This is a genomic window from Kitasatospora sp. NPDC002543, from assembly GCF_053594915.1.
Genome location: NZ_JBSFWR010000002.1, coordinates 112,813 through 170,364 on the forward strand (window position 1 = coordinate 112,813; position 57,552 = coordinate 170,364).

At 74.3% G+C, this 57,552-nt stretch carries 46 protein-coding genes and 1 tRNA gene (2 of these 47 cut by a window edge); 33 read left to right on the forward strand and 14 right to left on the reverse strand.

Going from position 1 to position 57,552, the window contains the following annotated elements:
• From ACWD4P_RS01610 to moeZ, 3 genes are all read left to right on the forward strand, one after another.
• A protein-coding gene (locus ACWD4P_RS01610) for a hypothetical protein (RefSeq protein WP_449778202.1) crosses the window boundary here: on the forward strand, positions 1–203 show its 3' end. It extends 868 nt beyond the left edge of the window; 203 of the gene's 1,071 nt are visible here — the last part of the coding sequence; its start codon lies off the left edge, out of view; its stop codon occupies positions 201–203.
• Between the two features lie 150 nt (positions 204–353).
• Positions 354–1,343, forward strand: coding sequence for an NAD-dependent epimerase/dehydratase family protein (locus ACWD4P_RS01615; protein ID WP_359825255.1), 990 nt, complete (start codon positions 354–356; stop codon positions 1,341–1,343).
• A 228-nt stretch (positions 1,344–1,571) separates the two neighbouring features.
• Positions 1,572–2,750: an adenylyltransferase/sulfurtransferase MoeZ gene (gene moeZ / locus ACWD4P_RS01620; protein ID WP_359825253.1), complete on the forward strand. Its 1,179-nt coding sequence runs from the start codon at positions 1,572–1,574 to the stop codon at positions 2,748–2,750.
• An 83-nt stretch (positions 2,751–2,833) separates the two neighbouring features.
• Here the strand turns inward: moeZ and ACWD4P_RS01625 are convergent, their stop codons facing one another.
• Positions 2,834–5,626, reverse strand: coding sequence for a flippase-like domain-containing protein (locus ACWD4P_RS01625; RefSeq protein WP_449778203.1), 2,793 nt, complete (start codon positions 5,624–5,626; stop codon positions 2,834–2,836).
• Positions 5,627–5,761: 135 nt separating this feature from the next.
• Between ACWD4P_RS01625 and ACWD4P_RS01630 the strand changes: the two genes are divergently transcribed.
• The 4 genes from ACWD4P_RS01630 to ACWD4P_RS01645 all read left to right on the forward strand — a co-directional run bounded on the left by ACWD4P_RS01630 (position 5,762) and on the right by ACWD4P_RS01645 (position 14,252).
• Positions 5,762–6,115 (forward strand): MGMT family protein, encoded by a 354-nt coding sequence (locus ACWD4P_RS01630; RefSeq protein WP_359825247.1) that lies wholly within the window; start codon positions 5,762–5,764, stop codon positions 6,113–6,115.
• 44 nt (positions 6,116–6,159) lie between these two features.
• Positions 6,160–9,555, forward strand: coding sequence for an ATP-dependent helicase (locus ACWD4P_RS01635; RefSeq protein ID WP_449778204.1), 3,396 nt, complete (start codon positions 6,160–6,162; stop codon positions 9,553–9,555).
• A gap of 54 nt (positions 9,556–9,609) precedes the next feature.
• Positions 9,610–12,849: a UvrD-helicase domain-containing protein gene (locus tag ACWD4P_RS01640; RefSeq protein WP_449778205.1), complete on the forward strand. Its 3,240-nt coding sequence runs from the start codon at positions 9,610–9,612 to the stop codon at positions 12,847–12,849.
• A 191-nt stretch (positions 12,850–13,040) separates the two neighbouring features.
• Positions 13,041–14,252, forward strand: coding sequence for a PP2C family protein-serine/threonine phosphatase (locus ACWD4P_RS01645; RefSeq protein ID WP_359825240.1), 1,212 nt, complete (start codon positions 13,041–13,043; stop codon positions 14,250–14,252).
• Positions 14,253–14,281: 29 nt separating this feature from the next.
• On the opposite strand, the gene ACWD4P_RS01650 is transcribed toward ACWD4P_RS01645, so the two are convergent.
• Complete coding sequence (locus ACWD4P_RS01650) at positions 14,282–15,253, reverse strand: endonuclease/exonuclease/phosphatase family protein (protein ID WP_359825239.1); 972 nt, start codon at positions 15,251–15,253, stop codon at positions 14,282–14,284.
• 79 nt (positions 15,254–15,332) lie between these two features.
• Here ACWD4P_RS01650 and ACWD4P_RS01655 point away from each other — a divergent pair, with 79 nt between their 5' ends.
• The 6 genes from ACWD4P_RS01655 (at position 15,333) to ACWD4P_RS01680 (ending at position 23,485) form a co-directional block, all read left to right on the forward strand.
• The gene (locus tag ACWD4P_RS01655; protein WP_449778206.1) at positions 15,333–15,959 is read left to right on the forward strand and encodes a PadR family transcriptional regulator; all 627 of its coding nucleotides are present in this window, start codon (positions 15,333–15,335) and stop codon (positions 15,957–15,959) included.
• 71 nt (positions 15,960–16,030) lie between these two features.
• Positions 16,031–16,795 carry an ABC transporter ATP-binding protein gene (locus ACWD4P_RS01660; RefSeq protein WP_359825235.1) on the forward strand — a complete coding sequence of 255 codons (765 nt, stop codon included), beginning with the start codon at positions 16,031–16,033 and terminating at the stop codon, positions 16,793–16,795.
• A complete protein-coding gene (locus ACWD4P_RS01665; RefSeq protein ID WP_449778207.1) occupies positions 16,792–19,635 on the forward strand; it encodes an FtsX-like permease family protein in 2,844 nt (947 codons plus the stop codon). The genes ACWD4P_RS01660 and ACWD4P_RS01665 overlap by 4 nt, the downstream gene beginning before the upstream one ends.
• Before the next feature lie 219 nt (positions 19,636–19,854).
• Positions 19,855–21,258: a dipeptidase gene (locus ACWD4P_RS01670; protein ID WP_449778208.1), complete on the forward strand. Its 1,404-nt coding sequence runs from the start codon at positions 19,855–19,857 to the stop codon at positions 21,256–21,258.
• 106 nt (positions 21,259–21,364) lie between these two features.
• Positions 21,365–22,306: an NAD(+) diphosphatase gene (gene nudC, locus ACWD4P_RS01675; RefSeq protein ID WP_359825229.1), complete on the forward strand. Its 942-nt coding sequence runs from the start codon at positions 21,365–21,367 to the stop codon at positions 22,304–22,306.
• 339 nt (positions 22,307–22,645) lie between these two features.
• The gene (locus ACWD4P_RS01680; protein WP_449778209.1) at positions 22,646–23,485 is read left to right on the forward strand and encodes a GntR family transcriptional regulator; all 840 of its coding nucleotides are present in this window, start codon (positions 22,646–22,648) and stop codon (positions 23,483–23,485) included.
• Positions 23,486–23,582: 97 nt separating this feature from the next.
• On the opposite strand, the gene ACWD4P_RS01685 is transcribed toward ACWD4P_RS01680, so the two are convergent.
• Entirely contained in the window at positions 23,583–23,840 is a 258-nt protein-coding gene (locus ACWD4P_RS01685) for a mycoredoxin (RefSeq protein WP_359829863.1), read from the reverse strand.
• Between the two features lie 164 nt (positions 23,841–24,004).
• Here ACWD4P_RS01685 and ACWD4P_RS01690 point away from each other — a divergent pair, with 164 nt between their 5' ends.
• From ACWD4P_RS01690 to ACWD4P_RS01705, 4 genes are all read left to right on the forward strand, one after another.
• Complete coding sequence (locus ACWD4P_RS01690) at positions 24,005–26,272, forward strand: ATP-dependent DNA helicase UvrD2 (RefSeq protein WP_449778210.1); 2,268 nt, start codon at positions 24,005–24,007, stop codon at positions 26,270–26,272.
• Positions 26,273–26,544: 272 nt separating this feature from the next.
• On the forward strand, positions 26,545–26,991 hold the full coding sequence (locus tag ACWD4P_RS01695; RefSeq protein ID WP_359829865.1) for a hypothetical protein: 447 nt from the start codon (positions 26,545–26,547) through the stop codon (positions 26,989–26,991).
• Between the two features lie 168 nt (positions 26,992–27,159).
• Positions 27,160–27,528, forward strand: coding sequence for a WhiB family transcriptional regulator (locus ACWD4P_RS01700; protein ID WP_369808359.1), 369 nt, complete (start codon positions 27,160–27,162; stop codon positions 27,526–27,528).
• Complete coding sequence (locus tag ACWD4P_RS01705) at positions 27,525–27,923, forward strand: hypothetical protein (protein ID WP_359829867.1); 399 nt, start codon at positions 27,525–27,527, stop codon at positions 27,921–27,923. Before ACWD4P_RS01700 ends, ACWD4P_RS01705 begins: the two co-directional genes overlap by 4 nt.
• Positions 27,924–28,114: 191 nt before the next feature.
• Here the strand turns inward: ACWD4P_RS01705 and ACWD4P_RS01710 are convergent, their stop codons facing one another.
• Together ACWD4P_RS01710 and ACWD4P_RS01715 are read right to left on the reverse strand one after the other, a co-directional pair.
• Positions 28,115–29,515 carry an ABC1 kinase family protein gene (locus ACWD4P_RS01710; RefSeq protein ID WP_449778211.1) on the reverse strand — a complete coding sequence of 467 codons (1,401 nt, stop codon included), beginning with the start codon at positions 29,513–29,515 and terminating at the stop codon, positions 28,115–28,117.
• A 173-nt stretch (positions 29,516–29,688) separates the two neighbouring features.
• Entirely contained in the window at positions 29,689–30,777 is a 1,089-nt protein-coding gene (locus ACWD4P_RS01715) for a ThiF family adenylyltransferase (protein ID WP_449778212.1), read from the reverse strand.
• Positions 30,778–31,182: 405 nt separating this feature from the next.
• Between ACWD4P_RS01715 and ACWD4P_RS01720 the strand changes: the two genes are divergently transcribed.
• A complete protein-coding gene (locus ACWD4P_RS01720) occupies positions 31,183–31,767 on the forward strand; it encodes a M48 metallopeptidase family protein (RefSeq protein ID WP_449778213.1) in 585 nt (194 codons plus the stop codon).
• Between the two features lie 126 nt (positions 31,768–31,893).
• Here the strand turns inward: ACWD4P_RS01720 and ACWD4P_RS01725 are convergent, their stop codons facing one another.
• Together ACWD4P_RS01725 and ACWD4P_RS01730 are read right to left on the reverse strand one after the other, a co-directional pair.
• A complete protein-coding gene (locus ACWD4P_RS01725) occupies positions 31,894–32,493 on the reverse strand; it encodes an NUDIX hydrolase (RefSeq protein ID WP_359825146.1) in 600 nt (199 codons plus the stop codon).
• Entirely contained in the window at positions 32,490–34,013 is a 1,524-nt protein-coding gene (locus ACWD4P_RS01730) for a zinc-dependent metalloprotease (RefSeq protein ID WP_449778214.1), read from the reverse strand. The genes ACWD4P_RS01725 and ACWD4P_RS01730 overlap by 4 nt, the downstream gene beginning before the upstream one ends.
• Before the next feature lie 199 nt (positions 34,014–34,212).
• Here ACWD4P_RS01730 and ACWD4P_RS01735 point away from each other — a divergent pair, with 199 nt between their 5' ends.
• From ACWD4P_RS01735 to ACWD4P_RS01750, 4 genes are all read left to right on the forward strand, one after another.
• The gene (locus tag ACWD4P_RS01735) at positions 34,213–35,361 is read left to right on the forward strand and encodes an NAD-dependent epimerase/dehydratase family protein (RefSeq protein ID WP_359825151.1); all 1,149 of its coding nucleotides are present in this window, start codon (positions 34,213–34,215) and stop codon (positions 35,359–35,361) included.
• 134 nt (positions 35,362–35,495) lie between these two features.
• The gene (locus ACWD4P_RS01740; protein WP_359825152.1) at positions 35,496–35,936 is read left to right on the forward strand and encodes a molybdenum cofactor biosynthesis protein MoaE; all 441 of its coding nucleotides are present in this window, start codon (positions 35,496–35,498) and stop codon (positions 35,934–35,936) included.
• 233 nt (positions 35,937–36,169) lie between these two features.
• Positions 36,170–36,343 carry a hypothetical protein gene (locus ACWD4P_RS01745; protein WP_359825155.1) on the forward strand — a complete coding sequence of 58 codons (174 nt, stop codon included), beginning with the start codon at positions 36,170–36,172 and terminating at the stop codon, positions 36,341–36,343.
• Positions 36,344–36,385: 42 nt separating this feature from the next.
• A complete protein-coding gene (locus ACWD4P_RS01750) occupies positions 36,386–37,495 on the forward strand; it encodes a YlbL family protein (protein ID WP_359825157.1) in 1,110 nt (369 codons plus the stop codon).
• Between the two features lie 117 nt (positions 37,496–37,612).
• Here ACWD4P_RS01750 and ACWD4P_RS01755 read toward each other — a convergent pair whose 3' ends face one another.
• Positions 37,613–38,185 carry a PPA1309 family protein gene (locus ACWD4P_RS01755; RefSeq protein ID WP_359825160.1) on the reverse strand — a complete coding sequence of 191 codons (573 nt, stop codon included), beginning with the start codon at positions 38,183–38,185 and terminating at the stop codon, positions 37,613–37,615.
• Positions 38,186–38,410: 225 nt separating this feature from the next.
• Here ACWD4P_RS01755 and ACWD4P_RS01760 point away from each other — a divergent pair, with 225 nt between their 5' ends.
• The 3 genes from ACWD4P_RS01760 to ACWD4P_RS01770 all read left to right on the forward strand — a co-directional run bounded on the left by ACWD4P_RS01760 (position 38,411) and on the right by ACWD4P_RS01770 (position 43,866).
• Complete coding sequence (locus ACWD4P_RS01760; protein WP_359825184.1) at positions 38,411–41,368, forward strand: UPF0182 family membrane protein; 2,958 nt, start codon at positions 38,411–38,413, stop codon at positions 41,366–41,368.
• Between the two features lie 76 nt (positions 41,369–41,444).
• Positions 41,445–41,518, forward strand: a tRNA-Met gene (locus tag ACWD4P_RS01765).
• Between the two features lie 380 nt (positions 41,519–41,898).
• Positions 41,899–43,866, forward strand: a complete 1,968-nt coding sequence (locus ACWD4P_RS01770; protein ID WP_359825162.1) for a tetratricopeptide repeat protein — start codon at positions 41,899–41,901, stop codon at positions 43,864–43,866.
• A gap of 51 nt (positions 43,867–43,917) precedes the next feature.
• Here ACWD4P_RS01770 and ACWD4P_RS01775 read toward each other — a convergent pair whose 3' ends face one another.
• Complete coding sequence (locus tag ACWD4P_RS01775; RefSeq protein ID WP_449778215.1) at positions 43,918–44,331, reverse strand: Fur family transcriptional regulator; 414 nt, start codon at positions 44,329–44,331, stop codon at positions 43,918–43,920.
• Positions 44,332–44,435: 104 nt separating this feature from the next.
• On the opposite strand from ACWD4P_RS01775, the gene ACWD4P_RS01780 reads away from it, so the two are divergent.
• Positions 44,436–45,911, forward strand: coding sequence for a catalase (locus ACWD4P_RS01780; RefSeq protein ID WP_359825165.1), 1,476 nt, complete (start codon positions 44,436–44,438; stop codon positions 45,909–45,911).
• Between the two features lie 137 nt (positions 45,912–46,048).
• Here ACWD4P_RS01780 and hisN read toward each other — a convergent pair whose 3' ends face one another.
• The 5 genes from hisN to ACWD4P_RS01805 all read right to left on the reverse strand — a co-directional run bounded on the left by hisN (position 46,049) and on the right by ACWD4P_RS01805 (position 50,606).
• Positions 46,049–46,846 (reverse strand): histidinol-phosphatase, encoded by a 798-nt coding sequence (hisN, locus tag ACWD4P_RS01785; RefSeq protein ID WP_359825166.1) that lies wholly within the window; start codon positions 46,844–46,846, stop codon positions 46,049–46,051.
• A gap of 100 nt (positions 46,847–46,946) precedes the next feature.
• The gene (locus ACWD4P_RS01790) at positions 46,947–47,270 is read right to left on the reverse strand and encodes a DMT family transporter (RefSeq protein ID WP_359825168.1); all 324 of its coding nucleotides are present in this window, start codon (positions 47,268–47,270) and stop codon (positions 46,947–46,949) included.
• Between the two features lie 128 nt (positions 47,271–47,398).
• Positions 47,399–48,451: a ribosome small subunit-dependent GTPase A gene (rsgA, locus tag ACWD4P_RS01795; RefSeq protein ID WP_359825170.1), complete on the reverse strand. Its 1,053-nt coding sequence runs from the start codon at positions 48,449–48,451 to the stop codon at positions 47,399–47,401.
• A 15-nt stretch (positions 48,452–48,466) separates the two neighbouring features.
• Positions 48,467–49,798, reverse strand: a complete 1,332-nt coding sequence (gene aroA, locus ACWD4P_RS01800; protein WP_359825172.1) for a 3-phosphoshikimate 1-carboxyvinyltransferase — start codon at positions 49,796–49,798, stop codon at positions 48,467–48,469.
• 82 nt (positions 49,799–49,880) lie between these two features.
• Positions 49,881–50,606, reverse strand: coding sequence for a M50 family metallopeptidase (locus ACWD4P_RS01805; protein ID WP_359825174.1), 726 nt, complete (start codon positions 50,604–50,606; stop codon positions 49,881–49,883).
• Between the two features lie 150 nt (positions 50,607–50,756).
• Here ACWD4P_RS01805 and ACWD4P_RS01810 point away from each other — a divergent pair, with 150 nt between their 5' ends.
• The 7 genes from ACWD4P_RS01810 to ACWD4P_RS01840 form a co-directional block, all read left to right on the forward strand.
• Positions 50,757–51,506 (forward strand): SOS response-associated peptidase, encoded by a 750-nt coding sequence (locus ACWD4P_RS01810; RefSeq protein WP_359825176.1) that lies wholly within the window; start codon positions 50,757–50,759, stop codon positions 51,504–51,506.
• Between the two features lie 110 nt (positions 51,507–51,616).
• The gene (locus ACWD4P_RS01815) at positions 51,617–52,255 is read left to right on the forward strand and encodes an alpha/beta hydrolase family protein (protein ID WP_359825178.1); all 639 of its coding nucleotides are present in this window, start codon (positions 51,617–51,619) and stop codon (positions 52,253–52,255) included.
• Between the two features lie 289 nt (positions 52,256–52,544).
• Entirely contained in the window at positions 52,545–53,288 is a 744-nt protein-coding gene (locus ACWD4P_RS01820; RefSeq protein WP_449778251.1) for a sigma-70 family RNA polymerase sigma factor, read from the forward strand.
• Positions 53,285–53,695 (forward strand): mycothiol system anti-sigma-R factor, encoded by a 411-nt coding sequence (gene rsrA, locus ACWD4P_RS01825; protein WP_359825180.1) that lies wholly within the window; start codon positions 53,285–53,287, stop codon positions 53,693–53,695. Before ACWD4P_RS01820 ends, rsrA begins: the two co-directional genes overlap by 4 nt.
• A gap of 387 nt (positions 53,696–54,082) precedes the next feature.
• On the forward strand, positions 54,083–55,516 hold the full coding sequence (locus tag ACWD4P_RS01830; RefSeq protein WP_359825182.1) for an HD-GYP domain-containing protein: 1,434 nt from the start codon (positions 54,083–54,085) through the stop codon (positions 55,514–55,516).
• A 206-nt stretch (positions 55,517–55,722) separates the two neighbouring features.
• Positions 55,723–57,039, forward strand: a complete 1,317-nt coding sequence (locus tag ACWD4P_RS01835; protein WP_449778216.1) for an HD-GYP domain-containing protein — start codon at positions 55,723–55,725, stop codon at positions 57,037–57,039.
• 330 nt (positions 57,040–57,369) lie between these two features.
• A protein-coding gene (locus tag ACWD4P_RS01840) for a tetratricopeptide repeat protein (protein ID WP_449778217.1) crosses the window boundary here: on the forward strand, positions 57,370–57,552 show its 5' portion. 810 nt of this gene lie beyond the right edge of the window; 183 of the gene's 993 nt are visible here — the first part of the coding sequence; the start codon lies at positions 57,370–57,372; the stop codon falls past the right edge of the window.

Sequence of the window (57,552 nt, forward strand, 5' to 3'; positions counted from 1 at the left end):
TGGTGCTGCCGGTGCTGCTGGCGCGGTGCGGCCGGACGGCGGCCGCCGCGGCGGGGGCGTCGGCGGGGGCCGTGGCGGTGCTCGGGCCGCTCGCCCTGGGGCGCTCCGCCCCGGAGGCGTGGCTGCTCGGCGGCGGCACCGTCGCGGTGGCGCTGCTGGCGTACGCCGGGGCGGCGCTCGGCCGGGCCGGCACGCACCGCTGAGCACCGTCCGCCGACCGCCGCCGCCGGCGGTTCCCGTTCGACTGCTGTTGGGGCCCGGTTCACGGTCCCCGCTCTCGTCCCGTTCGTTGAACTTCGTTGAATTCGGTCCGCCAGGTCGTCCCGAGCTGGCTTCGTGGAAGGACGCCCCCGATGAGGGTGCTGCTGCTGGGCGCCGACGGCTTCATCGGCCGCCGGGTCACCGATCGTCTGCTGATGGACCAGGAGTTGCAGGTGACGGTGCTCGGCCGGCGCGACTCGGCCGACATCCGCTTCGACCTGACCACCGGGAGCCCGGGCGCGCTGGCCCGGTTCCTGGACGCGGTCGCGCCGCAGGTGGTGATCAACTGCGCGGGCGCCACCTACGGCAGCTCGCGCACCCTGATCCGGTCGAACACGCTGGCCGTCGCGACGGTCTGCGAGGCCATCAGGCGCAGCCGGGAACCGGCCCGGCTGGTGCACGTCGGCTCGGCCGCCGAGTACGGGCCGGTGCCCGGCGGGGTGCCGGTGTCCGAGCAGGCCGAGCCGCGGCCGGTCGGCCCGTACGGGGTGTCCAAGCTGGCCGGGACGGAGCTGGTGCTGGCCTCCGGGCTGGACGCCGCGGTGCTGAGGGTGTTCGACGTGGTGGGCCCGGGGGCGCCGACCGCCTCGCTGTTCGGGCGGCTGGCCGAGGGCCTGCGGCGGGCGCTGGAGCGGGACGAGCACCAGGTGCGGATGCCGGACCTGTCCGGATACCGGGATTTCGTGGACGTGCGGGACGTCGCCCGGGCCATCCAGGCGGCCGCGGTGTCGGCCGCCACCGGGGTGGTCAACATCGGCAGCGGGCACGCCGTCCGGGCCCGGGACGCGGCCCAGCTGCTGGTGCGGGCCTCGGGCTTCGAGGGGCAGATCGTCGAGGAGAACCGGCCGGTCCTGCTGCCCGCGCAGGCGGCCGGGGCGGGCGGCGAGCACCCGCACGGCCACCACCTGCCCGGGCACCGCCCGGAGGGGCACCGGCCGGAGGGCCGGCCGGCGCCGGGCGAGCCGGTGCCGTGGCGGCAGGCGGACGTGCGCACCGCCAGGGACCGTCTCGGATGGCGGACGCAGGTGCCGCTGGAGGAGTCGCTGGGCGACGTCTGGCTGGAGACGGCCTGCCGGGTGTGAGCGTGCCGCCGTACGCCCCGGGCCCGTCATCCACGGGCCCGGGGCGGCATTCCGGGCCCCGCCGCGGGTTCCACGATCCGACGCCGCCCGTCTCGCCCATCGGACGGGCTGTCTCGGAATACCGAGGGGGCGTGACACTGTTGGCCTAGAGAGCCACCCCAGTGGCGGAGCAACAACCCCGCACCGAGGCTGGCCCTGGCCACCCGAACAAGACCCATCGGAGTCCCCGTGTCGTTGCCACCCCTGGTCGAGCCGGCCGACGAGCTCACCGTTGACGAGGTCCGCCGGTACTCCCGCCACCTGATCATCCCGGACGTGGGCATGGCGGGGCAGAAGCGGCTGAAGAACGCCAAGGTGCTGTGCGTCGGCGCCGGTGGCCTCGGCTCGCCGGCCCTGCTCTACCTGGCCGCCGCCGGTGTCGGCACGCTGGGCATCGTCGAGTTCGACGTGGTCGACGAGTCCAACCTGCAGCGCCAGGTGATCCACGGTCAGTCGGACATCGGCCGCTCCAAGGCGGAGTCGGCCCGCGACTCCGTCAAGGAGATCAACCCGTACGTCGACGTGGTGCTGCACCAGGAGCGCCTCGACAACTCCAACGTCATGGAGATCTTCTCCGGCTACGACCTGATCGTGGACGGCACCGACAACTTCGCCACCCGCTACCTGGTGAACGACGCCGCGGTGCTGCTCGGCAAGCCGTACGTGTGGGGCTCGATCTACCGCTTCGACGGCCAGGCCAGCGTGTTCTGGGCCGAGCACGGCCCCTGCTACCGCTGCCTCTACCCGGAGGCCCCGCCGCCGGGCATGGTCCCCTCCTGCGCCGAGGGCGGCGTGCTGGGCGTGCTGTGCGCGTCCATCGGCTCGATCCAGGTCAACGAGGCGATCAAGCTGCTGGCCGGCATCGGTGACCCGCTGGTCGGCCGGCTGATGATCTACGACGCCCTGGAGATGAACTACCGCCAGGTGAAGGTCCGCAAGGACCCGAACTGCGCCGTCTGCGGCGAGAACCCGACGGTCACCGAGCTGATCGACTACGAGGCCTTCTGCGGCGTCGTGTCGGAGGAGGCGCAGGCCGCCGCCGCCGGTTCGACCATCACCTCGCAGCAGCTGAAGCAGTGGCAGGACGACAAGGAGGACATCTACCTCATCGACGTCCGCGAGCCCGGCGAGTACGAGATCGTCAACATCCCCGGCGCGGTGCTGATCCCGAAGAACGAGTTCCTGATGGGCGACGCGCTGGAGAAGCTGCCGCAGGACAGGAAGATCGTGCTGCACTGCAAGTCGGGCGTGCGCTCGGCCGAGGTGCTGGCCGTGGTGAAGGCCGCCGGCTTCGGCAACGCCGTGCACCTGGGCGGCGGCGTGCTCGGCTGGGTGAACCAGATCGAGCCGCACAAGCCGGTCTACTAGAGCACCGGCACGTAGAGCACCGACGCAGGAGGGCCCGCCGCAACCGGCGGGCCCTCCTCGCGTTCTCCGGGTGCCCGGGCGGCTCAGAGCGCGTTCTTGCGCTGGAGCACGTTGTAGGCGATCCAGCCGGGGATCACCGGCAGCCAGAAGGTGAGCGCCCGGTAGAGGAAGACGGCCGGGGTGGCGACCGCGGGGGAGACGTCCGCGACGGTCAGGGCGCCGATCAGGGCGACCTCGACCGGGCCGATGCCGCCCGGCGTGGGGATCGCCGACCCGGCCGCGTTGGCGGTCAGGAAGACCACCGCGACGGCCGAGAAGCTGACGTCGCCGCCGAAGGCCTGCACCGAGAAGTCCAGGCAGGCGGTGAACGAGAGGGTCAGCAGCAGGATGCCGCCGAAGCCGGTGACCAGCTTGCTGGGCGTCTGCATCAGGTCGAGCATCCGCGGCACCACGCCGAAGAACAGCGAGCGCAGCCGCCCCAGCACGAACCGGCGCAGCGGTGCCACGGCGGCCACCACCAGGGCCAGCACGGCGGCGGTCAGCACGCCGATGATCACCGCGCGGGAGGCGGAGAGGTCCCCGTTGGTCTGGCTGCCGGTGATCAGGCCGAAGCTGAACAGCAGCAGCAGGTGCCCGGCCAGGCCGGCCAGCTGGGAGGCGCCGACCGAGGCCACCGCCTGCCCCGAGCGGATGCCGGCCTTCTGCAGGTAGCGGGTGTTGAGCGCGATGCCGCCGATCGCGGCGGGGGCGACCAGCTTGACGAAGGAACCGGCCAGCTGGGCGGCGACGGTGCGCCGGAACGGCAGCCGCTCGGGGACGAAGCCGGTCAGGCTCATCGAGGCGGCCACGTAGCTGAAGGCGGCGGCGAGCAGCGCGGCCGCGGCCCAGGCCCAGTTCATCTGGGAGAGCTTCAGCTGGGCCGGCTTGATGGTGGTCAGGGCCAGGTAGGCGGCGAAGGTGAGCGCGATCACCATGATCAGCGTCTTCGGCTTCAGCCGTTCCAGCTTGGCCGGGGCCATCGGGGCCTCGGGGGCGATCTGCAGGATCTGGCCGCGGATGCGGCTCAGCAGGTCCTCCCCGGCCGCCGCGATGTCCTCCTCGGCCTGCTGCTGGGTGCGCTCGCCGGCCGCGACCTGCTCCAGCGCCCTGGCCCGGGCGGCGGCCTTGCGCTCCTTGGTGAGCTTGGCGAGGTCGACCCGGGTCGAGCGGCTCATCCCGACCGGCTGGAGCAGCGGCAGCGCCTGGGCCACCCGCTCGGCGCCGAGCACCGCGTTGGCGGTGGCGACGGCGCGTTCCGGGCCGATCCGCAGCGCGAAGGTGGTGAGCAGCTGGGCGACGTCGATCCGCAGGGTCAGGTCGGTGGCGGCGATGTCGCCGCCGGAGAGGTTGACCAGGCAGCCGCTGCGCCCGTCCACCACCAGCAGCGACTCGCCGGTGAGCCGGCGGTGGGCGATCCGGCGCTCGTGCAGGGCGGCCACCGACTGCCAGATCGAGGCCATCACCGGATCGGTGACCTCCTCGTCGGCCAGTTCGTCCAGGGTGCGGCCCTCGACGTTCTCGTACACCAGGATCGCGGCGTCCGGACCGAGCTCGGAGGTGGCGACCAGCTGCGGCGCGCGGGCGCCCGAGGCGGCCGCCGCGTACGCGATCAGGGCCTCCTGCTCCAGCGCCTGGCGCAGCGACTGGGGGCTGCGGCGCACCGCGACCGAGCGCAGCCGCAGCCGCCGCCAGGCCCGGTAGAAGAAGCCGGAGGCCTGCTGCTCGCGGTCGATGATGTGCACGTCCAGCGGGGGGCCGCCCTGCTGGGTGACGTGGTAGCGGCGGGTGCCGCCGGGGGCGTCGGGGGCGCGCACGGCGCCGGCCGGGGTGAAGCCGACCTTGCGCAGGCCGATCATCAGGTGCTGGCCGGTGGGCCGGATGTTGGGGGAGCCGATCGCGTACAGCGTGCCGTAGGCGACGGACCAGCCGATCAGCACGGTGAGCAGCAGCGACAGCGGGGTGGTGTAGCCGCCGAGCAGCTCGGTGACCCCGCTGAAGACCACCACCACCCACAGGGCGACCCGCCAGCGCGGTCTGCTCGACATGCCGACGGCGGTCATGTAGGCGATCACCGGGGCGAGGTAGCCGTGCACCGGGTCGGTGAGGGTGCCGTTGCTGTCCAGCGGCAGCCTGGTCAGGGCGTCCCGGGTGTGCTCGGAGGCGCCCTCGGCCACCCACCAGTCGATGCCGAGCGAGACGCCGTACGCCAGCACCGAGGCGAGCACGCCGTCGGCGACCCGCAGGCCGTCGCGTTTGATCAGCCGTTCGACCGCGAAGGCCAGCGGCACGGCGAGCACCGCGACGCTGGAGAGCAGGCCGGTGATGGTGGAGAACACCGCGGAGAAGTGCGGCGCGTTGGAGGCGATGTCCTGCTCGATGCCGGTGGTGGTCCCGGTGGCGATGCCGGCCAGGACGAAGACCGCGACCAGCCCGAGGACGCCGGCCAGGAAGCGGATCAGGTCGGACGGGCGGTGCGCGCGGGCGGCGAGCAGCGGCTCGTCGACGTCCAGGTGCGCGGCCTCGTCCAGCGGGTCGGGGTCCCCGGGCGGGGCCGTGGGGCCCGCCGGGGCCGGCGGGCCGGGGTCGGCCGGTTCCGGGGCGGCGGTCTCCGGGGCCGCGGGTTCCGGGGCCGCGGCGTTGTCGGCCGGGGGCGGGCCGGGCTGTCCGGGGGGCTTCGCGGGTACGGGGGTCTTGATCGTCCGGTCCTTGATCAGGGAGACTTCCGGCGTCGGCCCCGGTTCGGGCCGGCCTTCGCTCCCGCTCCCGGGCGGCGACGGCACGGCGGCAGCGGACTCGTCGGAGTCCTTGTCCACGCCCACGTCAGCCGTCCCGGTCATCTGGTCTTGTCCTCGTATCACCACTCACCGCCCCGGAAGATGGTGGCATGCCCCGGCCTCCCGTGCGGGACAGGGGGCGGATCGGGCGCGGCGGATCGTTCGCACGGCGCCGCGAGCGCGCCCCTGTAGGGAAGGATGCCGCAGGTGACGGACGCAACACACGACAGCCCTCCGGACGCCCTGCCGCCGTTCGCCGAACTGGTGCTCGACCTGACCGAGCGGATTCCACCCGGCCGGGTGATGACCTACGGCGACGTCGCCGAGTACCTCGGCCAGGGCGGCCCCCGACAGGTCGGCCGGGTGATGGCCCTGTACGGCGGCTCGGTGCCCTGGTGGCGGGTGATCCGCGCCGACGGCCGGCTGCTGCCCGGGCACGAGCAGCGCGCCCTCGCCCACTACGGCGACGAGGGCACCCCGCTGCGCGAACTCGCCGACCCGCCCCGGGTCGACCTCCGGCGGGCCCGCTGGGACGGGGACGAAAGTCCCTGAAACCCGCACCCGGACGGGAATGACGGGGCAGGATCGTAGGCTCGATGCGGGCGGACCCTCCGCGGGCCCGCCCCCGCCGTGCCCCGCCCGCCCCACCGTTCGACCCCAGGACCGAGTTCGTGACCTCCCCCTACCGGCTCGTGCGCAGCCCGCTCGTCCAGCCGGAACCCCCCGTGCTGGACGACTACCAGCGCGCCGTGGTCGAGCACGCCGGCGGCCCGCTGCTGGTGCTGGCCGGGCCCGGCACCGGCAAGACCACCACCCTGGTCGAGGCCGTCGCCCGGCGGATCGAGGACGGCACCGACCCCGAGCGGATCCTCGTCCTCACCTTCAGCCGCAAGGCCGCGACGGAACTGCGCGACCGGATGTCCGGCCGGCTCGGCAGCTCCGCCGCCGCCCCGCAGGCCACCACCTTCCACTCGTTCTGCTACGCCCTGCTGCGCGCCCACCAGGACCCGCAGGACTACGCCGAACCGCTGCGGCTGCTCTCCGGCCCCGAGCAGGACGTCATGGTCCGCGAGCTGCTGGCCGGCGGCGCCGAGGACGCCAAGCACGGCAGGTCCCGCATCGAATGGCCACTGGACCTGAGGGCCTGCCTGACCACCCGCGGCTTCGCCGACGAGGTCCGCGCCGTCCTCGCCCGCAGCCGCGAACTCGGCCTCGGAGAGGCCGAACTGGAGCGCTTCGCCCAGGGCGTCCAGCGCCCCGACTGGGCCGCCGCCGCCCACTTCCTGGCCGACTACCTCGACGTGCTCGACCTGCGCGGCGTCCTCGACTACGCCGAACTCGTCCACCGCGCCGTCCTGCTCGCCGAACGCCCCGAGGTCGGCGAACAGCTGCGCCGGCGCTACGAGGTCGTCTTCGTCGACGAGTACCAGGACACCGACCCCTCCCAGGTCCGGCTGCTGCGCCAGCTGGCCGGCGGCGGGCGCGACCTGGTCGCCGTCGGCGACCCGGACCAGTCGATCTACGCCTTCCGCGGCGCCGACATCAACGGCATCCTCGACTTCCCGCAGACCTTCCGGCAGACCGACGGCAGCCCCGCCGAGGTCAAGGTGCTGCGGGTCTCCCGCCGCTCCGGCGCCGTCCTGCTCGCCGCCTCCCGGGAACTCGCCCGCCGGATGCCGATGGGCCGGCTGCCCGCCGACAAGCTCGCCCAGCACCGCGCCCTGCTGCCCTCCCGCGAGGGCGGCACCGTCGAGGTCTACACCTACCCGACCCCCGGCGCCGAACTGGACTCGATCGCCGACCTGCTGCGCCGCGCCCACCTGGAGGACGGCGTGCCCTGGGGCGAGATGGCCGTGCTCGTACGGGCCGGCGCCCGCTCCATCCCCGGCGTGCGGCGGGCGCTCGGCGCCGCCGGCGTCCCCCTGGAGATCGACGGCGACGACCTGCCGCTGCGCGAGGAGCCCGCCGTCGCCCAGCTGCTGCTCGCCCTGCGGGTCTGCGCCGACCAGGCCGCCCGGGACAAGCAGGGCGACCCGGACACCCCGGACCCGCTCACCACCGAACTGGCGCACGCCCTGCTCACCGGGCCGCTCGGCGGCCTCGACGGCTCCGACCTGCGCCGCCTCGGCCGCGCCCTGCGCGAGGAGGAACGCGCCGCCCTGCGCGCCGACGGACACCCCGCCGCCGCCCCGCGCCCGGCCGGCGAACTGATCCGCGAGGCCCTCGCCGAACCCGAGCGGCTCGTCGCCCTCGACCCCGCGCACGCCCGCCGTGCCCGTGACCTCGGCACCCTGCTGCGCAAGGTCCGCGAGCTGCTGGCCGGGGGCTGCACCGCCGAGGAGGCGCTCTGGGAGCTGTGGGACGGCAGCCGCCGCTGGCGCGAGCGCCTGGAACGGGCCGCCCTGCGCGGCGGAGCGGCCGGCCGCAACGCAGACCGCGACCTGGACGCCCTGTGCGCCCTGTTCGAGACCGCCGCCCGCGCCGAGGAACAGGTCACCGGCCACCGCAGCGCCCTGGACCTGCTCGCCGAACTCGAAGCCCAGGACATCGCCGCCGACACCCTCACCGTCCGGGCCGTGCGCCCCGAGGCCGTCCGGCTGATGACCGCCCACCGCTCCAAGGGCCTGGAGTGGCGCCTGGTCGTGGTGGCCGGCGTCCAGGACGGCCTCTGGCCCGACCTGCGCCGCCGCGGCTCCCTCCTGGAGGCCGACCGGATCGGCCGCGACGGCCTCGCCGAACCGCTCTCCCCGGGCGCCCTGCTCGGTGAGGAGCGCCGGCTCTTCTACGTGGCCGCGACCCGGGCCAGGGAGCGGCTGATCGTCACCGCGGTCAAGGCCCCCGCCGACGACGGCGACGAGCCCTCCCGCTTCCTGCGCGAGCTCTACCGCGAGGACGTCGACCCCAGGACCGGGCGGACCGTCCGCCGCACCCCGCCGGTCACCGTCGAGGACGTCACCCACCGCCCGCGCCGCCCGCTGTCCGTCGCCGCCCTCGTCGCCGAACTGCGCGCCGTCACCGTCGACCCCGCCCGCTCGCCCGAACTGCGCCGCGCCGCCGCCGAACGGCTCGCCACCCTCGCCGCCGCCACCGACGAGGACGGACTGCCGCTGGTGCCCGCCGCCCGGCCCGAACGCTGGTGGGGCCTGGACGACCCGACCAGCGCCCCCGAACCGCTGCGCAGCGCCGACGCGCCGGTCCGGCTGTCCGGCAGCGGGCTGGAACAGCTGGAGAGCTGCTCCCTGCAGTGGTTCCTGGACAAGGAGGTCAAGGCGCGCGGCGCGGGCTCGGCTGCCCAGGGCTTCGGCAACGTGGTGCACGCCCTCGCCGACGAGGTCGGCTCCGGCCGCACCCCCGCCGACCTGGCCGTGCTCATGGAGCGGCTGGACACCGTCTGGGACGCGCTGGCCTTCGACGCGCCCTGGAAGTCCCAGCAGGAGAAGACCGAGGCCCGCTCCGCCCTGGAGCGCTTCCTCAACTGGCACGTCCTGGAGCGCGGCCGGGACCTCGTCGCCACCGAGCACGGCTTCGACGTCACCCTCGACGTCGGCGGCGTCTCGGTGCGCATCCGCGGCTCGATGGACCGGGTGGAGAAGGACGCGGCCGGGCGCGCCTACGTGGTCGACTTCAAGACCGGCAAGCAGATACCCACCGACAAGTCGCTGCCCGAGCACAAGCAGCTCGCCGTCTACCAGCTCGCCGTCCGGGCCGGCGCCCTGAACGAGCTGCCCGGCTTCACCGGTCACCCGCCGGACACCGGCGGCGCCGAACTCGTCCACCTGCGCGAGCCCGCCGCCAAGGCCGCCCAGGACGCGCCCAAGGTGCAGCGCCAGGAGCCGCCGGAGGGCGAGCCCTGGATCGAGAACCTGCTCGCCGAGGCGGCCGGGAAGGTGCTCGCCGAGCGCTTCGTCCCGCAGACCGGCGGCGGCTGCGACCGCTGCGCCTTCCGCCGCAGCTGCTCCGCCCAGCGCGACGGGGCGCAGCTGGTCGAGTAGCGGCCGGGCGGCGGCGGGGCGGAGCTTGTCCGTCGCTCCGGTTACCGTTGCGTGGTGACCGCCGTGCTCAGCCATCCCGACCAGCTCAAGGAGCTGCTGGGGATCCCGTTCAACCGGGAGCAGATGGCGGCCATCGGCGCCCCCCTGGAACCGGCCGTGATCGTGGCCGGCGCCGGCTCCGGCAAGACCACCGTGATGGCCGCCCGGGTGGTCTGGCTGGTCGGCTCCGGAGCCGTACGGCCCGAGGAGGTGCTCGGCCTCACCTTCACCAACAAGGCCGCCGGCGAGCTCTCCGAACGGGTGCGCCACTCCCTCCTGAGGGCCGGGGCGATCGACCGGGACGCCGCCGAGCCGCTCGGCGACCCGGAGATCTCCACCTACCACGCCTTCGCCGGCCGCCTGCTCAAGGAGCACGGCCTGCGGATCGGCATCGAGCCGGACGTGCGGCTGCTCGCCGACGCCACCCGCTTCCAGCTCGCCGCCAAGGTCCTGCGCACCGCCCGCGGCCCCTTCCCCGCCCTCACCGGCACCTTCGCCAACCTCGTCGCCGACCTCACCGCGCTGGACGGCGAGCTCGCCGAGCACCTGGTCGAACCGCAGACCCTGCGCGCGTTCGACGAGGAGCTGCTGGACACCCTCGCCACCGCCAAGCTGACCAACGACGACCTGCGGGCCGTCCCGGCCACCGCCCGGGCCCGGCTGGAGCTGCTGCGCCTGGTCGAGGACTACCGGCGCCGCAAGCGCTCCGCCGGGCTGATGGACTTCGGCGACCAGATCGCCGCCGCCGCCCGCCTCGCCCAGCAGCGCCCGGAGGTCGGCGAGCTGCTGCGCGGCCAGTTCAGGGTGGTGCTGCTGGACGAGTACCAGGACACCTCGGTCGCCCAGCGGCTGATGCTCGCCGGGCTCTTCGGCGCCCCCTCCGACGGCGCCCGCCCGGGCACCGGCAGCGGCCACCCGGTGACCGCCGTCGGCGACCCCTGCCAGGCGATCTACGGCTGGCGCGGCGCCTCGGTGGCCAACCTCGACGAGTTCCCCCGGCACTTCCCGAAGGCCGACGGCCGCCCCGCCGAGCGCTACGCGCTCAGCGAGAACCGCCGCAGCGGCGGCCGGCTGCTCGCCTTCGCCAACGAACTCGCCGCCCCGCTGCGGGAGATGCACGAGGGCGTGGAGGCGCTGCGCCCGGCCCCCGGCGCCGAGCGGGACGGCTACGTGCGCGCGGCGCTGCTGCCCACCCACGCCGAGGAGATCGACTGGCTGGCCGACTCGATCGCCCACCTGGTGCGCACCGGCACCGCGCCCGGCCGGATCGCCGTGCTGTGCCGCGGCGGGGCGGCCTTCCCGGACGTCCACGCCGCGCTGGTCGCCCGGGAGGTGCCGGTCGAGGTGGTGGGCCTCGGCGGGCTGCTGCAGCTGCCCGAGGTGGCCGACCTGGTGGCGGTCTGCGAGGTGCTGCAGGATCCGACGGCCAACGCCGCGCTGGTGCGCCTGCTGATCGGCCCGCGCTGGCGGATCGGCCCGCGCGACCTCGCGCTGCTCGGCCGCCGGGCCGCCGACCTGGTGCGCACCGACCGGCCCGAGGGCGTCGAGGCGCTGGCCGCGGCGGTCGCCGAGGCCGACCCGACCGAGGTGGTGTCGCTGGCCGACGCGGTGGAGACCTTCCTGGACTCCCCGTCCGGCGAGCAGGGGAAGCCGGACGAGCTGCCGTTCTCCGCCGAGGCGCGGGTGCGCTTCGCCCGGCTCGCCGCCGAGCTGCGCGAGCTGCGCCGCTCGCTGGCCGACCCGCTGATGGACGTGCTGCACCGGGTGCTGGCCGTCACCGGCCTGGAGGTCGAACTCGCCGCCTCCCCGCAGGCGCTGGCCGCCCGGCGGCGGGAGACCCTGCACGCCTTCCTGGACGTCGCCGCCTCCTTCGCCGACCTCGACGGCGATCCGGGCCTCGCCGCGTTCCTCGGCTTCCTGCGCGCCGCCCAGGAGTACGAGCGCGGCCTGGACAGCAGTCTGCCCGGCGGCGAGGACACCGTGAAGGTGCTCACCGCGCACAAGTCCAAGGGCCTGGAGTGGGACGTGGTGGCCGTCCCCGGCCTGGTGCGGGGCGCGTTCCCCTCGTCGAGCCCGCGCGAACGCTGGACGAGCACCAAGCGCGTGCTTCCGCACGCCCTGCGCGGCGACGCCGAAACTCTGCCCGACGTCCGCGGCGGGTGGAACGGGAAGTCGATGACGGCGTTCAAGAAGGAGCTCGCCGAGCACTCCGCCGTCGAGGAACTGCGCCTGGGCTACGTGGCGTTCACCCGCCCCCGGTCGCTGCTGCTGGCCTCCGGGCACTGGTGGGGGCCGAGCCAGAAGACCGTCCGCGGCCCGTCCGCCTTCCTGGAGCGGCTGCGCGAGCACTGCGAGCGGCCCGGCGCCGGCGAGGTCGAGCACTGGGCCGAGCAGCCGGAGAAGGGCGCCGAGAACCCGGCGCTGGCCGCCCCCGTCGAACGTCCCTGGCCGCTGCCGCTGGACCCGGCCGCCCAGCACGCCCGCCGCCGGGTCGCCGGGGTGGTGCGCTCGCGGGTGGCCGGGGCGCCCGCGCCCGATGCCGAGGAGATGGCCCCCGAGGACCAGCGTCAGGTCGCCTCCTGGGACCGCGACCTGACCGCGCTGCTGGGCGAGTTGGAGCGTTCCCGGCGCACCGCGCGGGACGTGCCGCTGCCCGCCGCGCTGTCCGCCACCCAGCTGCTGCGGCTGGCCGCCGACCCGGACGGCTTCGCGCACGAGCTGGCCCGTCCGATGCCGCGGCCCCCGCAGCCGGCGGCCCGGCGCGGCACCCGCTTCCACGCCTGGGTGCAGTCCCGGATCGAGCCGCTGCTACTGGTCGAGCCCGGTGCGCTGCCTGGGGCCGACGACGACGGCATCGAGGACGAGCAGGACCTGGAGCGGCTGAAGGAGGCGTTCCTGCGTACCCCGTACGCGCAGCGCAAGCCGTACCGGGTGGAGGCGCCGTTCCAGCTGGTGCTGGCGGGCCGGGTGGTGCGGGGCCGGATCGACGCCGTCTACCGGGAAGATGACACGTTGTCGGAATCCGGTGGTGCGTCACGCTACGAAGTGGTGGACTGGAAGACCCACCGGGAGGAGACCGCCGACCCGTTGCAGCTCGCGGTCTACCGGCTGGCCTGGGCCGAGCACGCGGGCGTCGATCCCGAGCAGGTCACGGCTTCGTTCCTGTACGTCCGCAGTGGCCGGATCGTCCGTCCGGTAGGACTTCCTGACCGAAAAGAGTTGGAACGGCTCCTGATCGGGAACAGTGACTATTGAGTCACACAGAGCATCCAAGTCATCACACCAGCGCCCGAAACCTGTGCGTCGTGCACGTTTCGCGCCTATTGTGGGGTCGGTAACCGGTCAACCCCCGTGCTCCGGCCGCCAGCGAGGCCCGTGTTCCCTAACCCTCAGTCATCGCCGCAGGTGCTCTCGGGCATCGGCGTCTTCTGCTGGAGAGACCGAAGTTGAGCGCGACCGGATGGATCAGAGAGCGGTTCGCCGGGCCGACCCAGGGGCCCGCCCCGCGCGCGACCGGCACCTGGCCGAGGACGGCACTGTCGCTGCCGTTCATCGGCATGGTGCTGATCGTCGCCCTCGACTACCTCAGTGGCACCGAGGTGACGGTCGAACCGGCCCTCACCGCCGTGCCCGCGCTGGCCGCCGTGGTCAGCCGCCGAACCTGGTACCCGCTCGCCATCGGTCTGGGCACCGAGGCGGCGGCCTTCCTGATGGCCATCCGCAGTGACACGATCGGCGAGTCCGTGCACGCCGCCAGTGTCTTCGCGATCCTGCTCGTGGCCGCGATCGGATGGGTCAGCGCCACCCTGAGGCTGCGCCAGGAGCAGGCGCTGGCCGACGCCCAGCTCGTCGCCTCGATCGCCCGCCGGGTGCTGCTGCGGCCCGTTCCCGAGCGGGTCGGCACCGTACGGGCGGCCGTCCACTACGAGGCCGCCGCCGCGCACGCCCGGATCGGGGGCGACCTCTACGAGGTGGTCAACACCCGGCACGGGGTGCGGGCCGTGGTCGGGGACGTGCGCGGCAAGGGCCTCGGCGCGGTGGAGACGGCCGCCGCCGTGCTCGGGGCCTTCCGCGAGGCCGCCCACCAGGAGGCCGCCCTGGACCGGGTGGCCGGCTGGCTGGCCGTCAGCCTCGACCGCGCCCTGCACGAGAACGACCACCCGGGCGTGGAGGAGGAGTTCGTCACCCTGGTGCTGATCGGGGTCGGCCCCGGCGGCGCCGCGGAGATCGTCAACTGCGGCCACCCGGCCCCGCTGCTCCTGCGCGGCGGCGAGGTCCGACAGCTCGAACTCGCCGAGACCGTGCCGCCGTTGGGTGTCCTCGACCCGGCCGACGTCAACCCGCCGGTGCACCGGCTGCTGCTCCAGGGCGACGACCGGGTGCTGCTGTTCACCGACGGGGTGATCGAGGCCCGCGACCGCGCCGGCGTCTTCTACCCGCTCGCCGAACGCTTCCCGCGCTGCGCCGGCGGCCGCCCGGCCGACGTCCTGCAGCGGCTGCACGAGGACGTGGTGCGCCACGTCGGGCGCCAGCTCGGCGACGACGCCGCCATGCTGCTGCTCCAGTTCGACCCCCCGCCCGCCCTCGGGTCCGGCCCCCACCGGGACGGGAACACCGTCCACCTGCCGCAGCAGGCCGGAGTCCTGACGCGCCAGTAGGTGCGCCGGACGTACCGCCGGGGGTGCCGTCAGAGGCGCACCTCGACCAGCAGCGGGCGGTGGTCCGACACCGCCGCGCGCGGCGCCGCCGCCGGGCCGACCGCCGTGCGCGGCACGCCGATCGCCAGCACGTGGTCGAACTGCACCGCGGGCCGGTGCGAGGGGTAGGTCGGCGTGCGCGCCAGGTCGTACCAGCCCTGCAGCCGGGGGCGCGGCTCGCGCACCCGGCGCCGGCGCGGCTCGGCCAGCGCGGGCCGGGCCCGCCGGGCCGCCCGCAGCTCGCGCACCCGCGCCCTCGGCGCGGTGCGCTCCAGGGCCGTCGCCCCGCCGAGCACCGTGCGCGGCACGGCGCCGACCAGGTTGAAGTCCCCCAGCACCAGGTACGGCTGGGGCAGGTCGGCGATCCAGCGCCGGATGCCGGCCAGCTGCGCCATGTTCCAGCCGGGGACGAAGGACAGGTGCGCCGCCACCACGGTGAACGGCCCGCGGTCGCCCTCCAGGACGGCCGCCAGGGCCGCCCGCGGTTCGTCCGGCACCGGGGTCAGCCCGCGCCGGCCGGCCACCCGCAGCGGCAGCCCGAACGGCGCCGGGGCGAACCGCCGGGCCCGCCAGTGCCGCACCGGAAGCCTCGTCAGCAGCGCCGTCCCGTAGGAGGGCGGGGCGTCGTCGCCGACCTCGCCCGGCCCGTACACCCGCAGGCCGCCCGGAGCGGACGGCTCCGGCACCCAGCCCGCCACCGGCGCCGGGCGGCCGTGCAGGGCGGCGGCGAAGCGCCAGTCCTTGGCGCCCATCGCCGCGGCCGCCACCGCCGCCTGGTCGGTGCCGCCGGAGCGCGCCTGGTAGCGGTCCACCTCCTGGAGCGCCAGCACGTCGGCGTCCAGCGCGGCCACCGCCTCGGCCAGCGGCCCGCCCGCGTCGGGCGGGTAGGGCCGTGGTCCGCCGTCCGGGGCGAGCGGCTGGCCGTGCAACAGGTTGAAGGTGGCGATGCGCAACTGGCTCACACCGCACGACGGTACCCGCTCCCCGGGCCGGGCGGCCCCGGCTTGAGGCGGTACGGCATACCGGGTATACATACTCGGTATGTCCATCCGTCACGGTCTGCTCGCCCTGCTCGACCAGGGCCCGCGCTACGGCTACCAGCTGCGCACCGAGTTCGAGGCGCGCACCGGCGCCACCTGGCCGCTCAACGTCGGACAGGTCTACACCACGCTGTCGCGCCTGGAGCGCGACGGACTGGTGGAGCCCGCGGGGGAGGACGACGAGGGCCACCAGTTCTACGCCGCCACCGACGCCGGCCGCGAGGAACTGCGGAGCTGGTTCGACACCCCGGTGCCCCGGACCAGCCCCCCGCGCGACGAACTGGCGATCAAGCTCGCCATGGCGGTGACCGTCCCCGGAGTGGACGTCTCCGCCGTCGTCCAGGGCCAGCGCCGGCACAGCATCAAGGCGCTCCAGGACTACACCCGGCTCAAGGGCCGCGCCCTCGCGGGGGAGAAGCGCCCCGGCGCGACGCCCTCCGCCGGCAACGACCTGGCCTGGCTGCTCGTCCTCGACCAGCTCATCTTCCAGACCGAAGCGGAGATCCGCTGGCTCGACCACTGCGAGACCCGGCTCGCCCAGCAGGCCGAACTCCTGCAGGCCCGCACCGCCGAGGCCGCCGGCGACGCGGCCGCGCCCGCCAAACGCGGCCGCCGCCTGCGCACCTGAGCCCCCGCGGAACCCGAACCACCAGGCTCGGCCCCGACGCCGAGCGCACACCCAGCACAAGGGGGGAATTCGTGTCCCACACCGATGAGGCCCGGCAGACGCCGGTGCTCCACCTGGAGAACGTCACCCGCGTCCACGGCCAAGGCGCCGCCGAGGTCCAGGCCCTGCGCGGCGTCGACCTCAAGGTCCACCCCGGCGAGTTCGTCGCCGTCATGGGCCCCTCCGGCTCCGGCAAGTCGACCCTGCTCACCCTGGCCGGCGGCCTGGACACCCCGAGCGGCGGCCGCGTCCTGGTCGAGGGCTGCGACCTCGGCGGGCTCAACCGCAAGAAGCTCGCCCAGGTCCGCCGCCGATCCGTCGGCTACGTCTTCCAGGACTACAACCTGATCCCGGCGCTCACCGCCGCCGAGAACATCTCGCTGCCGCGCGAACTCGACGGGCTGTCCACCCGCGCCGCCCGCCGCGAGGCCCTCACCGCGCTCGAGGAACTCGGCATCCCCGAGCTCGCCGACCGCTTCCCCGACGACATGTCCGGCGGCCAGCAGCAGCGCGTCGCCATCGCCCGCGCCCTGATCGGCGACCGCCGCCTGGTCCTCGCCGACGAACCCACCGGCGCCCTCGACTCCACCACCGGCGAGGCCGTCCTCGCCGTCCTGCGCGCCCGCTGCGACGCCGGCGCCGCCGCCATGATGGTCACCCACGAAGCCCGGCACGCCGCCTGGGCCGACCGGGTCGTCTTCCTGCGCGACGGCCGCATGGTCGACGAGTCCGTCAGCCAGGACGCCGCCAGCCTGCTCGTCACCGCCGCCGGCAACAGCCTGAAGGTGGACGAGTGAAGCTCAGCGCCTGGCGGGTCGCCCTGCGCATAGCCCGCCGCGACGCCCTGCGTGCCAAGGGCCGCAGCGCCCTCGTCATCGCCATGGTCGCCCTGCCCGTCCTCGGCGTCACCGGCGCCGACGTGTTCTTCCGCAGCGCCGAACCGACGCCCTCCGAGCGCGCGGTGCGGATCATGGGCCAGGCCGCCGGCGAACTGCACATGATCGACCGCGGCTCCTCCGTCAAGCAGGCGCCCGACCCCGAGCAGGGGTACACCCTGCAGCGCCCCAAGGACGACCTCAAGCCCGGCGAGACCCCCACGTACACCCCCGCGCAACAGCGCGCCCTCGACACCGCCCCCGCCGAGCTGGCCCGCCAACTGCTCCCGGCCGGCACCGTCCTGGTGCCCGAGCTCCAGGGCCCGTACACCGCCGCGACCAGTACCGAGGGCCTGCTCAGCACCCGGGTCGCCGAGGCCGACCTGAGCGACCCGGTCTGGCAGGGCCGGATCGTCCTGCTCAAGGGCCGGGCCCCCGCCGCCGACAACGAGGCCGCCGTCACCCAGGACTTCCTCAAGCGATCCGGGCTCAGGATCGGGGACAAGACCGCCGTCCGCGGCCTGGAATCCAGCCCCTTCACCATCACCGGCGCCTACGAGTACCCCGGCGAACTGCGGGCCACCGAGCTCACCGCCCGCCCCGGCACCCTGATCAACCGGCTCCCCCCGGACCCCGACGACCCCAACGGCGGAGACCCCACCCGCTGGCTCGTCAAGCTCCCGGCCGGCACCGCCGGACTCGACTGGCCCAAGGCCCGCGAACTCAACGAGTACGGCTTCACGCTGACCTCGCGCGCCGTCCTCGCCGACCCGCCGCCCCGCTCCGAGGTCCCGTACTTCACCGAGGCCGGGCAGTTCGACTCCGGTCCCAGCTTCTTCAACCGGACCGACATCGTCATCCTCGCCACCGTCGTCGGCATGGCCCTGCTGGAGATCGTCCTCCTCGCGGGCCCCGCCTTCGCCGTCGGCGCACGGCGCTCCCGGCGGCAGCTCGGGCTGCTCGCCGCCGCCGGCGGTGAGCGGGCCAACGTCCGCGCGGTCGTGCTCGGCGGCGGCATCGTCCTCGGCCTCACCGGCGCCGTGGTCGGCCTCGGCCTGGGCGTCGGCCTGGTCGCCCTGCTGCGCACCACCGCCGAGGAGAACGCCGGACGCCGCTTCGGCCACTTCGCCGTGCAGCCGCTCGACCTGCTCGGCATCCTCCTGGTCGGGCTCGTCACCGGCCTGCTGGCCGCTGTCGTGCCCGCCGTCCAGGCCTCCCGCCAGGACGTCGTCGCCGCGCTCACCGGCCGCGACACCCTCAAGCCGCCGAGCCGCAGGCTCGCCCTCGTGGGCCTGCTGATGATCGGCGGCGGCGCTGCCCTCGCCCTGTTCGGCGCCACCGGCGGCTTCGGCAACCGCAGCTTCGCCGTCCTCGGAGGCTCGGCCGTCGCGGAACTCGGCATGGTCGCCCTCGTGCCCTACCTGGTCGGCCTGTTCGGCCGGCTCGGCCGCTGGCTCTCGCTCGGCCCCCGGCTCGCCCTGCGCGACTCGGTGCGCCACCGCGGCCGCACCGCTCCCGCCGTCGCCGCCGTGATGGCCGCCGTCGCCGGCTCCGTGGCCGTCAGCGTCTACATGGCCAGCTTCGAGGAGCAGTACCGGCGCGAGTACGTCGCCTCCGGCCCGTCCGGTGCCGTCATCCTCGGCAGCGGCTGGCAGAACGACGAGAAGATGCTGCCGCAGATGCGCGAGGCCGTCGAGAAGAGCATCCCCGACCTCGGCCCGCGCGCCGACGTCCAGCGCGTCCAGCCGAAGGGCGACTGCGGCCCCGGCGTCTACTGCGGCTACGTCAGCGTCGAACTGCCCAAGGAGGACCGCTGCCCCCTGATGGACTCGAAGGAGACCCTCACCGACGCCGAGCGCGAGCGGATCCTGAGCGGCGACAAGCGCTGCCAGACGAACCACCGCCGCGGCAACGCGTTCAACCCGGTGACGGCCGGGGGCACCGTCCTGCTGCGCAACCTCTTCGGCGTCACCGACAAGGCCGCCGGCTCGGCCCTTGCGGCCGGCAAGGCGGTGGTCTTCGACGAGCGCTACATCAAGGACGGAAAGACGATCATCCGGTTCAGCGCCCCGGGCACCGTTGACGGGAGCGGCTCGGCCAGGCCCGCCGACATCGAGCTCGTCGTGGACGCCTTCCTCGCCTCACCCGCGCTGCCCTCCCCCGCCCAGGCCGTGCTCAGCCCGGAGACCGCCGACCGGCTGGGCTTCACCACCGCCCCGGCCGGCGCGGTCTGGCTGCCCGAGGGCATGCCCTCGGACGGCGCCCAGCAGAAGGCCGACGGCGCGCTGTCCAAGCTCAGCGACCACGACGTGCTCAAGATCGAACGCGGCTACCAGTCCCCGGCCGGACTGATCCAGCTCGGCCTGAACGTCTTCGCGGGCATCGTCGCCCTCGGCGCGGCCGGCATCGCCACCGGACTGGCCGCCGCCGACTCCCAGCGCGACCTGACCACCCTCGCGGCGGTCGGCGCCGAGCCCCGCATCCGGCGCTCGCTGTCCGGCTTCCAGTGCGGGGTGATCGCCGCCATGGGCACCCTGCTCGGCGTGGTCTGCGGCGTGGTGCCGGGCGTGGCGCTGCGCAAGGTCGAGGCCGCGGCGAGCAGCTACCCGGGAATGAGCGCCGAGGAGCTCGCCGACAAGGCGTCCCTGGTCTTCCCGTGGCCCACCATCGCCGTCACCGTGCTGCTGCTGCCCGTGCTCGCGGCCGCCCTCGCGGCGCTGATGACCCGCTCGCGGATCACCCTGCTGCGCCGCTCGGGCTGAGGCCCAGGCCCCGCGCCCGTTCCGCCACCCCCGTCCGCACCGGCACCGCGGCGGGGGTGGCGGCCGTCGTGGCGGGTCGCGACGGCCGCCCCGACGGGGCCGGGGCGGGGGCAGCGACGGGATGCGGAGGCCGGGGGTGACGGAGGTTACAGCCCCGACGGCGCCCGGCAGCCGGACGGCCGGGGCGGGCACCCGTACGGGCGAACTACAGTCGTCGGTATGACGAGAACCCCGGACAGCGTCGTCCGCTCCTACATCGACCAGCACCAGGCCGCCTTCCTCGCGGACCTCTCCGAGTGGCTGGCCATCCCCTCGGTCTCCGCGGACCCGGACCGGGCCGGTGACGTGCGCCGCTCGGCCGAGTGGCTGGCCGCCAAGCTGGGCGCGACCGGCTTCCCCGTGGCCGAGGTGTGGGAGACCGACGGACTGCCGGCGGTGTTCGCCGAGTGGCCCTCCGGGGACCCGTCCGCGCCGACCGTCCTGGTCTACGGGCACCACGACGTGCAGCCCGCGGCCAAGGAGGACGGCTGGGAGACCGAGCCGTTCACCCCGACCGTGGTCGACGGCCGGCTGTACGCGCGCGGCGCCGCCGACGACAAGGGCCAGGTGTTCTTCCACACCCTCGGCGTGCGCGCCCACCTGGCCGCCACCGGCCGCACCGCGCCGGCCGTCAACCTCAAGCTGCTGATCGAGGGCGAGGAGGAGTCCGGCTCGCCGAACTTCGCCGAGCTGGTCCGGCGCGAGGCCGGGCGGCTGGCCGCCGACGTGGTCGTCATCTCCGACACCGGCATGTGGTCGGCGACCACGCCGACCGTCTGCACCGGCATGCGCGGCCTGGCCGACGCCCAGATCGACCTGTTCGGGCCGGACACCGACATCCACTCCGGATCCTTCGGCGGCGCCGTCCCCAACCCGGCGCAGGTCGCGGCGGAGCTGGCCGCCGCCCTGCACGACACCGACCGCAAGGTCGCGGTCCCGGGCTTCTACGACGGCGTCGTCGAGCTGACCGAGACCGAGCGCGAGCTGTTCGCCGAGCTGCCCTTCGACGAGGAGCAGTGGCTGCGGGTCGCCAAGTCGTACGGCACCCGCGGCGAGGCCGGCTACTCCACCCTGGAGCGGATCTGGGCCCGCCCGACCGCCGAGGTCAACGGCATCTGGGGCGGTTACACCGGCCCCGGCGGCAAGACCATCGTCCCGACCTCGGCGCACCTCAAGCTGTCCTTCCGGCTGGTCGCCGGGCAGGAGGTGGAGAAGGTCCGGGACGCGGTGCGGGCCTGGGTGGCCGAGCAGGTGCCCGCGGGCATCCGGTACGAGCTGGTCTTCCCCGGCGCGACCCGGCCCTGCCTGACCCCGCTGGACCACCCGGCGCTGCAGTCGACCGTGCGCGCGATGGGACGGGCCTTCGAGCAGAAGATCCTCTTCACCCGCGAGGGCGGTTCCGGCCCCGCCGCCGACCTCCAGGACGTGCTGGGCGCGCCGGTGCTGTTCCTCGGCATCTCGGTGCCCTCGGACGGCTGGCACTCGGTCAACGAGAAGGTCGAGCTGGACCTGCTGGCCAAGGGCGTGGAGACCGCCGCGTACCTCTGGGGCGACCTGGCCGAGAACTTCCGGCCGGAGGCATGAGCACCGCCGCGCGCACCGGGGCCACCCGCGCCGGTGGCCCCGGTGCGCGCACCATGGCAGCCAGATCACTCATCCGGATGATTCACCACGTGGGGATGGAACAGACGTGAGCACCGTGCCTGAGACCGAGCGCCCGCTGCCCCTGGCACTGGCCCGGTCCGGGGTGGACCGCGCGGCCGAGCACCGTTTCGACGAGCCCTGGCTGGCGGCCGCCTGGAGCCACCCGAACACCCGGGTCCTGCCGATCGCCGGCGGCGAGGCGTTCGTGGTCGACACCGCGCAGGGCACCGAACTCGTGCTGCTGCCCTCCTTCGAGGCGCCGCAGACCGGCGACCGGTACTTCCTCGGCACCGACGAGGACGGCGTCTCGTACTTCGCGCTGGCCGGCGAGAGCCTGCCCGGACGCCTGGACGGCGACGCCCGCCCGGCCGGGCTGCGCGAGGTCGGCGGGCTGCTGTCCGACCGGGACGCCGGGCTGCTGGTGCACGCCGTGGCCCTGGAGCACTGGCACCGGCTGCACAGCTTCTGCTCGCGCTGCGGCCATCCGACCGAGAAGGCCGGCGCCGGGCACGTGCGGCGCTGCACCTCCTGCGCCGCCGAGCACTACCCGCGCACCGACCCGGCGGTGATCATGGTGATCACCGACGAGCAGGACCGCTGCCTGCTCGGCCGCCAGGCGCTGTGGCCGGAGGGCCGCTGGTCGACGCTGGCCGGGTTCGTCGAGCCGGGGGAGTCGATCGAGCAGGCCGTGGCCCGTGAGGTGCACGAGGAGGCGGGCGTGCGGGTCGGCGAGGTGCGCTACGTCGCCAGCCAGCCCTGGCCGTTCCCGTCCAGCCTGATGCTCGGCTTCCTGGGCCGGGCGCTGCCCGGCGGCACCGAGATCACCGTGGACGGGGAGGAGCTGGCCGAGGCGCGCTGGTTCTCCCGGGAGGAGCTGCGGGCGGGGATGGAGGCGGGCGAGATCCTGCCGCCGTCCGGCATCTCGATCGCCCGGCACCTGGTCGAGCTCTGGTACGGGGAGCCCCTGCCCCCGGCGGCGCGCTGGTAGTGCCGCGGCGCGGCTGTGGTTCCGGGGTCCGGCTGCGGTCCCGGGGCGGGCGGCGCTCCGGGTCCCGTGGTGCGCCGGTGGTTCCGCGGCGTGCCGGTGGCCCCGGGGAAAGGGGCTCGCGGGAAAGCGGCTCGTACGAAAGGGGGCGCGTGGCGAATTCCACGCGCCCCCCGTTTATCTCTCCAGCCCCTTCCCGCATTCGCCACGGCCGGCTGTTCGTATCCGGACGGGCCAGTTCTGCTACCGGAAGGGGTCCGCTCCGGCCCGTTGTCAACCCGCTCGGACGGTATTGCCGGAAACCGCTGAAACCGGCTCGCCGCGCTCGCTACATTCACGAGGGTGACAATCCCCCGGGGCACCGCCCAATCCCCCAAATACCAGCGCCTCGCCGCCGACCTGCGCCGCCGGATCGCCGAAGGCGAGTTCACCGCCGACGCCGCCCTGCCGGTCGAGAGCGAACTGGAGCGCCAGTACGGCGTCGCCCGCAACACCGTCCGGCTCGCCGTCGACGTCCTGGTCAACGAGGGCCGCCTGGTCCGCCTCCAGGGCAAGGGCACCTACCTGCGCGAACACCCCGTCCTGGACCACCGCGCCTACGGGCCCTGCCTGCCCCCCGCGCCGCGCGACTGCCTCGCCGCGCCCTCCGCCGTCTACCTGGGCGAGGCGGCCGAAGCCGGACGGGAGCTCGGCACCGACTTCGAGATGATGATCGTCCGGGCCCGGGTGGACATCGCCGAACGGCTCGGGCTGCGCCCCGGCGAGGCCATCGTGGTCCGCCGCCAGCTGCGGCTGCTCGACCGCGAGCCGTACTCCATCGAGGAGAGCCACTACCGGGCCGGCCTCGCCGCCGGCACCCCGCTGATGGAGCCCGACCCCGTCGAGGGCGGCGACGAGGCGGTGCTCGCCGCGCTCGGGCGCACCGAGGTCGGCGCGGTGGACCACCTGGTCGCGCGGATGCCCGGGCCGGAGGAGGCCCAGTGGTTCCAGGGCGGCCCCGGTGTGCCGCTGATGGTGCAGACCCGCGTCACCTACGACCGGCGCGGGCCCGTGCGGGTCATCGAGACCCGCTACTCGGCCGACCGCAGCCGGCTGGTCTACGGCGTCGGGGACCTCGGCGCCCGCACCACCCTGCCCGCCCCCGCCGCGCCTGTCGACCCGGCCCGGGCCGACGCGCCGTGACGCGCGCCGGCCCCGGTGGCCCGGGCCGGACGGGCCCGGGCCCGGGGCCGGGGTCCCGAGAGGGCTCAGGCGCTCCCGGGCGGGGGGCCGGAGGGGCTCAGGCCGCGAGGGCCTTCTTGACCTGCAGCAGGCTCGGGTTGGTCATCACGACCTGCTCGCCGCCGGCGGCCGGGGTCACCAGCACCGTCGGGACGGTCTGGTTGCCGTTGTTCACCGACTCGACGAAGGAGGCCGACGCCGGGTCCTCCTCGATGTTGATCTCGGTGTAGCCGATGCCTTCACGCTCCAGCTGGCTCTTGAGTCGGTTGCAGTACCCACACCAGGTCGTGCTGTACATCGTCACGGTGCCGGACATCGAGGGGGCTCCTTCGGAAGAGGGGTGCGTACGGTCTCCGGGGGCAACGTCCACCGGGCGGCGGGCATTCCGGCGCGCCGTCGACCGTCGTGCGGTGCGATCATCCTGCGATCGCAACGGGCCTGTGGACAACTCCGTCCGCGATGTCCCACCGGGCTGAGAGGATGGAACGCATGCAGGAAGACCTCTTGAGCGGCAGCCCGTACGACGGCCCCCACGGCTCCCCCTGGGCCGACCCCGGCGCCGCCACGGGCCCGGACGCCGTGCTCGCCGGGCTCGACCCCGAGCAGCGCGCCGTCGCCACCGCCCTGCAGGGACCGGTCTGCGTCCTCGCCGGCGCCGGCACCGGCAAGACCCGCGCCATCACCCACCGGATCGCCTACGGCGTGCGCAGCGGCGTCTACCACCCCCAGCAGGTCCTCGCCGTCACCTTCACCGCCCGCGCCGCCGGCGAGATGCGCGGCCGGCTGCGCCAGCTCGGCGCCGAAGGCGTCCAGGCCCGCACCTTCCACGCCGCCGCCCTGCGCCAGCTCCAGTACTTCTGGCCGCGCGCCGTCGGCGGCCCCGTCCCCCAGCTCCTGGAACGCAAGGTCCAACTGGTCGCCGAGGCGGCCGGCCGCTGCGGGCTGCGCGTCCAGCGCACCGAACTGCGCGACCTCACCGCCGAGGTCGAATGGGCCAAGGTCACCCAGATCGCCCCCGAGGACTACCCCGCGGCCGTCGCCAAGTCCGGCCGCGAGGCCCCCCGCGACCCGGCCGAGACCGCCCAGGTCTACCGCGTCTACGAGGAGACCAAGAGCCGCCGGGGCAACATCGACTTCGAGGACGTCCTGCTGCTCACCGCCGCGATCCTGGAGGACCGCCCGGACATCGCCGACCAGGTCCGCTCCCAGTACCGGCACTTCACCGTCGACGAGTACCAGGACGTCTCCCCGCTCCAGCAGCGCCTGCTCGACCAGTGGACCGGCCCCGACGGCGGCGCCAGCCTCTGCGTCGTCGGCGACGCCAGCCAGACCATCTACTCCTTCACCGGGGCGACGCCCGGCTACCTGCTCGACTTCCGCGGCCGCCACCCCGGGGCCACGGTGGTCAAGCTGGTCCGCGACTACCGCTCCACCCCGCAGGTCGTCCACCTCGCCAACGGACTGCTCTCCCAGGCCCGCGGCGAGGCCGCCCGGCACCGGCTGGAGCTCGTCTCCCAGCGCGAGGCCGGCCCCGAACCGGTCTACACCGAGTACGAGGACGAGCCCACCGAGGCCGAGACCACCGCCCGCCGGATCAAGGAGCTGCTCGCCGCCGGAGTGCGCGCCAGCGAGATCGCGGTGCTGTTCCGCACCAACGGCCAGTCCGAGGTCTACGAGCAGGCCCTCGCCGACCTCGGCGTCCCCTACCAGCTCAAGGGCGCGGAGCGGTTCTTCGAGCGCCCCGAGGTGCGGGACGCCGGCGTGCTGCTGCGCGGCGCCGCCCGGGCCGCCTCCGACCCGCTCACCGACGGCGCCCCCGACCTGGCCGGCCAGGTCCGCGCCGTCCTGGCCGCCCGCGGCTTCACCGCCGAGCCCCCGGCGGGCTCCGGCGCCGTCCGGGACCGCTGGGAGTCGCTCGCCGCCCTGGTCCGGCTGGCCGAGGAGTTCGAGCGCACCCGCACCGAGGCCGGCCAGGAGACCGACCTCGCCGCCTACGTCACCGAGCTGGACGCCCGCGCCGCGGCCCAGCACGCCCCGGCCGTCGAGGGCGTCACGCTCGCCTCGCTGCACGCCGCCAAGGGCCTCGAATGGGACGCCGTCTTCCTGGTCGGCCTCACCGAGGGCACCCTGCCGATCATCTACGCCAAGACCGACGAGCAGGTCGAGGAGGAACGCCGCCTCCTCTACGTCGGCGTCACCCGGGCCCGCAAGCACCTCTCCCTCTCCTGGGCGCTCTCCCGCTCCCCGGGCGGCCGGGCGAGCCGCAAGCCCAGCCGCTTCCTGGACGGGCTGCGGCCCGGCTCCTCCGCCCCGGGCGCGCGCACCGGCGCGCGCGGCGGGCGAGGGGGCGTCGAGCCCGGCGAGCGCTCCGCCGGGCGGCGGGTGCGCGGACCGGTCAAGTGCCGGGTCTGCGACAAGGTGCTCACCGAGGCCGTCGAGCGCAAGCTGCGCCGCTGCGAGAGCTGCCCGTCCACGATGGACGAGGGGCTCTACGAGCGGCTGCGCGAGTGGCGGGCCGGGCAGGCGAAGAAGCAGGGCGCGCCGGCCTACGTGGTGTTCACCGACGCCACGCTGATGGCGATCGCCGAGGACGTGCCCGCCAACCGCCAGGAGCTGGCCGTCATCTCCGGGGTCGGGGCCATGAAGCTGGACAAGTACGGGGCGGCCGTGCTCTCGTTGTGTGCGGGGGAGGAGCCCGAGGAGGACCCGGACGACGTCGAGGACGGCGATTCGGTCGATCCGGCCTGAGCCGGTCCGGGCGCGGCGCGACAGGGCCGCATCGAGGGCTTCGGAACCCGATGTGTGACGTGCCGAAGAACTCGCGTGAAAAATAGTTTGCGCCGCGTACCGGGAGCGCAATAGCCTGCCGGAGCGGTCAAGGGGACGCGGTCGCACGGGGTGAAACCTGTGCCGATGCCCCTCGCCCGAGAGCTTTACCGAGACAGACATCCGAACATTCGGAGCCAGGGAGACCAGGCTCCGCGAGACGCCGAGAGGAGGCGAAGACAGTGGGAAACATCATGATCACCAAAATGACTGGCCAGACCGTTGTCGCTGCCTCCCTGCGTGCCGCCCGTCTGCGGGCGCTCGCCGAGCTCGGTGGAACCGGTCTGGGTCTCGACACCACCGGTGTCTCCGTCGCCCCCGTTGTCAGTGGTCCTGGACACACTGATCTGTGCCTCACGGGCAGCAGGAGCGTCGACGGCACCTCTGTCGAGACCGGTCTGTCCCGTGACCGGGCGTCGTTCGGCACGTCGTGCTCCCTGCGCGACGAGCGACCGACCCAGGCACCGAAGGCGGCCGTAGCCGCCGCCATGCATGGCGGCTATGCGCAGGTCAGCGGTGCCGGAAACGCCCAGAAGCAGAACGAGCAGCAGATTAACCAGGCCATGGCCGCCTTTATGGGCGCCAAGGCCGTCCGGATGTGGGCCTTCCGCGGCCCTGAACCCTGGAGAGAACGAACCTGAGCCAGCCTCAGGTCGGCACCTCCAGGGCCGCGGAACCCGTCACACCGGGATCCGCGGCCCTTCTGTTTTGTCCGGTACGCAAGACCACCCAGGCCCTCCGGGGCCTCCGGCCCAGCACCACCAGTCACCTGGGCCGGAACCACTGAGAAGACGAGGAAGACGCCCACAGTGTCCACGGTCATCACACCGCCCACCCCGTCCGTACCGCCGACAAGCCAGATCACCAAGGCCGACCAGGCCGACCCCCCGGAGGTTCCTTCCATGCAGCTCAGCTCGATCGAGCAGGCCGAGTCCCTCGGTCTCCCCATCCCGTGCCGCGCCTTCGACCCCGAGGTCTTCTTCGCGGAGACGCCGGCCGACGTCGAGTACGCGAAGTCCCTCTGTGGCACCTGCCCGGTGAAGGAGGCCTGCCTGGCCGGCGCCCTGGAGCGGCGCGAGCCGTGGGGCGTCTGGGGTGGCGAGCTGTTCGTCCAGGGCGTCGTCGTGGCCCGCAAGCGTCCCCGTGGCCGTCCGCGCAAGACCGAGGTCATGGCATGAACCCCGGTCACGAGGCCAGGGCCGTCCGCCGGGGAGAGCAGCCCCCGCTGGACAGCGCCCTCCGCCGCTCCGTGCGGATCGCCGCCGCCAAGGCCGATGCCGCAGCCCGCATCCCGTTCCCGAGCAAGCACCACGAGCAGGACCACGACATGAACCCCGCCGCCGTCGATCCGACCGCCCGCGCCGAGCAGGCCACCGAACTTCAGACCCAGAACAGGATCCTCGAGATGCAACTCCTCCACGAATCCCTGGCCCGTGCCCATATGCAAGACAGGATGCACGAGGCCGAGAACCAACGGCTCGTCAGCCGGGTCGCCCGGGCCCGCAAGCTCAAGCAGCGGGCCGAGCGGGCCTCGATGCGCGCCCGCAAGGCGCTCGCCGTCGCACTGATGTAGGCCCGCCCGCCCGGCGGGCCTGCCCGCTGTCCGCGTCCGCGGCCGGCCCCGCCGTGCCCCGCTCCACCCCCGTCGTGCCGCAGGCCGCTCCCCGTTCCCGGGGAGCGGCCTGCGGTCGTTGGCGTGGTGCGCGGTTCGTGCGGTGTGGTGCCTGTCGCGGTTCGGGCCCCGGCGGGGCCGAGGGCCCGGGGTCAGTCCTCGCGGAGCGGGGCGGGCCCGGAGGGCTTCCCGGGCCTCGCGGCCCTCGTGGGCTCCGCCGACGGCCGCTCGGCGAACTCGGGCAGCCACTCCAGCATCTCCGCGCGGAACGGCGCCTTGGCGCCCAGCTGGCAGAGCACCCCGATGGTGCTCAGCGTCACCCGGTGGATCAGCAGGTAGGACGGCGGCAGGTTCAGCTGCTTGCCCAGGTTGTAGGCGGGCGAGCGCGGATCGGCGATCCGGGCCGCCTGGGCGCGCATCCAGGTCCGGGTGAAGTGGAAGTTCTCCACCGCGGCCGGCTCGATGATCGGCAGCAGGTAGTCCAGCACCGCGTCCGGGTCCAGCCGGATCGAGGGCTTGACGAAGCCCTCCTCGCGCAGCATCCGGAGCACGCCCGCCGCGTCCCCGGCCAGCGCCATCCGCAGCGAGGCCCCGATCGGTGCGGGCAGCCCGCCGGGCAGCCGGTCCACCGTGCCGAAGTCCAGCACGCCCAGCCGCCAGCCCGACACCGGGCCGTCGTCCTTCAGCAGCCGGAAGTTGCCCGGGTGCGGATCCGCGTGCAGCAGACCGGTCCGGGACGGCCCGGCGAACAGGAACCGGGCCAGCAGCTGCCCGGCGCGGTCGCGCTCCTCCTGGGTGCCGCCCGCGATCACCTCGGCCAGCGGGGTGCCGCTCATCCACTCGGTGACCAGCACCTGGTCGGCCTGGGCCACCACGCCCGGCACCACGATGTCCGGGTCGTCCGTGAACTCCTCGGCGTGCCGGCGCTGGGCCTGCGCCTCCAGCTCGTAGTCCAGCTCCTCCGAGACGCGCTCGCGCAGCTCGGTGATCAGCGGCTTGATGTCCAGCCCGGGGATCAGCGGGCCGAGCAGCCAGGCCACCCGGCTCAGCTGCGAGAGGTCCGAGAGCAGCGCGTCGCCCGCGCCCGGGTACTGCACCTTGACGGCGACCGTGCGGCCGTCGTGCCAGACCGCCTTGTGCACCTGGCCGATCGAGGCGGCCGCCGCGGGCCGGTCGTCGAACTCCCGGAACAGCTCGCGCCAGTTGTCGCCCAGCCGTTGGGCGAGCGCGGTGTGCACCTTGGCCGCGGGCATCGGGGGAGCGGCGTCCTGGAGCTTGGTGAGCGCCGCCCGGTACGGCCCGGCGACCTCCTCGGGCAACGCGGCCTCGAAGACGGACAGCACCTGCCCGAACTTCATCGCCCCGCCCTTGAGCTCGCCGAGGACCTTGAACAGCTGGTCCGCGGTGGCCTGTTGGAGCTCGGCGGTGACGACGTCGGCGGAGCGGCCGCCGATCCGCCTGCCCAGGCCGAGCGTGGCGCGACCGGCTATCCCCAGCGGCAGGGCGGCGAGCCGTGCCGTGCGGGTCACTGCCTTGCGCGGAAGATCGCTCACCCCGGGCCTCCATTCCCTGGCCCCCCGGTTCCGGACGGCCGACCATCTCCACGCCATTGTGCCCGCTCCCCACGCCCCGCCCCGCGGAATTCCCCGGGGCGGGGCGGGGAACGGCCTCCCTTTGCGGGGAGTTGGGGGGTTCCTCCTCGCCTCTCCCGCTCCTCCTCAGCCCGTCACCCCGGCGGCAGCGGCTGCCACAGGCAGCCGCAGTCCGGGTGCCCGCGCAGTCGCAGGCGCCGGGGCATGCCGTCCCTGGCGGAGACCTCGCACCAGCCGTCCACGCTGGGCGGCCGTCCGCCGTCCAGGAACACCTGGACGTGCAGCGCCGCGAGCCCGGCGACCGCGGTGGCGAGCGCCGTGTCGCAGGCCGGCGTGCGGGCCCGGCCGGGGCCTCCGTCGGCCAGCTGGGCCAGGACCCGGGGCCAGGCGGCGTCCTCGTCCTCCCGCCGCAGCACCAGACAGTGCCCGCAGGCCGACATCCCGGGGATCACCAGCGGTCCGATGACGCCGAACTCCTCGACCACGCCCACGTAGAGGTGCGGCACCCCGGCCCGCAGCAGCAGCCGGGCCTCGTACGTCCCGCCCGCGAAGGCGGCGCTGCCGTCCCTCGGCGCGAGGACCACGAAGTCCGGTGGCGGATCCCCGGGCCGGCGCCGGGGCACGGGGACCGGTGGCCGGCCCGCGGCGCGCTGCACCGCCTCCCGGGCCGCCGTCGAGCGCAGCCGGCCCACGTCCCCGGGCGGCAGCCCGGCGGGGGAGCAGTCTCCGGGCCTCACCCGGCCGCTGTCCGCGACGGTGACCGTGCCGGTGCCGCCCGCGGCGAGCACCGCCGCCACCGCGGTGCCGACCCGGCCCGCGCCGCGCACCTCGATCCGGGTGCCGGCCCGGCGGCCCAGGACGGCCGGTGCGGCGCCGGGCCCGGAGTGGACCAGGGAGAGCGAGGCGAGGTCCGGTGCGAGCAGGTCCCGCTGCTGCGCGGGGAAGCGGGCCAGCGCGCGGCGGTCGGCCTCCGCGTCGTCCAGCAGGCCGGTCTCCTCCAGGCCGGTGAGCAGGACATCGGCGGGTTCGCGGCCGAGCCCGATGCGTTCGCCCTCGTCCAGGAGCTCGGGCCGGTCGCGCGTCCCGTCGAGCAGTGCGAGGAAGTCGCAGAGGGTCTTGTCGGCGTTGCCGAGCACCCCGGCGAAGCGGGTGACGGTGCCGAACTGCAGGGTCTCCGAGTCCCGCCAGCTGCGGGACAGCGCGGGCTTGAGCGCGAGGCGCACGACGATCTCCCTTCCGATCGTTTCCGGACGGCTGACCGCAGCCTGCCCCATCGCGCCGGGGCCGTGCGGAGAGTTGTCCACAGGCCCGTGCACATGATCATGCGACCTGTTCGCACGCCCTGTGGATAACTGGCCATCCCCTTCGGCGTCGGTTTCCGGACACCCGCCGTCGGCCTTCCGTTCGCGATCGCTCCATGAAAGATTCCGGCCATGGCAGCGGACTTCTGTCCGTGGTACCGGGTAACGTCGTGTGCCATGGCAGCCGAGCGGGACTCCCATCCACCGGCGTCGCGTCGGCGTGCCCGTGCAGCGTCCGGGTCGCAGGTCGCGGCGCCGAACACGCGCGGGCGCCCGGACCAGGGGCAGCAGCCGAGGCCGGCCCCGCAGCCGCCGCCCGCCGGCGCCGTGCCCCCCGAGGCGCACGACCGCGGTCGGGTCGAGGTGCGCCGCAGTGCCCGCCGCAGCCGTACCGTCTCCGCCTACCGCGAGGGCGACCGCACCATCGTGCTGATTCCGGCCCGGATGTCGCACGCCGAGGAGCAGCGCTGGGTCGCGCAGATGCTGGAGAAGCTCGCCGCCCAGGAGTCCCGGCGGATCCCCGGGGACGAGGCCCTGATGACCCGGGCCCGTGAGCTGTCGACCGCCTACCTGGACGGCCGGGCCCGGCCCAACCAGGTCCGCTGGGTCACCAACCAGAATTCCCGCTGGGGCTCGTGCACGCCCGGCGAGGGGACGATCCGCCTCTCCCACCGCCTGCAGGGCATGCCGGAGTACGTGCTGGACTACGTCCTGCTGCACGAGTTGGCGCACCTGCTGGTGCCGGACCACGGCCCGGCGTTCTGGGCCCTGCTGGAGGCCTATCCGCGGACCGAGCGGGCCCGCGGCTACCTGGAGGGCGTGGTGTCCGCGGCCCGGCTGCCGCACATCCCCGGCGCGCGGCACGCCGCCCCGGGCCCGGCCGGCGCGGACCCGGCGTCCTCCTGCGGCTGAGCCGCGGCGACGAGGCCTGGTGCGGCGACGAGGCCGGGCCCGGGGCCGGCCGGTCCGGTTCGACCCCGGGAACGACGGAAGGGGGCGCGGACCGACAAGGTCCACGCCCCCTTCCGATGTCTCGCCTCAGCCGGTCAGCCGCCGCGCCCGGGCCACCAGGTCGCGCACCGAGTGGTCGGTGAGCTCCGGCAGCCGGTCGTAGTCGAACCAGCGCAGGTCCAGCGACTCCTCGCTGATCAGCGCCTGCGCGCCGGCCGGGGCCAGCGCGATGTACTGGACGTCCAGGTGGGTGTTCTCCGGCCGGTCCTTGCCGGTGCAGCGCACCAGGTGGCGGTCCAGCTTGGCCGGCACCGGCGTGCCGCCGCTCTCCAGCAGCACCAGGTCCGGGATGCCGGACTCCTCGACGGCCTCGCGCAGCGCGGCCGAGGCGAGGTCGCGGTCGCCGGGCTCGCAGTGCCCGCCCATCTGGAGCCACATGCCGACCTTGGGGTGCAGGGTCAGCAGCACCCGCCCGGCGGCCGGGTCGACGACCGCCGCGCTCGCGGTGATGTGCGCGGGCAGGCAGGACCGGTACAGGCCCTCGGGCTGCGCTGCGAGGTGGTCCAGGTAGTCGAGCCGCAGCCGCTCCTGGTCCTCGTCGGCGGGCCGCCACCCGCTCAGCGTGCGGACGGCGTCCGCGTGCAGGGTGGTGGCCGGTATCCCGGCGGGCGTCTCGGTGGCCGTCATGCGGTGGGCTCGCCCTTTCCGTCGGTGCCGTCCTCGTCGGCCTTCGGCTGCTCGTCCTTCTTGGTGAGGTCGGGCTTGCCGGCCGCGGCCTCGCCGAGGAGCTTGTCGATCGCGTCGAAGTCGAGGCCGCCCTCCAGGTCGTCGGCGGAGCCCCGGTGGACGAAGGCGTCCGGGTCGTCCAGGCCGGCGGCGGTGGGCAGCATGTCCGGGTGCTGCCAGAGCGCGTCGCGGCCCTCGATGCCGCGGGCGTCGGCGAGCAGCGCCCAGAGCCGGGAGGCGTCGCGCAGCCGGCGCGGGCGCAGTTCCAGGCCGACCAGGGTGGCGAAGGTCTGCTCGGCGGGCCCGCCGGCCGCGCGGCGGCGGCGGACGGTCTCGCGCAGCGCGCCGGCCTGCGGCAGGTGCGGCTCGGCGGCGGCGTGCACGACGGCGTCGACCCAGCCCTCGACCAGCGCGAGCGCCGTCTCCAGACGGGCGAGCGCGGCCTTCTGCTCGGGGGTGTCCTCGGGCTGGAGCAGGCCGCCGGCCAGCGCCTCCTGGAGCGCTTCCGGGTTGCTCGGGTCGAGCTGGCCGACCAGCTCCTCCATCCGGGAGGTGTCGACCTTGATGCCGCGGGCGTAGGCCTCGACGGCGCCCAGCAGGTGGGCCCGCAGCCACGGCACGTGGGCGAAGAGCCGCTGGTGGGCGGCCTCGCGCAGGGCCAGGTAGAGCCGGACCTCGTCGGCGGGCACGCTCAGGCCCTCACCGAACTCGGCGACGTTCTGGGGCAGCAGCGCGGCCTTGCCGACCGGGGCGAGCGGCAGGCCGACGTCGGCGGAGCCGACCACCTCGCCGGCGAGCGCGCCGAGCGCCTGGCCGATCTGGGTGCCGAACATGGCGCCGCCCATCGAGCGCATCACGCCCATCAGCGGGCCGGCCATGGCCTGCATCTCCTCGGGCAGCACGCCGCCCATGGCGTTGCCGACCCGTTCGGCGACCGGGTCCACCAGGTCCTTCCAGACCGGGAGGGTGGCCTCGATCCACTCGGCGCGGCTCCAGGCGACGGCGGTACCGGCGCCGGAGGGCAGCTCGGTGGAGCCGTCGAGCCACAGGTCGGCGAGGCGGATGGCCTCGACGACGGCGGAGCGCTCGGCCGCGCTGACCGAGCGGTCCTTGCTCTTGCCCTCGACGGGCTCGGCGACCACGGTCTGGCGGGCGATGTTCGTGGCGAGGTCCCAGTTCACCGGGCCGCCCTCGAACGAGAGCATCTGGCCGAGCTGCTGGAAGGCGGCGCCGAGGTCGCCCGGGTTCATGCCGCCGAACATCGCGGCGAAGGGGTTGTCGGCGCCGGCGCCGCCGGGGCCGCCCGGGGCACCGGGCATGCCGAAGATCGCCCCGAAGGGGTTGCCGCCGCCGAAGCCGAACGGCTGCGGGCCGCTGCCGGGCTGCTCCTGGTCCTTCTTCTGCTGCGCGTCGTCGGGCTTGGCCTTGCCGTCCTCGGGCTCCTCGGGCGGAACGCCGAATCCGAAGGGAAGGTCGCTCACGGGGTCCTCGATCCGGTCGGCCGTCATGCGGGTGTGGCGGGAAAGTCTGCGCCCGGGGCGGCGGCGGAGTGGGGGACTCGGGAGCGGCTCCCGCACGGCTGGCCCGCGCCGGGTGCACCGCCGGGCCTCAGCCTCGGGCAGGATGGACGTACGTGACACACGTCCGTACGCACATAAAGCTAACCGTGGAGGATGGCCGGTGAGTTCCCCGCCCTCGGACGTTCGCTCTGGGCTGACCGGAGGAGAGGACGCGTCGGACACCACGGCGTCGCCGCCTCCAGCCTACGGCGGGCGACCGCTGACCGTGGCCGTCACGGGCGCCGCGGGCGTGCTGGGCGAGCGGGTGGCCGCCCGGCTGGTGGCCTCTCCGCACGTGCGGAAGGTCCTCGCGGTGGACGACCGGCGCGGCGACGTGCCCGGCGTGCAGTGGCGGGTGCTCGACGTGCGCGACCCCGCGGTGGCCGAGCGGCTGGCCGGCGTCGACGTGGTGGTGCACCTGGCGATGGACTTCGGCATGGAGTCGGACGCCCGGGCCCGCAGTGCCTACAACGTGCGCGGCGCCCAGACGGTGCTGACCGCGGCCGCGGCCGCCGGAGTGCACCGGGTGGTGCTGTGCACCTCGGCGATGGTCTACGGGGCGCTGGCCGACAACGAGGTGCCGCTGGCCGAGGACTCCGAGCTGCGGGCCACCGAGGAGGCCTCGCTGGTCGGGGACCTGCTGGAGATCGAGCGGCTGGCCCGCCGGGCGCCGCGCGCCCACCCGGGCCTCCAGGTGACGGTGCTGCGCCCGGCCGTGGTGGTGGGCCCCGGCGTGGACACCGTGCTGACCCGGCACTTCGAGGCGCCCCGGCTGCTGGTGGTGGCCGGATCCCGGCCGTGCTGGCAGTTCTGCCACGTGGACGACCTGGCGGCGGCGCTGGAGTACGCGGCGCTGGGCCTGGTCGAGGGCGAGGTGACGGTCGGCTGCGACGGTTGGCTGGAGCAGGAGGACGTGGAGCGGCTGTCCGGGATCCGGCGGATGGAGCTGCCGGCCTCGCTGGCGCTCGGCACCGCGGCGCGGCTGCACCGGCTGGGCCTGACCCCGGCGCCGGCCGGGGACCTCGCCTACACGATGTACCCGTGGGTGGTGTCCGGCAGCCGGTTGCACGAGGCGGGCTGGCGCCCGGCGCACACCAACGAGCAGGTGCTGGCCGAGCTGCTGGAGCAGGTGTCCGGCAAGCACGCGGTGGCCGGGCGCCGGCTGGGCGGCAAGGAGGCGGCGACCAGCCTGGGGGCGGCCGGGGCGACGGTGGCGCTGGTCGGCACGGCGGCGCTGGTGCGCCGGGCCCGTAAGCGGCGGCGGTTCTGAGCGGGTGGTTCTGAGCGGGTGGTTCTGAGCGGGCCGGCGGCGCACCCTGCTCGACGTTCTCACGATGCGAAATTCCGCCGTCGTGATGCGGAAAGCGCTGCCTCGCACCGGCCCGGATGGGGAATCATGGGGCCATGTCCGAGAACCACGACCCCATCCGTCTGCTCGCCATCCGCGACACCCCGCTCTCGCTGGACGAGGTGTACGAGGCGGTCGGCGACGACGCGGCCGGCGGCACCACCGTCTTCGTCGGGACGGTCCGGGACCACGACGGCGGCAAGTCGGTCTCCGCGCTGGAGTACAGCTGCCACCCCACCGCCGAGCAGGAGATGCGCCGGATCGCCGAGAAGGTGGCCGCGGACTTCCCGGTCCGGGCGCTGGCCGCGGTCCACCGGGTGGGCCGGCTGGAGATCACCGACAAGGCCGTGATCGTCGCCGTCTCCTGTGCCCACCGCGGCGAGGCCTTCGCGGCCGCCCGCCGGCTGATCGACGACCTCAAGCACGAGGTGCCGATCTGGAAGCACCAGGTCTTCTCCGACGGCGAGGAGGAGTGGGTCGGCGCGGGCGGTTGCTGAGGAGGTCGCCCCCGGCACGGCGGAACCGAGCGGCACACCTCGCGCGTCCGTCGGGTCAGGCGCGCCGTGGTCTCACTCCAACGGGCCCGCGACGGCGCCCCGAATACTCCCTGGAAGTGAGCCGATCGGCCGTCCCGTAACCCGGACGGCGCCGGCCGCGTTGTCCGCCGGAGTGGTTAATCTGCTCATAGACACGACGAGCTGGGAGTGCTGGTATGGGTGTGCTCGCCTGGTTGATCATTCCGGTTGTCGCCGTCCTGGTCGCCGCCCTCTGGGCGGTGTGGGCCCAGCGGGCGCCGCGGGCCACCGGGGATCCGGCCTCACTCGCCGAGCACCGGCGTTTCATGGCCGCGATGGAGCGCACCACCGCCGGCGCGGCCGCCCCCGGTGAGGGCTCCGGCAGGTAGCCCGGCGGGCGCCGCTTCAGGCCCGTCCCGTACTGTCGAGGCATGCCACGCCGCTCCGCGACGATGCTCGCTGCCACCCTGCTGCTCATAGCGCTGCTCTGCGTCTCGGTGCTGATGAAGGTTCCGTACACGGAGATGAGCCCGGGGCCGACGTACAACACGCTGGGCAACCAGGGCGGCAAGCCGGTGATCAGCATCAGCGGGCACGAGTCGTACCCGACGAGCGGGCACCTCAATATGACGACCGTCCAGGTCACCGGGGCCAAGTACGAGCCCAGCCTGGTCAACGCGGTGGTCGGCTGGCTGCGGGACGACGTGCTGGTGGTGCCGCACGACAACGTCTACCCCAAGGGGCAGTCGGACGCGGAGGCCAAGAAGCAGAACGCCGAGGAGTTCGCGTCCTCCGAGGACAGCGCCCGCACCGCGGCGCTCAAGCAGCTGGGCATCCCGGTGGGCAGCGAGCTGATCGTGAAGTCGGTCACCGCGGGAGCCCCGGCCGAGGGCCGGCTGCACGCGGGTGACCAGATCGTGGCGGTGGACGGCGCGCCCGCCGACTCGGCGGACCAGGTGGTCGCGGCGGTCACCAGGCACAAGCCGGGCGAGTCGGTGGTCTTCACCGTCGTGCCGCGGGTCAAGGACGCGAACGGCGCCGCCGCGGCGGGCGGGAAGACCGACGTCACCGTCCCGACCGTACGGGCCAAGGACCTCGACCCGAAGGCCCCGGCCGAGCGGGCCGAGCTCGCGGTGGTCGGCATCGGCACCGGGATCCGGCACACCTACCCGTTCCAGATCGACATCGGCCTGCAGGACGTCGGCGGCCCGAGCGCCGGTCTGATGTTCTCGCTCGGCATCATCGACAAGCTCACGCCCGGCGGGGACCTCACCGGCGGCAAGTTCGTGGCCGGCACCGGGACCATCGACGACGACGGCAAGGTCGGCCCGATCGGCGGCATCTCGATGAAGCTCATCGCCGCCCGGGACGCCGGGGCCGAGTACTTCTTCACCCCGTCCTCGAACTGCGCCGAGGCGGCCAAGAACGTCCCGTCCGGGCTGACCCTGATCAAGACGGACACGCTGGACGGCGCGCTGAAGTCGCTGGAGCAGGTCCGCTCCGGGCAGGCCGCCGCGCTGCCCTCCTGCGCGGCCGGGTAGCGGCCGGGCAGCCGCCCGAGTGGCCGCCGCGCGGCCGCCCGGCAGGCACTCGGCAGCGGCCCGGCATGCAGGCACCCGGAAGCCGCCCGGCGGCCACCGGGCGGCTTCCGGAAGGCGTCAGGCGAAGGTCGCCAGCAGCGCGTCGGTCAGGCCGGGCACCAGGTCGGGACCGGTCAGCACCTCGCGGGCGACGTCCTTGGAGCGCAGCCGCAGGGCGATCTCCTTCTTGCCGCCGCGCAGCACCGCGGCGGTGATCCGCACCTCCTCGCGCTTGGGGTGGTTGGCCACCCACTCGGCGAGCTGGGCGTCGCTGGCCCCGCGCGGGCGGGACTGCTCGGCGCCCGGCGGCAGCATCATGCGCTCGACGACCAGGGCGCAGCCCGCCACGGAGTCGGGCCAGGCGATGGTGCCGAGGAACTTGTCGAGCTCCATGCCGGCCGGCAGCTCGTCCTGCTCGATCGGGGTCAGGCCGGCCTCGTCGCCCTCGGCGAGGCCGAGCTGCTTCGCGATCTTCGGGTTGGCCTTGCGCAGGGCGGCGCTGTCCACCAGGGCGAACAGCCGGGCCGGGAGGTCCCAGCCGAGGGTGGCGGCGTACTCGTCGATCTCCAGCGCGGCCCGGGTCAGCGGGGTGGCGGCCGGGAGCTTGGAGACGTCGTCGGGGGAGTTGTTCAGATCAGACGCGTCGGACATGCCTCAATCCTCACACGCCGGGCGGGGCGCGCTCGCCGGGCGGGGCGCCGCGGGCCCGCCGGCGGGCGCCGGGAGGGCCGGAGCGGCGGTGGCGGGGACGGGCGGCGGCGGGCGGGCGTCGTAACCGTCTGCTAACGGTGGGAACTCGGCCAAAGCCTGGTTAAGTTGCTCTGACGACCGACTCCATTCAGACGACACAGCCGAGGTGCCACCGTGGTCTTCCAGATGCCCGAACGCTCAGGGCCGGGTTTCCGGCGCAGGGTAGGCCCGCCCTCCCGGCGAGCGCGGGTGGCCCTGCTGACCTTGGGCGTGCTCGCGGTGCTCTTCCTGTTGTTCGTCATGTTCGCGGGTTTCTGGACGGACTGGCTGTGGTTCAGGTCGGTCCACTTCTCCTCGGTGTTCACCACCCAGCTGTGGACGAAGATCGGCCTGTTCGCGGTCTTCGGCCTGCTGATGGCGGTGATCGTCGGCTTCAACGTCTGGCTGGCGCACCGGCTGCGGCCGCCGCTGTCGGCGATGTCGGTGGAGCAGCAGAGCCTGGACCGGTACCGCTCGGGCCTGGCGCCGTTCAAGCGCTGGGCGCTGATCGGCGTCTCGCTGGTGATCGGCCTGGTGGCCGGCGCCGCGGCCTCCGGCCAGTGGCGGACCTGGCTGATGTGGACGAACTCGACCTCCTTCGGTGAGAAGGACTCGCAGTTCGGCATGGACGTCTCGTTCTACGCCTTCGACCTGCCGTTCTACGAGTTCGTGCTGGGCTTCGCGTTCAGCGCGGTGATCGTCTCGCTGCTGACCTCGGCGCTGGTGCACTACCTGTACGGCGGGCTGCGGCTGCAGGGCCCGGGCCGCCGGGCGAGCGTGGGCGCGCAGGGGCACCTGGCGGTGCTGCTGGGCGTCTTCGTGCTGCTGAAGGCCGTCGCGTACTGGCTGGACCGGTACGCGCTGGCGGTGAAGACCGGCTCGTACAAGGGCGTCTCGGGCTGGACGGGCCTGCGCTACGTGGACGCCAACGCGTTCCTGCCGGCCAAGACCATCCTGTTCTTCGTCGCGATCATCTGCGCGGTGCTGTTCTTCCTGACCCCGATCCGCCGCACCTGGGCCCCGGCCCTGATCGGCCTGGGGCTGATGGTGCTGTCGGCGGTGCTGATCGGCGGGCTGTACCCGGCGATCGTGCAGCAGTTCCAGGTCAAGCCGAACGAGCAGGCCAAGGAGACGCCGTACATCCAGAAGAACATCGACGCCACCCGCCAGGCGTACGGGATCGCGGACGCGCAGACCACCCAGTACACCCCGCAGGGCACCACCAACGCCGAGGCGCTCAAGCCGGACGCGCAGACCGTCGCCGACATCCGGCTGCTGGACCCGAACGTCGTCTCGCCGGCGTTCCAGTCGCTGGAGCAGCAGCGCAACTACTACGCCTTCCCGAACACGCTGGACGTGGACCGCTACGGCTCCGGGCAGGACAAGCAGGACAGCGTGATCGGCCTGCGCGAGCTGGACCTCAACGGCGTTCAGCGCAACTGGATCAACGACCACTTCAAGTACACCCACGGCTACGGCGCGGTGGTCGCCAAGGGCAACCAGGTCGACGACAAGGGCCAGCCGGTGTTCACCGAGTCGGGTCTGCCGGCCACCGGCACGCTGGGCGACTACCAGCAGCGGATCTACTACGGCGAGAAGACCACCACGTACTCGATCGTCGGCGGCGCCAACAAGGAGATCGACTACACCGATCCCAAGACCGGCCAGAACGCCGAGTACACCTACACCGGTGGCAGTGGCGTCTCGCTGGACAACCCGCTGACCCGGGCCGCGTACGCGGTGCGCTTCGCCGAGCCGCAGATCCTCTACGCGGGGGCGATCACCGACGGCGCCAAGGTCATCTACAACCGGACGCCGAAGGAGCGGGTGGAGAAGGTCGCGCCGTGGCTGTCGATCGACGCCGACGCGTACCCGGTGGTGCAGGACGGCCGGGTGCTGTGGGTGCTGGACGGCTACACCACCTCGGACGGCTTCCCGTTCTCCTCGAAGACGACGCTGGGCGCCGCCACCAAGGACTCGCTGACCAACCAGCGCGGTGAGCTGCTGAGCGCCGCCAACCAGGTCAACTACATCCGCAACTCGGTCAAGGCCACGGTGGACGCCTACACCGGCGAGGTGAAGCTCTACCAGTGGGACGACAAGGACCCGGTCCTGAAGACCTGGATGAAGGCCTTCCCGGGCAGCGTGGAGCCGAAGGCGGACATCCCGCAGACGCTGCTGCCGCACCTGCGCTACCCGCAGGACATGTTCAAGGTGCAGCGCGACCTGCTCGGCCAGTACCACGTCACGGACGCCAACTCCTTCTTCAACGGCAGTGACATCTGGCAGACCCCGGTGGACCCGACCAGCGACACCAAGCAGGTCCAGCCGCCGTACTACGTGACGGTGCGGATGCCGGACACCAACGCCGCGAGCTTCTCGCTGACCAGCACCTTCGTGCCCAACGGGCGGCCGAACCTGGCGGCGTTCATGGCCGTCAACGCGGACCCGGGGGACGACTACGGGAAGATCCGCATCCTGAAGATGACCGGCGAGAGCGGCGCCCCCGGCCCCGGCCTGGTGCAGTCGAAGTTCAACTCCCGCCAGGAGGTGGCCTCGCAGATCTTCGCGCTGAAGAGCGGCGGGGACGCCGAGCTGGAGTACGGCAACCTGCTGACCCTGCCGGTCGGCGGCGGACTGCTCAACATCGAGCCGGTGTACGTGCGCGGTCGCGGCGCCAAGTACCCGACGATGCAGAAGGTCCTGGCGGTGTACGGGGACGACAACGTGGCGTTCGAGGACACCCTGGAGGCCGCGCTGAAGAAGGTGTTCGGCGGGGCGCCCCCGTCGACCACCCCGACCGTGCCGTCCACGCCGGGCAACGGGACCACCCCGACCACCCCGACGACGCCCACCACGCCGGCGCCGGGCGGGACGATCTCGCCGGAGCTCCAGAAGGCGATCTCGGACGCGCAGAAGGCGTACGGGGACAGCCAGGCCGCGCTCAAGAACGGTGACTGGACGGCCTACGGCACCGCCGAGAAGGCGCTCGGCGACGCGCTGAAGGCCATCGACGCGGCGCGCGGCGGCAGCCCGGCGCCCGCCCCGACCGGCACTCCCGCCCCGGGGGCCACCGGCGGCGGATCGCCCGCGCCGCAGCCGTAGGCCCGGCCGTGGCCCGCTGAGCTGCGGCAACCGTTTTCCGTTCCACCCCGCGTCCGTGCTATGGTTCAACCACCGACGCGGGGTGGAGCAGCTCGGTAGCTCGCTGGGCTCATAACCCAGAGGTCGCAGGTTCAAATCCTGTCCCCGCTACAAAGGCCAGAGGCCCGGAGGATCCTTCCTCCGGGCCTCTGGTGTTTTCCGCGCCGTCCTCGTCGCCGTTCTCGTCCCGGAAGCGGCGGGAACCGCTCCGGTACTATCGACCGTCGCCAAGGAGGACGGCAGCGGGGTTTGTGAGGTTGAAGTGTCGGGAAATCGACAAAGCGCCGAAGCAATTTCGTCGGCTTCGGGTCGGCCCCGCCGGAATTCGGCCGGGGCAGGTGTACGCGGGTACTGGGTGATGCGACGATGGGACACATGGGGGACGGTGCACGGCCGCTGACCGGCCGTCGGGTCCGGCGCCTCTCCTGGGAGTCCCCCCGGCCGCACGCCGGGGCACGATGCCGCGACACTCTGGGGGAGCGGGAGTCGGCATGAGGCTGATCGGCAAGTCAGGCGCCAAGTCCTCGGCGGCCGCCGAGGCGGACACCGACGCCTGGGCGGAGAGCACCGCCAGCCGCCCCGGAGCCCTGCCCGCCCAGCGCACCAGCGGACTGTCCGAGCGCCCCCCGGTCCCGGGCTACGGGCCCGACAGCCTGGTCCACGTGTCGACCCGTCAGTTCGCCGCCGCCGTCGGCGCGTACGGGGACCAGGCCGACGGGGAGCCGGGCGCCGGCGCCGCACTCGACCCGGCCGGCCTCGACTCGACCAGCTTCGAGACCGCCCTCGCCGCCCGCGAGTCCGCCGCGCTGGAGGCCCGCCACCGGCAGGCCGCCGACAGCGGGGACCCGGACGCCGCCAGTCGGCTCGGCACCCTGCTGCTGCGCCGGGGCGAACTGGAGGACGCCGAGCCCTACCTGCGCGCCGCCGCGGCCGCCGGGGTGCGCGCCGCCGCCAACAACCTCGGCGTGCTGCTGCACCAGCAGGGCCACCGGGCCGAGGCCGCCCAGTGGTGGCGCCAGGCCGCCGTGGCCGGCAGCGCCCCGGCCGCGCACGCGCTCGGACTGCAACTGCGGGACCAGGGCGAGGAGGAGGCCGCCGAGTACTGGCTGCACTTCGCCGCCGACCACGGCCACCCGCTGGGCGCCTACGCCCTGGGCGACCTGATGGAGCACCGGCGCGACGTGCGCGCCGAGCGCTGGTTCAAGGTCTCCGCCGACGCCGGGCACCGGGAGGCCTCCTACCGGCTGGCCCGGATGCGCGAGGCCGCCGGGGACAAGGAGACCGCCGAGACCTGGTACCGCACCGCCGCCGCCCGCAGCCACGCCCGCGCCGCACTGCGCCTGGGCGTGCTGCTGGAGGAGCGCGCCCGCACCGACCGGTCGCTGCTGGACGAGGCGGCCCGCTGGTACCGGCAGGCCGCGCAGAACGGGGAGTCCCGCGCGGCCTGCGCGCTGGGCTTCCTGCTGCGCGACGCCGGGGACCCGGCGGCCGCCGCCGAGTGGTGGCAGGAGGCCGCCGAGGCCGGGGACGGCAACGCCGCGAACGCGCTGGGGGCGCTGCACGCCGGCCGCGGCGAGGCCGCCGCGGCCGAGCGCTGGTACCGCGCCGCGCTGGACGCGGGCGACCAGAACGGCGCCTTCAACCTCGGCCTGCTCTGCGCCGGCACCGGCCGCGAGCAGCAGGCCGAGCAGTGGTACCGCCGGGCCGCGTACGCCGGGCACCGGGAGGCCTGCAACGCGCTGGCCGTGGTGCTGCTGCAGCGCGGCGACGAGTCCGGTGCCCAGCCCTGGTTCTCCAAGGCGGCCGAGGCCGGCAGCGTGGACGGCGCCTTCAACCTCGGCGTGCTGCACGCCGGGCGCGGCGAGCAGCAGCAGGCCCAGGAGTGGTACGCGCGGGCCGCGGCCGAGGGGCACGGCGAGGCGGCGCTGCAGCTCGCGGTCGTCCAGGAGCAGCGCGGCAACCTGGCCGGGGCGCTGGAGCGTTACCGGCAGGCGGCGGCCGGCGGCTCGGCCGAGGGCGCGTTCCGGCTGGCCTCGCTGCTGGACCGGCGCGGGGACGCGGACGCCGAGGCCGAGCACTGGTACGCGCTGGCCGCCGACGCCGGGCACCGCCGGGCGCAGGTCCGGATGGGTGTGCGGGCGGCCGAGCGAGGGGCGCTGGAGATCGCCGAGAGCTGGTACCGGCGGGCCGCGGAGGCGGGCAGCCGCAGCGCCGCGTTCAACCTGGGGCTGCTGCTGGCCCGGCAGGACAGCGAGGCGGAGGCGATGCTCTGGTACACCCGGGCCGCCGACGCGGGGCACGGCCGGGCGGCGCTGCGGCTGGCGCTGCTCGCGCTGCGGCGCGGGGAGCCGATGCAGGCGGAGAACTGGTGCCGTCGGGCGATCGACTCCGGGCCGGCCGAGGTGGCGGAGCGGGCCGGGCGGCTGCTGGGCGCGCTGAACGCCGAGTTGAGCGCCTGACCCGCCGGCCCGCGCGGCTGTGCTGCCCGGTCGGTCGGGCGAACCGGCCGGTCAGGGGCGGCAGTTCGGGCACAGGCCGCGGTAGGTGACCTCGGCGGCGGTGACCGTGAATCCGAAGCGCTCGGCGGCGGGGAGGGCGGCGAGCGGGTCGCCCTGCGGGTGGACGTCGCGGATCGCGCCGCAGCCCGAGCAGATCAGGTGCTGGTGGGCGCGGTGCGCGTTGGGGTCGTAGCGCTTGGCGCGGCCGTCGGTGGCGACCTCCATGACCTCGCCGAGGGCGACGAGTTCGCCGAGCGTGTTGTAGACGGTGGCGCGGCTGATCTCCGGCAGCCGGGCCGTCGCCCGGGCGTGCACCTCGTCCGCGGTGAGGTGGACGTGCTCCCCGTCCAGGACCTCGGCCACGACCCGGCGCTGCGAGGTCAGCCGCCAGCCTCTCGCGCGCAGTCTCTCCAGCAGGTCGCTCATGCCATCCAGAGTAGGTCACGCTCCGAGATTGGTTCCAGTGTTGACTTGGACAAAGTCCAAGTTAGGATCGAGTCATCACGACCGGACACCGCGGAGGCACTCCCATGACGACCCAGGACGAGCAGCGCCCGACCCTGACCACGGAGGCGGGTGCCCCCGTCGCCGACAACCAGAACACCGAGACGGCGGGCGTCGGCGGCCCGGCGCTCATCCAGGACCAGCTGCTGTTCGAGAAGCTCGCGCACTTCAACCGCGAGCGGATCCCGGAGCGCGTGGTGCACGCCCGAGGCGCCGGCGCGTACGGCACCTTCACCGTGACCGCCGACGTGACGCCCTGGACCCGGGCGGCGTTCCTGTCCGGGGTCGGCAAGCAGACCGAGGTCTTCCTGCGCTTCTCCACCGTGGCGGGCAACCTCGGCGCGGCCGACGCGGTGCGCGACCCGCGCGGCTTCGCGCTGAAGTTCTACACCGAGGAGGGCAACTACGACCTCGTCGGCAACAACACCCCGGTGTTCTTCATCAAGGACGCCATCAAGTTCCCCGACTTCATCCACACCCAGAAGCGGGACCCGTACACCGGCTCGCAGGAGGCGGACAACGTCTGGGACTTCTGGGGCCTGTCGCCCGAGGCCACCCACCAGGTGACCTGGCTGTTCGGCGACCGCGGCATCCCGGCCTCCTACCGGCACATGAACGGCTACGGCTCGCACACCTACCAGTGGCAGAACGAGGCCGGCGAGCACTTCTGGGTCAAGTACCACTTCAAGACCGACCAGGGCATCCGCAACCTCACCCAGGCCGAGGCCAACACCCTCGCCGGCGAGGACCCGGACAGCCACCAGCGCGACCTGCGCCAGTCGATCGAGCGCGGCGAGTTCCCCAGCTGGACGGTGCAGGTCCAGATCATGCCGGCGGCCGACGCGGCGAACTACCGCTTCAACCCCTTCGACCTGACCAAGGTCTGGCCGCACGCCGACTACCCGCCGATCGAGATCGGGAAGCTGGAGCTCAACCGCAACCCCGACAACGTCTTCGCCGAGGTCGAGCAGTCGGTGTTCTCCCCGGCGCACTTCGTGCCCGGCATCGGCCCGTCCCCGGACAAGATGCTCCAGGGCCGCCTGTTCGCGTACGCCGACGCCCACCGCTACCGGGTCGGCATCAACGCCGACCACCTGCCGGTGAACCGCCCGCACGCCACCGAGGCCCGCACCAACAGCCGCGACGGCCACCTGTACGACGGCCGCCACGGCCGGCAGAAGAACTACGAGCCGAACAGCTTCGGCGGCCCGGTGCAGACCGGCCGTCCGCTGTGGGCCGCGACCGCCGTCGACGGCCTCACCGGCACCCACGTCGCGCCCTCGCACGCCGAGGACGACGACTTCGTGCAGGCCGGCGACCTGTACCGGCTGTTCTCCGAGGAGGAGAAGCAGCGCCTGATCGGCAACCTGGCGGGCTTCATCGCCAAGGTCTCCGCCGACCGCGAGGACATCGTGGAGCGGGCGGTCGACAACTTCCGCAAGGCCGACGCCGACTTCGGGCAGCGGCTGGACGCGGCGGTCCGGGAGCTGCGCAAGCAGTAGGGCGTCCTCGACGGACCCCGGCACCGGGCCGGGAACGGCGGCGGCCCCCTGACCTGCTCCCACTGGTCAGGGGGCCGCGACCACGTCCGGACACGGACGCCGGCTCCGGGCCCGGCCCGTGCGCCCGCGCGGGGGCGTCAGACGGAGAGCCGGCGCAGGGCCTCCTCGTGCAGCAGGCCGTTGGAGGCGACGGCGTCGGCGCCGCCGGGGCCGGGCACGCCGTCAAGACCGGTGAAGCGGCCGCCGGCCTCCTCCACGATGACGCAGTTGGCCGCCATGTCCCACAGCGACAGCTCGGGCTCGGCGGCGATGTCGACGGCGCCCTCGGCGACCATCATGTAGGACCAGAAGTCGCCGTAGGCGCGGGTGCGCCAGCAGGCCCGGGTGAGGTCCAGGAACGGGTCGAGCCGGCCGCGCTCCTCCCAGCCGCTGAGCGAGGAGTACGAGAAGGACGCGTCCTCGATCCGGGAGACGCCCGAGACGCGCAGCCGGGAGGCCTTGGCCAGGCTGCGGCCGCCGAACGCGCCGAGGCCCTTGGCGGCCCACCAGCGGCGCTGGAGCGCGGGGGCGGAGACGATGCCGACCACCGGGCGCTCGACGCCGTCCGGGCCGTCCTCCAGCAGGGCGATCAGGGTGGCCCAGACCGGCACGCCGCGGATGTAGTTCTTGGTGCCGTCGATCGGGTCGATCACCCAGCGGCGCGGACCCGAGCCCTGGAGGCCGAACTCCTCGCCGAGGACGGCGTCGCGCGGGCGGGCGCGCTGGAGCACGCTGCGCACCAGCTCCTCGGCGGCCTTGTCGGCGTCGCTCACCGGGGTGAGGTCGGGCTTGGTCTCGACCTTCAGGTCGAGGGCGCGGAAGCGCTCCAGGGTGACCGAGTCGGCCGAGTCGGCGAGGACATGGGCGAGTCGGAGATCGTCGTGGTAGTCGGCCATGCCCGAAACCCTAGCGAGCCCGTCCCGATCGGCACAGCCGGGCCCGCGCGGTGGGCGCGCCGTGCGGGCGCGCGCCGGGCCGGCCGGTGCGCCGGGGGCCTCAGTGCGCCGTGCCGCTGAGCTGGAGGCCGATGACGCCGGCGACCACCAGCGAGATCGAGACCAGCTTGAGCACCGAACTGCTCTCGTCCAGGAAGACCATGCCGTAGACCGCGGTGCCGGCCGCGCCGATGCCCGTCCACACCGCGTACGCGGGGCCGACCGGCAGGCTCTTCAGGGAGAGGGTGAGCAGGCCGAAGCTGCCGAGGGCGAACACGCAGAAGCTGATGGTGGGCCAGAGCTTGGTGAAACCCTCGCTGAGCTTGAGGTTGATCGCGAAGCCGGTCTCCAGCAGGCCGGCCAGGACCACCAGGGCCCATGCCATCGCGTGCCCTCCCTGTCGATCGACGGTCGGACCGCGGATGGCCCGTCCTTCCTATGATCACCAGGTCGGCCCGCTCCGACACCTCGAACGGGCCGCCGGACCCCGGAAACGGCCGGGACCGGCGGGGCTCAGTCGGCCTCGCCCTCCTTGCTGGCCAGCAGCCGGCGCAGCGAGTAGAGCCGGGCGGCCTCGGCGTGACCGTCGGCGACCCAGGCGTCCAGCGCGCAGTCCGGCTCGTCGTGGCTGCACGCGCGCGGGCAGTCGACGGTGCCCGGCTCCAGGTCGGGGAAGGCGTGGATGACCCGGGACGGGTCGATGTGCGAGAGGCCGAAGGAACGGAAGCCGGGGGTGTCGATCACCCAGCCGGGGTTCAGCGCCTTCTTCGAGCCCGGCTTCGCGCCGGGCGGCGGGGGCAGCCGCAGCGCCAGGGCCGAGACGGTGGTGTGCCGGCCGCGGCCGGTGACGGCGTTGACGTGCCCGGTCTGCCGCCGGCGGTCCGGGACGAGCGCGTTGACCAGGGTGGTCTTGCCGACCCCGGAGTGGCCGATGAACACCGTGGAGAGCCCGCGCAGGTGCTCGCGGACGGCCTCGGCGCCGGTGGTCTCCAGCTCGTCGCGGCGGGTCACCACGTACGTGATGCCCAACGAGGCGTAGGAGTCCAGCAGCGTCGACGCCGGGGCGAGGTCGGACTTGGTGAGCACCAGCAGCGGCTCCATGCCGGCGTCGTAGGCCGCCACCAGGCAGCGGTCGATCAGCCGGGGGCGCGGCTCCGGGTCGGCCAGGGCGGTGACGATGGCCAGCTGCTCGGCGTTGGCGACCACGATCCGCTCGTACGGGTCGTCGTCGTCCGCGGTGCGCCGCAGCACCGAGCCGCGCTCCTCGACCCGGACGATCCGGGCCAGGGTGTCGGCGTCCCCGGAGAGGTCGCCGACCAGGTTGACCACGTCGCCGACGACGACGCCCTTGCGGCCCAGCTCACGGGCCTTCATGGCGACGACCTCGCGCTCCTGCTTCGTCCCCGGGTCGATCAGACAGGTGATCCGGCCGCGGTCGACGGTCAGCACCATCGCCTCGGCGGCGTCCTCGTGCTTGGGCCGGATCCGGGTCCGCGGCCGGGAGCCCCGGCGGGCGGGGCGGTTGCGGATGTCGTCCTCGTCGGCGTCCTTGCCGTAGCGGCGCATGTGCTCAGTCTCCGCTCAGACGTCCGCCGCTGCTTCGCCGAGCAGCTCGGACCACATCCCGGGGAAGTCGGGCAGGGTCTTGGCGGTGGTGGCCACGTTCTCGACCTCCACGCCCGGCACGGCGAGGCCGAGCACGGCGGCGGCGGTGGCGAGGCGGTGGTCCTCGTAGGTGTGGAAGACGCCCCCGTGCAGCGGGCGCGGGCGGATCAGCAGACCGTCCTCGGTCTCGGTGACGTCGCCGCCCAGAGCGTTGATCTCCTTGGCGAGCGCGGCGAGCCGGTCGGTCTCGTGCAGGCGCAGGTGGGCGATGCCGTACAGGTGCGACTCGGAGTCGGCGAGCGCCGCGACGGCGGCGATCACCGGGGTGAGCTCGCCGACGTCGTGCAGGTCGGCCTCGATGCCGTGGATCCGGCCGGTGCCGGTGAACTGCAGGCCCTCGTCGGTGAACTCGCAGGCGCCACCCATCCGGGTGTAGATCTCGCGCAGCTGGTCACCGGGCTGGGTGGTGTGCTTCGGCCAGTCCCGCACGGTGACCCGGCCGCCGGTGACCAGGGCGGCGGCGAAGAACGGCGCCGCGTTGGAGAGGTCCGGCTCGACCACCAGGTCGCGTCCGAGCAGCGCGCCGGGGGTGACCCGCCAGACGCCCTTCTCGCCGCCGTCCTCGGGGGCGTCGACCTGGACGCCGGCCAGGCGCAGCATCTCCACCGTCATCCGGATGTGCGGCAGCGACGGGACCGGGCCGCCGACGTGGCGGACCTCGATGCCGTGGTGGTAGCGGGCGCCCGAGAGCAGCAGGGCGGAGACGAACTGGGACGAGGAGGAGGCGTCCAGCTCGACCGGGCCGCCGTCCAGCGAGCCGGTGCCGTGCACGGTGAGCGGGAAGGCGCCGCGGCCGCCGTCCTCGATCCGGGCGCCGAGCGCGCGCAGGGCGTCGATCACGCCGTGCTGGGGGCGCTCGTAGCAGCGCGGGTCGCCGTCGAAGTGCACCGGGCCGTCGGCGAGGACGGCGAGCGGGGGCAGGAAGCGCATCACGGTGCCGGCGTTGCCGACGTCGATCGAGGCGGGCCCGAACAGCGCGGGGGCGGGGATGACCCGCCAGGCCTCGCCGCCGCCGGTGCCGCCGGAGTCGTTGTTGACCTTCTCCTCGATGGTGACCCCGAGGGCGCGCAGGCCGTCGGCCATCAGCTGGGAGTCGCGGCTGCGCAGCGGGCGCCGCACCCAGCCCGGCCCGTCGGCGAGCGCCGCCAGCACCAGGGCCCGGTTGGTGACCGACTTGGAGCCGGGGATGCTGATGGTGGCGTCGACGGGGCTGGTCGCGACGGGGGCGGGCCACAGGGTCTCGGTCATGGGGCAAGTCTAGGGCTCGCAAAGAGACCCCCCGCGTCGGCCGGACGCGCCGGTGGCGGCCCGGCGGTGCGCCGCTGGCGGGCTAGTGCAGGGGCTGGAGCAGCCAGGCCGCGCCGAGGGCGAGGCAAGCGAGGGCGACCAGCAGGAAGACGGTGACCCAGGCGAGGGCGGGGACGTGGGTGAGCCGGGCGAGCTGGTCGGCGTCGGAGTCGCGGGCCCAGCCGATCCGGCGCTGGTGCTGGAGCTCCAGGACGGGGCGGACGGCGCCGAAGAGCAGGAACCAGCAGCCGAGGTAGGCGAAGCCGGCCTGGACCTCGGCACTGCCGAACCAGGAGACCAGGAAGAAGGCGCCGCCGGCGACGAGCACGGTCAGGAAGCCGAAGGCGTTGCGGATGCGCAGGAGCAGGGCGAGCAGCAGCAGGATCGCCAGCCAGAGCAGCAGGGTGATCCGGTCGGCGGCGAGCAGGGCGGCGCAGCCGAGGCCGAGCAGGGCCGGGGCGGTGTAGCCGGCGGCGGCGGTGAGGACCATGCCCGGGCCGGTGGGGCGGCCGTAGGAGAGGGTCAGTCCGGAGGTGTCCGAGTGCAGCCGGATGCCGGCCAGCTTGCGGCCGGTGACCAGGGCGATCAGGCCGTGGCCGCCCTCGTGGGCGATGGTCACGGCGTTGCGGGCGACGTGCCACAGCGGGCGGGCCAGGACGGTGAGCAGGGCGGCGGCGCCGGTGGCCAGGACCAGCCAGCCGGGCGGGGCGCTCTGGGTGCCGGTCACCTGGCTCCACAGCTCGCCGAGGGTCTGGTCGTTCGTGTTCATCGGTTCCTCTCCGCCTCCGTCCGTCGCACCGGGCCTCGCGTTGGGCCGTTCGGGGCAGCCTCCCATGCGGGGACGGGCGGGAGGGAGCGGGCGGTTCTGGTCCGTGGAGGAACGGGTGCCGAGGAGCGGCGGCATGGCAAGCTGGCCCGCATGTGCGGTCGGTTCGCAGCCAGCAGCAAGCCCGAGGACGTCGTCGAACTGTTCGGCGTCGAGCACTGGGACCCCGAGGAGACCCTGGACCCGAACTGGAACGTCGCGCCGACCAACAGCGCGTTCGTGGTGCTGGAGCGGCTGAGCAGGGAGGAGCGGCCGCGGCCGGTGCGGCAGCTGCGGGTGCTGCGCTGGGGGCTGGTGCCGCAGTGGTCGAACTCCGCCGAGACGGCGGTGAAGATGATCAACGCCCGGTCGGACACGGTGCACGAGAAGCCCTCGTACCGCCAGGCCTTCGCCGCACGCCGGTGCGTCCTTCCGGTGGACGGCTACTACGAGTGGCAGACGGTGCCGGGGGAGCGCGGCAAGGCGCGCAAGAAGCCGTACTTCGTCTCCCGGGCGGACGGCACCCCGCTGGCGCTGGCCGGGCTGTACGAGTTCTGGCGCGACCGGACGGTGCCGCCGGGGCACCCGCGGGCCTGGCTGGTGACCTTCACGATCGTCACCACGGACGCCGAGGAGTCGCTGGCGCCGATCCACGAGCGGATGCCGCTGTTCCTGGACCGGGAGGACTGGGACGCGTGGCTGGACCCGCGGCTGACCGACCCGGACGGGCTGCGCCGGCTGCTGATACCCCCGCCGCCGGGCGCGCTGCTGGCCACCCCGGTGTCGCCGGCGGTCGGCAGCATCCGCAACAACGGTCCGGAGCTCAAGGAGCCGTGGACCGAGGTCGAGACCACCCTGTTCTGAGATCGCCCCTGTTCTGAGACCGCCCTGTTCGGCGGTCGCCCTGTTCCGAGACCGCCCTGTTCCGAGACCCGTTCCGGGCCCTCCCCGCCGGACCTTCTGGAGTCACCGAGATGAGCACCACCGAACTGGTCCCCACCGAGGCCGGCCAGGCCCGGATCACCTACCACCGGGCCGCGGATCCGGTGGCCGTGCTGGCGCTCGGCCACGGCGCGGGCGGCGGGATCGAGGCCCGGGACCTGGTGGCGCTGGCCGGGGCGCTGCCGGCCCGGGGGATCACCGTGGCGCTGGTGGAGCAGCCCTGGCGGGTGGCGGGGAAGAGGCTCGGCCCGGCGCCGAGGACGCTGGACCTCGGCTGGCGGCCGGTGGCCGAGCGGCTGGCCGGGCCGGGGGTGCCGCTGGTGGTGGGAGGCCGCAGTGCCGGGGCGCGGGTGGCCTGCCGGACGGGCGCGGGGACGGGGGCGGTCGGGGTGGTGGCGCTGGCGTTCCCGCTGCACCCGCCGGGCAAGCCGGAGAAGAGCCGGGCCGAGGAGCTGCTGGAGTCGGGGCTGCCGACGCTGGTGGTGCAGAGCGCGGCGGACCCGTTCGGCGGGCCGGCGGAGTTCCCGGAGCTGCCGGCGGGGCACGAGCTGGTGGCGGTGCCGTACGGCAGCCACGGCTTCGAGGTGCCCAAGCGGGCGCCGGTGGGGCAGCAGGAGGTGCTGGACCTGATCTGCTCCTCGGTGGGGGACTGGGTGCTGGGTCTGGTGTGAGCCCGTGAGCGGGGAGTTTCCACTCGATCGCTCGTGCGAGTGAATGGTGCGCCTGGGCGGGAATGCGGGCGGGGAGCGGGTGGTTGTCGTGTCCGTCAGCACGAGTCACCGGTGAGAGGCAGGGCAGATGGGTTCGATCGCGTGCCCCGAACGGCCTGAGGAGCGCGAGGCCACCGCGGCGTTCGCCCCCTCCTGGTCGGAGTGGCTCGACGCGGGCGAGAAGCCCGTCAGCCCTATATCCTCCATTTCTGGACGGCCCGCCGTGGGCCGCGCCCGTCATGCCGAGGAGGTGGGTCCGGTCGTCGGGACCGAGCACGAGGCCGATCCGGGCCGTGGCCCGGGCGACGCCATGCCCGAGGGCGAGGCGCTCACCGGTGAGGAGCTGGCCGAGGCGATCGGTGAGGACACCTACCGGGTGTCGGCGGAGGAGAGCGAGGAGGCCCGGCGGGAGCGCTTCGAGCGCGACGCCCTGGGCTACCTGGATCCGATGTACTCGGCGGCGCTGCGCATGACGCGCAACCCGGCCGACGCGGAGGACCTGCTCCAGGAGGCGTTCGCCAAGGCGTACGCGTCCTTCCACCAGTTCCGTGAGGGGACGAACCTCAAGGCCTGGCTGTACCGCATCCTCACCAACACGTTCATCAACTCGTACCGCAAGAAGCAGCGGGAGCCCCAGCGCACCGCGGCGGAGGAGATCGAGGACTGGCAGCTGGCCAGGGCCGAGTCGCACATGTCGACCGGTCTGCGCTCGGCCGAGACCCAGGCGCTCGACCACCTCCCCGACAGCGACGTGAAGGACGCGCTCCAGGCCATCCCGGAGGAATTCCGGATCGCCGTCTATCTCGCGGACGTGGAAGGCTTTGCGTACAAGGAGATCGCGGACATCATGGGTACTCCCATCGGTACGGTGATGTCCCGGCTGCACCGCGGCCGCCGTCAGCTGCGCGGCATGCTGGAGGATTACGCCCGTGAGCGCGGGCTCGTCCCGGCCGGCAGCGGGGCAGGGCAGGAAGCGAAGGGCTCGGGCTCATGAGCTGCGGCGATCCGCACGAAACCGAGTGTGGCGAGGTCCTCGACCACCTCTATGAATTCCTCGACAACGAGATGCCCGAGGGCGACTGCGCAAAGTTGCGCGTCCACTTCGAGGAGTGCTCGCCCTGCCTGCGGCAGTACGGGCTGGAGCAGGCGATCAAGGCACTGATCAAGCGTTCCTGCGGGTGCGACGACACCCCGACCGACCTGCGCAGCAAGGTGCTGGCCAGGATCGACTCGATCCGGGCCGGGCAGCGCTCGGGCGAGCCGGTGGTGGTCGCGGTGGAGACCACCGTCGAGCTGCACGTCGAGTCGGCCCGGCCCGCGCCCGAGATCGACGGGCCGGCCGGGGCGGAGCAGTCCGGGCGCCCCGGCGCGCCGGTCGAGGCCGGCGCCCAGGTGGAGTGACGGCCCGTCGGGCGAACGCCCGTACGGCGGTCGGCCGGGTGGTCGACCAGCGGGCGCGGTAGTCCGTCGGCCCGCCGGTGCGGGCGGTTCGGACGGTTCGGACGGTTCGGGCAAGGAGTGCAGCGGCCCCGGGAGCGTGAGCTCCCGGGGCCGCTCCTGTTCTGCTCGCGTGCGCCGTCACTCGTCCGAGTGAGTTGGCGGTGCGCCAACTGCGCCGTTGCGCCATCATGCGTCCCCATGTCCGGACGGCGTCCTATTCTCCTGACGGACGCTCACCGTCGGTCCGCCCGACGTGTCGAGGCAATACCGGGTCCGTACGGCGGGGAGGTCGAGATCGCTACCGACTGTGGAGGATCGACCCTGCCGCGAGGGGCGGCGCGCTACCTGGTGGCCGTCCCGGTGGCGGCGCTGTGCTGCCTGGTGCCGCTGCTGCCCGCCGCGGCCGCCCCCGGGGTGCCGCACTGGCTCGGCGCTCCGGTGGACTGGCCCAAGGTCGGGCTGCTGGCCTTCCTGCACGGCTGCTGGGAGTCCCTGGCCCAGGGCCTGCCCACACCCTGCCTGGTGCTGGTGCGCCGGCTGCTGCGCCGGCCGGCGCTGCCCGAGCGCACCCCCGCCCGGCCCGGGGTGAACGCCTTCTTCCCGGTGCTGTTCGCCGGGGTGCTGATGCTCCCGCCGGCCGCCTCCGCCCTGGTGGCCGCCCCGGCCGCGGTGCTCGGCGGGCCGAACGGGCGCGGCTGCCGCCCGCGTCAGCTGTTCAACGGCTCCCAGCTCGCGCTGTGTGCCTTCGCCTCCTCGACCGCCTTCCACCTGCTGAGCGGCCCGCAGCTGCTGCTGGGCTCCCGCTTCCCGGCCGCGCTGCTGCCCGCGGCCGCGGCCGTCGCGGTGTTCTGCCTGGTCAACGGGGTGGTGGTGGGCGTCATGCTGATGCTCAGCGAGGGGCGCCGCCCCGGGGTGCTGCTGCGCGGGGCGCACTCGGTGTGCGGGCTGCCGGTGCTGGTGCACGCGGCCGGCGGGCTGATGGTCGCGGTGCTCTGGCAGGGCCCGTACGGCGCGTTCGCGGCGCTGCTCGCGCTGCTGCCGCTGTCGATCTCGGCCTGGGTGTTCGCCCAGGGCCAGCGCGAGCGGGACGCCCACCAGGCCACCGTGCAGTCGTTGGTGCAGGCCGTGGAGATCAAGGACTCCTACACCCGGGGCCACAGCGAACGGGTCGGCCTGGCGTCGGTGCTGATCGCCACTCAGCTCGGCATGGAGGCCGAGCGGCTGCGCACCCTGCGGTTCGCCGGGATCCTGCACGACGTCGGCAAGCTCGGGGTGGCCACCGAGCTGCTGCGCAGAAACGGTCCCCTGACCGAGGCCGAGCGCCGGGCGGTGGAGATCCACCCGGTGTACGGGTACGAGCTGGTGCGCGGCATCGACTTCCTCGGCGAGGCGCACGCCGGCATCCTGCACCACCACGAACGGATGGACGGCCGGGGCTACCCGAGCGGGCTGGCCGGCGAGCAGATCCCCGAGTTCGCCCGGATCATCTCGGTCGCCGACGCCTTCGACTCGATGACCTCCACCCGTTCCTACCGGCGCGGACGCCCGGTCAGCGAGGCGGTCACGGAGCTGGAGCGCTGCTCGGGCAGCCAGTTCGACCCGGTGATGGTGCGGGCGCTGATCGACGCGCTGGCCGGGCACGACTGGCAGCCGGTGGTGCATTCCGAGGACTCCATCCAGGCCGTGCCGGACATCCCGCTCGGGGTGCCCGAGCCGGTCCGGGCGGCACCGGGCCGGGTGCCGCCCCAGGGCGGGACCGTTCCCACGGCCGGGCAGCCGTGAGGGCCCCCGGCCGGGCCGCCGGCGGGCGCGTGACCGGCGGGCGCGGGGGTTCCGGGCGGGCGGCTCTGGGACGGACCGCCGCCGGGCGGGTGCTGCTCGGGGCCGAGGCGCTGCGGCCCCGGCTGCCGCGGCCCCGGTGGCCGCGACGAGGGGAGCTGCGGCGCGCGGTCCTGGGCCGCACGCCCTGCGGGCGCGCTCCGCGCGCGGTGCACGCTGCCGCCGCCGTGCTGCTGGCGCTCGCGCTGGGCGCGGTCGCGGTGCGCGGGGTCGCGGAACCCCGGGTCGCGCTGGCCTTCACCACGCTGATCGCGCTCGGCGAGTGCGTCCGCATCACCCTTCCGGGGGACCGCGAGCAAGCGCCGATCGGGGCGGCCGGCGCGCTCGCGTACGCCCTGCTCGGGCCGCTGCGGGGCGTGCCGACGGCGCACGGGACGCTCCAGGTGGTCGCCGTGACCGGGGCCGGCCTGCTGCTGGGCCGACTGGCCTGCCTCGTCCTGCCGCACCGCGCCGGCCCGGGGGGTCCGGGGGGCGCAGGGGGTCCGGGGGGTCCGGGCGCGCACCGCCGTCCGACCTGGGCCGACCCGGCCCGCCGCGACGGCGCCGCCCGCCGGCTGCTCGCCGTCGGCTTCGCCGGAGCCGTCTTCCAGCCGCTCTACAACGGCGGCATGGTCGACCGCTTCTCGCCCGAGGGCCCGGCGTACGGGGTGTTCCTGACCGCCGTCGCGGCCCTGGCCGCGCTCTGCGACGCGACCCTGGCGGCGCTGCTGCGCCGCTCCGGCGGCGGGCCGCGGTTCCCGGCGGCGCTGGAGGACGAGCTGCGCTCGCTGTTCGGCATCGGGTCGGCGATCGTCGCCACCGGGATGCTCGTCAGCCTCGCGGCCGGCGAGGTGGGGCTGTGGGCCCTGCCACTGTTCTGCACCCCGCTGCTGCTCGCCCAGGTGTCCTTCCGGCGCGCCGCCGCGGTGCGGGCCACCACCGGGCAGACCATCGCCAGCCTCGCCCGGGCCACCGAGGTGGCGGGGTACACCCCGCACGGGCACGCGCGCAGGGTCGCGGACACGGCGTGCGCGCTCGGCCGCGAGCTGGGCCTGGGTACCCGCGAGCTCGCCCTGTTGGAGTACGCCGCGCTGATGCACGACGTCGGCCAGCTGTCCCTGGTCGAGCCGGTGCCGGACGGCGCCACCGCGCTGCTCCCCGGCGCCGAGCAGCAGCGGATCGCCCGGCTCGGCAGCGAGGTGATCAGCCGCACCGGGGTGCCCCGGCAGGTCGCCGAGCAGGTCGCCCGGCTGGCCGACCCGTGCGCCGGGCCCGGCGCCTGCGCCGCCCCCGGGGAAGGCCCGGTGCCGCTCGCGTCCCGGATCATCCGGGTCGCCAACGCCCACGACGACCTGCTCACGGCGGCCCGCGGCCGGGGCGTCGGCGGGGCGGTCGGGCGGCTGGAGGTGCTGGAGGCGCTGCGGCTGGGCCGCGGCCGGATCTACGACGCCCGGGTGGTGGACGCCCTGGCCAGGGTGGGCGGCTAGGGCAGGACGGGTGGGAAGGGCAGGACGGGTGGGAAGGGCCGGCCGGCGGGCCGGGCCCGCGGGGGCCGCGCGGCCGGGTCCGTCCGCCACCGCCGAGGGCCCGGGTAACCGGGTTCCGGCCGTCAGGGGTTGAGCGGGCGGGATCGGACAGGCAGGCTGGGGAGGGGCGGGCCCCAACCTCGGCGGTGGGGAGCGCGGCCGGGGGCGGGCGTGGTTGGATGCGGTCGTAGCGTGGAACACCGACCCGGGGCACCGGGCCCCGAACGCCGTCCGAGGCGGGACGGGCACGGTGGCACGGGACTTGAGCGGACGACGACGGCAGGGACGAACGTGAGGATCTTCCACCGGGCACGGCACCGGCCGTCCGCCACCTGGCGGCAGACGACCGACCGGGCCTTCACGCTGATCGGCGACGGCCGCTACGAGGACGCCGGCGCGCTGCTGGTGATGGCCGCCGACCTGGAGCCGTGGCTCTCCGACTCCTGGTTCAACCTCGCCCTGCTGCACAAGTTC

Excerpts from the sequence above, each read along its gene's own strand:
- ACWD4P_RS01695 (WP_359829865.1), top strand. The coding sequence starts at position 26,545 with ATGATCACCAAAATGACTGGCCAGACCGTTGTCGCTGCCTCCCTGCGT.
- ACWD4P_RS01815 (WP_359825178.1), top strand. The coding sequence starts at position 51,617 with ATGAGCACCACCGAACTGGTCCCCACCGAGGCCGGCCAGGCCCGGATC.
- ACWD4P_RS01805 (WP_359825174.1), bottom strand. The coding sequence starts at position 50,606 with ATGAACACGAACGACCAGACCCTCGGCGAGCTGTGGAGCCAGGTGACC.
- ACWD4P_RS01740 (WP_359825152.1), top strand. The coding sequence starts at position 35,496 with ATGTCCGAGAACCACGACCCCATCCGTCTGCTCGCCATCCGCGACACC.
- ACWD4P_RS01635 (WP_449778204.1), top strand. The coding sequence starts at position 6,160 with ATGCGGGCGGACCCTCCGCGGGCCCGCCCCCGCCGTGCCCCGCCCGCC.
- hisN (WP_359825166.1), bottom strand. The coding sequence starts at position 46,846 with ATGGCCGACTACCACGACGATCTCCGACTCGCCCATGTCCTCGCCGAC.
- ACWD4P_RS01760 (WP_359825184.1), top strand. The coding sequence starts at position 38,411 with ATGCCCGAACGCTCAGGGCCGGGTTTCCGGCGCAGGGTAGGCCCGCCC.
- ACWD4P_RS01775 (WP_449778215.1), bottom strand. The coding sequence starts at position 44,331 with ATGAGCGACCTGCTGGAGAGACTGCGCGCGAGAGGCTGGCGGCTGACC.
- ACWD4P_RS01755 (WP_359825160.1), bottom strand. The coding sequence starts at position 38,185 with ATGTCCGACGCGTCTGATCTGAACAACTCCCCCGACGACGTCTCCAAG.
- ACWD4P_RS01670 (WP_449778208.1), top strand. The coding sequence starts at position 19,855 with ATGACGAGAACCCCGGACAGCGTCGTCCGCTCCTACATCGACCAGCAC.
- ACWD4P_RS01705 (WP_359829867.1), top strand. The coding sequence starts at position 27,525 with ATGAACCCCGGTCACGAGGCCAGGGCCGTCCGCCGGGGAGAGCAGCCC.
- ACWD4P_RS01770 (WP_359825162.1), top strand. The coding sequence starts at position 41,899 with ATGAGGCTGATCGGCAAGTCAGGCGCCAAGTCCTCGGCGGCCGCCGAG.
- ACWD4P_RS01685 (WP_359829863.1), bottom strand. The coding sequence starts at position 23,840 with ATGTCCGGCACCGTGACGATGTACAGCACGACCTGGTGTGGGTACTGC.
- ACWD4P_RS01725 (WP_359825146.1), bottom strand. The coding sequence starts at position 32,493 with ATGACGGCCACCGAGACGCCCGCCGGGATACCGGCCACCACCCTGCAC.
- ACWD4P_RS01655 (WP_449778206.1), top strand. The coding sequence starts at position 15,333 with ATGTCCATCCGTCACGGTCTGCTCGCCCTGCTCGACCAGGGCCCGCGC.
- ACWD4P_RS01615 (WP_359825255.1), top strand. The coding sequence starts at position 354 with ATGAGGGTGCTGCTGCTGGGCGCCGACGGCTTCATCGGCCGCCGGGTC.
- rsrA (WP_359825180.1), top strand. The coding sequence starts at position 53,285 with ATGAGCTGCGGCGATCCGCACGAAACCGAGTGTGGCGAGGTCCTCGAC.
- aroA (WP_359825172.1), bottom strand. The coding sequence starts at position 49,798 with ATGACCGAGACCCTGTGGCCCGCCCCCGTCGCGACCAGCCCCGTCGAC.
- rsgA (WP_359825170.1), bottom strand. The coding sequence starts at position 48,451 with ATGCGCCGCTACGGCAAGGACGCCGACGAGGACGACATCCGCAACCGC.
- ACWD4P_RS01690 (WP_449778210.1), top strand. The coding sequence starts at position 24,005 with ATGGAACGCATGCAGGAAGACCTCTTGAGCGGCAGCCCGTACGACGGC.
- ACWD4P_RS01780 (WP_359825165.1), top strand. The coding sequence starts at position 44,436 with ATGACGACCCAGGACGAGCAGCGCCCGACCCTGACCACGGAGGCGGGT.
- ACWD4P_RS01630 (WP_359825247.1), top strand. The coding sequence starts at position 5,762 with ATGCCGCAGGTGACGGACGCAACACACGACAGCCCTCCGGACGCCCTG.
- ACWD4P_RS01790 (WP_359825168.1), bottom strand. The coding sequence starts at position 47,270 with ATGGCATGGGCCCTGGTGGTCCTGGCCGGCCTGCTGGAGACCGGCTTC.
- ACWD4P_RS01750 (WP_359825157.1), top strand. The coding sequence starts at position 36,386 with ATGCCACGCCGCTCCGCGACGATGCTCGCTGCCACCCTGCTGCTCATA.
- ACWD4P_RS01810 (WP_359825176.1), top strand. The coding sequence starts at position 50,757 with ATGTGCGGTCGGTTCGCAGCCAGCAGCAAGCCCGAGGACGTCGTCGAA.
- ACWD4P_RS01625 (WP_449778203.1), bottom strand. The coding sequence starts at position 5,626 with ATGACCGGGACGGCTGACGTGGGCGTGGACAAGGACTCCGACGAGTCC.